This window comes from Vibrio sp. 10N.261.46.E11 (genome assembly GCF_041472735.1).
Lineage (GTDB): Bacteria > Pseudomonadota > Gammaproteobacteria > Enterobacterales > Vibrionaceae > Vibrio.
On the sequence record NZ_JBFRQW010000024.1, the window covers coordinates 1 to 57,671 of the forward strand.

At 43.8% G+C, this 57,671-nt stretch carries 47 protein-coding genes (1 of these 47 running past the window's edge); 26 read left to right on the forward strand and 21 right to left on the reverse strand.

Annotation, left to right across the window (positions count from 1 at the left end):
* Positions 1 to 80: 80 nt before the first annotated feature.
* Positions 81 to 3,215, reverse strand: coding sequence for a ribonuclease E (gene rne / locus AB4407_RS08250; protein WP_372120181.1), 3,135 nt, complete (start codon positions 3,213 to 3,215; stop codon positions 81 to 83).
* 617 nt (positions 3,216 to 3,832) lie between these two features.
* Between rne and rluC the strand changes: the two genes are divergently transcribed.
* Positions 3,833 to 4,777, forward strand: a complete 945-nt coding sequence (rluC, locus tag AB4407_RS08255) for a 23S rRNA pseudouridine(955/2504/2580) synthase RluC (RefSeq protein ID WP_372120183.1) — start codon at positions 3,833 to 3,835, stop codon at positions 4,775 to 4,777.
* 282 nt (positions 4,778 to 5,059) lie between these two features.
* On the opposite strand, the gene AB4407_RS08260 is transcribed toward rluC, so the two are convergent.
* Complete coding sequence (locus tag AB4407_RS08260; RefSeq protein ID WP_372120185.1) at positions 5,060 to 5,641, reverse strand: nucleoside triphosphate pyrophosphatase; 582 nt, start codon at positions 5,639 to 5,641, stop codon at positions 5,060 to 5,062.
* Positions 5,642 to 5,790: 149 nt separating this feature from the next.
* Between AB4407_RS08260 and yceD the strand changes: the two genes are divergently transcribed.
* The 15 genes from yceD to AB4407_RS08335 all read left to right on the forward strand — a co-directional run bounded on the left by yceD (position 5,791) and on the right by AB4407_RS08335 (position 18,883).
* A complete protein-coding gene (gene yceD, locus AB4407_RS08265; protein WP_102507158.1) occupies positions 5,791 to 6,318 on the forward strand; it encodes a 23S rRNA accumulation protein YceD in 528 nt (175 codons plus the stop codon).
* Positions 6,319 to 6,362: 44 nt separating this feature from the next.
* The gene (gene rpmF, locus AB4407_RS08270) at positions 6,363 to 6,533 is read left to right on the forward strand and encodes a 50S ribosomal protein L32 (protein ID WP_004737376.1); all 171 of its coding nucleotides are present in this window, start codon (positions 6,363 to 6,365) and stop codon (positions 6,531 to 6,533) included.
* 9 nt (positions 6,534 to 6,542) lie between these two features.
* Entirely contained in the window at positions 6,543 to 7,568 is a 1,026-nt protein-coding gene (plsX, locus tag AB4407_RS08275) for a phosphate acyltransferase PlsX (protein ID WP_017062152.1), read from the forward strand.
* Positions 7,569 to 7,573: 5 nt separating this feature from the next.
* A complete protein-coding gene (locus AB4407_RS08280) occupies positions 7,574 to 8,524 on the forward strand; it encodes a beta-ketoacyl-ACP synthase III (RefSeq protein WP_372120187.1) in 951 nt (316 codons plus the stop codon).
* A gap of 80 nt (positions 8,525 to 8,604) precedes the next feature.
* Positions 8,605 to 9,528, forward strand: coding sequence for an ACP S-malonyltransferase (fabD, locus tag AB4407_RS08285; RefSeq protein ID WP_371694418.1), 924 nt, complete (start codon positions 8,605 to 8,607; stop codon positions 9,526 to 9,528).
* A 25-nt stretch (positions 9,529 to 9,553) separates the two neighbouring features.
* The gene (gene fabG, locus AB4407_RS08290; RefSeq protein WP_372120252.1) at positions 9,554 to 10,288 is read left to right on the forward strand and encodes a 3-oxoacyl-ACP reductase FabG; all 735 of its coding nucleotides are present in this window, start codon (positions 9,554 to 9,556) and stop codon (positions 10,286 to 10,288) included.
* A gap of 166 nt (positions 10,289 to 10,454) precedes the next feature.
* Positions 10,455 to 10,688, forward strand: a complete 234-nt coding sequence (acpP, locus tag AB4407_RS08295) for an acyl carrier protein (protein ID WP_012603569.1) — start codon at positions 10,455 to 10,457, stop codon at positions 10,686 to 10,688.
* 93 nt (positions 10,689 to 10,781) lie between these two features.
* Positions 10,782 to 12,026, forward strand: coding sequence for a beta-ketoacyl-ACP synthase II (gene fabF, locus AB4407_RS08300; RefSeq protein WP_060467361.1), 1,245 nt, complete (start codon positions 10,782 to 10,784; stop codon positions 12,024 to 12,026).
* Between the two features lie 103 nt (positions 12,027 to 12,129).
* Positions 12,130 to 12,990: an aminodeoxychorismate lyase gene (gene pabC / locus AB4407_RS08305; RefSeq protein WP_372120189.1), complete on the forward strand. Its 861-nt coding sequence runs from the start codon at positions 12,130 to 12,132 to the stop codon at positions 12,988 to 12,990.
* The gene (gene mltG, locus AB4407_RS08310; protein WP_372120191.1) at positions 12,987 to 14,003 is read left to right on the forward strand and encodes an endolytic transglycosylase MltG; all 1,017 of its coding nucleotides are present in this window, start codon (positions 12,987 to 12,989) and stop codon (positions 14,001 to 14,003) included. The genes pabC and mltG overlap by 4 nt, the downstream gene beginning before the upstream one ends.
* Positions 14,004 to 14,013: 10 nt before the next feature.
* On the forward strand, positions 14,014 to 14,646 hold the full coding sequence (gene tmk, locus AB4407_RS08315) for a dTMP kinase (protein WP_048610583.1): 633 nt from the start codon (positions 14,014 to 14,016) through the stop codon (positions 14,644 to 14,646).
* Positions 14,647 to 14,652: 6 nt separating this feature from the next.
* Positions 14,653 to 15,618 (forward strand): DNA polymerase III subunit delta', encoded by a 966-nt coding sequence (locus tag AB4407_RS08320; protein WP_048659710.1) that lies wholly within the window; start codon positions 14,653 to 14,655, stop codon positions 15,616 to 15,618.
* Positions 15,609 to 16,376, forward strand: coding sequence for a TatD family hydrolase (locus tag AB4407_RS08325; RefSeq protein ID WP_372120194.1), 768 nt, complete (start codon positions 15,609 to 15,611; stop codon positions 16,374 to 16,376). Before AB4407_RS08320 ends, AB4407_RS08325 begins: the two co-directional genes overlap by 10 nt.
* A 444-nt stretch (positions 16,377 to 16,820) precedes the next feature.
* Positions 16,821 to 18,251, forward strand: coding sequence for a PTS glucose transporter subunit IIBC (gene ptsG / locus AB4407_RS08330; RefSeq protein ID WP_372120196.1), 1,431 nt, complete (start codon positions 16,821 to 16,823; stop codon positions 18,249 to 18,251).
* 227 nt (positions 18,252 to 18,478) lie between these two features.
* Positions 18,479 to 18,883, forward strand: coding sequence for a hypothetical protein (locus AB4407_RS08335; protein WP_372120198.1), 405 nt, complete (start codon positions 18,479 to 18,481; stop codon positions 18,881 to 18,883).
* A 59-nt stretch (positions 18,884 to 18,942) separates the two neighbouring features.
* Here the strand turns inward: AB4407_RS08335 and AB4407_RS08340 are convergent, their stop codons facing one another.
* The 3 genes from AB4407_RS08340 to AB4407_RS08350 all read right to left on the reverse strand — a co-directional run bounded on the left by AB4407_RS08340 (position 18,943) and on the right by AB4407_RS08350 (position 21,600).
* On the reverse strand, positions 18,943 to 19,041 hold the full coding sequence (locus tag AB4407_RS08340) for a methionine/alanine import family NSS transporter small subunit (RefSeq protein WP_009848986.1): 99 nt from the start codon (positions 19,039 to 19,041) through the stop codon (positions 18,943 to 18,945).
* A 2-nt stretch (positions 19,042 to 19,043) separates the two neighbouring features.
* Positions 19,044 to 20,504 (reverse strand): sodium-dependent transporter, encoded by a 1,461-nt coding sequence (locus AB4407_RS08345; protein ID WP_372120200.1) that lies wholly within the window; start codon positions 20,502 to 20,504, stop codon positions 19,044 to 19,046.
* A gap of 502 nt (positions 20,505 to 21,006) precedes the next feature.
* Positions 21,007 to 21,600: a porin family protein gene (locus tag AB4407_RS08350; RefSeq protein ID WP_372120202.1), complete on the reverse strand. Its 594-nt coding sequence runs from the start codon at positions 21,598 to 21,600 to the stop codon at positions 21,007 to 21,009.
* A gap of 145 nt (positions 21,601 to 21,745) precedes the next feature.
* Here AB4407_RS08350 and AB4407_RS08355 point away from each other — a divergent pair, with 145 nt between their 5' ends.
* A complete protein-coding gene (locus AB4407_RS08355; protein ID WP_372120204.1) occupies positions 21,746 to 21,835 on the forward strand; it encodes a YnhF family membrane protein in 90 nt (29 codons plus the stop codon).
* A gap of 41 nt (positions 21,836 to 21,876) precedes the next feature.
* The gene (locus tag AB4407_RS08360) at positions 21,877 to 23,079 is read left to right on the forward strand and encodes a patatin family protein (RefSeq protein ID WP_372120206.1); all 1,203 of its coding nucleotides are present in this window, start codon (positions 21,877 to 21,879) and stop codon (positions 23,077 to 23,079) included.
* 229 nt (positions 23,080 to 23,308) lie between these two features.
* Here AB4407_RS08360 and pyk read toward each other — a convergent pair whose 3' ends face one another.
* On the reverse strand, positions 23,309 to 24,757 hold the full coding sequence (gene pyk / locus AB4407_RS08365) for a pyruvate kinase (protein ID WP_012603578.1): 1,449 nt from the start codon (positions 24,755 to 24,757) through the stop codon (positions 23,309 to 23,311).
* A gap of 598 nt (positions 24,758 to 25,355) precedes the next feature.
* Here pyk and AB4407_RS08370 point away from each other — a divergent pair.
* Positions 25,356 to 26,573 carry an ROK family protein gene (locus AB4407_RS08370; RefSeq protein WP_372120208.1) on the forward strand — a complete coding sequence of 406 codons (1,218 nt, stop codon included), beginning with the start codon at positions 25,356 to 25,358 and terminating at the stop codon, positions 26,571 to 26,573.
* 167 nt (positions 26,574 to 26,740) lie between these two features.
* On the forward strand, positions 26,741 to 27,682 hold the full coding sequence (locus AB4407_RS08375; protein ID WP_009848992.1) for a chemotaxis protein CheV: 942 nt from the start codon (positions 26,741 to 26,743) through the stop codon (positions 27,680 to 27,682).
* Positions 27,683 to 27,796: 114 nt separating this feature from the next.
* On the opposite strand, the gene AB4407_RS08380 is transcribed toward AB4407_RS08375, so the two are convergent.
* The 4 genes from AB4407_RS08380 to AB4407_RS08395 form a co-directional block, all read right to left on the reverse strand.
* A complete protein-coding gene (locus AB4407_RS08380; RefSeq protein ID WP_372120210.1) occupies positions 27,797 to 30,889 on the reverse strand; it encodes an error-prone DNA polymerase in 3,093 nt (1,030 codons plus the stop codon).
* 95 nt (positions 30,890 to 30,984) lie between these two features.
* Positions 30,985 to 32,457, reverse strand: a complete 1,473-nt coding sequence (locus tag AB4407_RS08385) for a DNA polymerase Y family protein (protein WP_372120211.1) — start codon at positions 32,455 to 32,457, stop codon at positions 30,985 to 30,987.
* 3 nt (positions 32,458 to 32,460) lie between these two features.
* Positions 32,461 to 33,168 (reverse strand): translesion DNA synthesis-associated protein ImuA, encoded by a 708-nt coding sequence (gene imuA, locus AB4407_RS08390; protein WP_372120213.1) that lies wholly within the window; start codon positions 33,166 to 33,168, stop codon positions 32,461 to 32,463.
* Between the two features lie 154 nt (positions 33,169 to 33,322).
* Positions 33,323 to 34,063, reverse strand: a complete 741-nt coding sequence (locus AB4407_RS08395) for a YciK family oxidoreductase (protein WP_017629695.1) — start codon at positions 34,061 to 34,063, stop codon at positions 33,323 to 33,325.
* Between the two features lie 143 nt (positions 34,064 to 34,206).
* Between AB4407_RS08395 and sohB the strand changes: the two genes are divergently transcribed.
* Positions 34,207 to 35,268 (forward strand): protease SohB, encoded by a 1,062-nt coding sequence (gene sohB / locus AB4407_RS08400; protein WP_009849001.1) that lies wholly within the window; start codon positions 34,207 to 34,209, stop codon positions 35,266 to 35,268.
* A 199-nt stretch (positions 35,269 to 35,467) separates the two neighbouring features.
* On the opposite strand, the gene AB4407_RS08405 is transcribed toward sohB, so the two are convergent.
* From AB4407_RS08405 to AB4407_RS08440, 8 genes are all read right to left on the reverse strand, one after another.
* Complete coding sequence (locus tag AB4407_RS08405; protein WP_372120215.1) at positions 35,468 to 37,048, reverse strand: SpoVR family protein; 1,581 nt, start codon at positions 37,046 to 37,048, stop codon at positions 35,468 to 35,470.
* 11 nt (positions 37,049 to 37,059) lie between these two features.
* Complete coding sequence (locus AB4407_RS08410) at positions 37,060 to 38,331, reverse strand: YeaH/YhbH family protein (RefSeq protein ID WP_372120217.1); 1,272 nt, start codon at positions 38,329 to 38,331, stop codon at positions 37,060 to 37,062.
* A gap of 120 nt (positions 38,332 to 38,451) precedes the next feature.
* A complete protein-coding gene (locus AB4407_RS08415; RefSeq protein ID WP_016788844.1) occupies positions 38,452 to 40,386 on the reverse strand; it encodes a PrkA family serine protein kinase in 1,935 nt (644 codons plus the stop codon).
* Between the two features lie 555 nt (positions 40,387 to 40,941).
* Positions 40,942 to 41,442, reverse strand: coding sequence for a YfbU family protein (locus tag AB4407_RS08420; protein WP_009846313.1), 501 nt, complete (start codon positions 41,440 to 41,442; stop codon positions 40,942 to 40,944).
* Between the two features lie 221 nt (positions 41,443 to 41,663).
* Entirely contained in the window at positions 41,664 to 42,404 is a 741-nt protein-coding gene (gene pflA / locus AB4407_RS08425; RefSeq protein ID WP_372120219.1) for a pyruvate formate lyase 1-activating protein, read from the reverse strand.
* 163 nt (positions 42,405 to 42,567) lie between these two features.
* Positions 42,568 to 43,569 (reverse strand): lipid A deacylase LpxR family protein, encoded by a 1,002-nt coding sequence (locus tag AB4407_RS08430; RefSeq protein ID WP_372120221.1) that lies wholly within the window; start codon positions 43,567 to 43,569, stop codon positions 42,568 to 42,570.
* A gap of 205 nt (positions 43,570 to 43,774) precedes the next feature.
* Entirely contained in the window at positions 43,775 to 46,051 is a 2,277-nt protein-coding gene (pflB, locus tag AB4407_RS08435) for a formate C-acetyltransferase (protein ID WP_372120223.1), read from the reverse strand.
* Positions 46,052 to 46,358: 307 nt separating this feature from the next.
* Positions 46,359 to 47,900, reverse strand: a complete 1,542-nt coding sequence (locus AB4407_RS08440) for a DUF3360 family protein (RefSeq protein WP_086713720.1) — start codon at positions 47,898 to 47,900, stop codon at positions 46,359 to 46,361.
* A gap of 790 nt (positions 47,901 to 48,690) precedes the next feature.
* Here AB4407_RS08440 and AB4407_RS08445 point away from each other — a divergent pair.
* The 4 genes from AB4407_RS08445 (at position 48,691) to AB4407_RS08460 (ending at position 51,868) form a co-directional block, all read left to right on the forward strand.
* Positions 48,691 to 49,461, forward strand: coding sequence for an ABC transporter ATP-binding protein (locus tag AB4407_RS08445; RefSeq protein WP_004736532.1), 771 nt, complete (start codon positions 48,691 to 48,693; stop codon positions 49,459 to 49,461).
* A gap of 136 nt (positions 49,462 to 49,597) precedes the next feature.
* Positions 49,598 to 50,368, forward strand: coding sequence for an ABC transporter substrate-binding protein (locus AB4407_RS08450; protein ID WP_010437364.1), 771 nt, complete (start codon positions 49,598 to 49,600; stop codon positions 50,366 to 50,368).
* A 79-nt stretch (positions 50,369 to 50,447) separates the two neighbouring features.
* The gene (locus AB4407_RS08455) at positions 50,448 to 51,188 is read left to right on the forward strand and encodes an ABC transporter permease (RefSeq protein ID WP_012603591.1); all 741 of its coding nucleotides are present in this window, start codon (positions 50,448 to 50,450) and stop codon (positions 51,186 to 51,188) included.
* A gap of 2 nt (positions 51,189 to 51,190) precedes the next feature.
* On the forward strand, positions 51,191 to 51,868 hold the full coding sequence (locus AB4407_RS08460; RefSeq protein WP_060982332.1) for an ABC transporter permease: 678 nt from the start codon (positions 51,191 to 51,193) through the stop codon (positions 51,866 to 51,868).
* An 80-nt stretch (positions 51,869 to 51,948) separates the two neighbouring features.
* On the opposite strand, the gene xthA is transcribed toward AB4407_RS08460, so the two are convergent.
* From xthA to emrD, 3 genes are all read right to left on the reverse strand, one after another.
* On the reverse strand, positions 51,949 to 52,755 hold the full coding sequence (gene xthA / locus AB4407_RS08465) for an exodeoxyribonuclease III (RefSeq protein WP_372120226.1): 807 nt from the start codon (positions 52,753 to 52,755) through the stop codon (positions 51,949 to 51,951).
* 169 nt (positions 52,756 to 52,924) lie between these two features.
* Entirely contained in the window at positions 52,925 to 55,015 is a 2,091-nt protein-coding gene (locus AB4407_RS08470; protein ID WP_372120253.1) for a S9 family peptidase, read from the reverse strand.
* A 330-nt stretch (positions 55,016 to 55,345) separates the two neighbouring features.
* On the reverse strand, positions 55,346 to 56,551 hold the full coding sequence (gene emrD, locus AB4407_RS08475; protein WP_372120228.1) for a multidrug efflux MFS transporter EmrD: 1,206 nt from the start codon (positions 56,549 to 56,551) through the stop codon (positions 55,346 to 55,348).
* A 513-nt stretch (positions 56,552 to 57,064) separates the two neighbouring features.
* Here emrD and AB4407_RS08480 point away from each other — a divergent pair.
* Positions 57,065 to 57,671: the 5' end (the start) of a methyl-accepting chemotaxis protein gene (locus tag AB4407_RS08480; RefSeq protein WP_372120230.1), read on the forward strand. It continues 1,511 nt past the right edge of the window; only the first 607 of its 2,118 coding nucleotides appear in the window; its start codon is at positions 57,065 to 57,067; its stop codon lies off the right edge, out of view.

A 57,671-nucleotide genomic window follows, 5' to 3' on the forward strand; every position in this document is an offset into this window, starting at 1 on the left:
CCGCGATGAACCAAAAAAAAGGGCGACTTATTCATAAGTCGCCCTTAGATAGTTCTCTGCAGATTACTCTGCGAAGCTCATTAGTATTGAGGTTTAGTCATGCCTGCGCCGGCTTTATTTGACGCTGCTTGGCTACCTGCACCTTTCGATACAAAACGCTCAGTACGGAATGGAGCCGCAACAACTTGAATCTCTTTGATCTCTTGAGGACCAGGAGCTTTAGTCATTGGTGAACCTGCTTGTTTTTTAGCAACAGCTGCCTTTGGTGCCGCTTTAGGAGCTTCTGCTTTTACCACAGGAGCTTCTTCTACTTTTACACTTTCAGCTTTAGGTGCTTCAGCTTCAACAACTGGTGTTGCTTCTACTTGCACTGCTTCTGCTACAACAGGCGATTCAACTTTCGCAGTTTCAGCAATCACTGGAGTTTCAACTTTCGCAGTTTCAACTTTCGTAGTTTCAACTACCGCAGGAGCTTCAGTTACCTGAGTTTCAACGATAGTTTCAGCTTCTTCACGGCGGATAATGACTTTACCCATCGCAAGTTCAGGACATGCAAAGCCGCCAGCCATAGCTGTGTTACTTTGTGGTGCCGTCTCTTGAGCTACGTTTTGCTCTTGTACAGCAACTTGAGTTTCAACTACTACTTGAACTTCAGCCACTTCAGGTTTTGCCTGATTATGGTGAGGTTTTGGAATGAAGCGAGGCATCACTTTACCCATAGCCATCTCTGGAGAAGCTACACCACCTTTACGTAGGCGGAATGGGTTAGGGCGACGATCACGACCGCGACGACGACGTTGACCACTTGCACGTAGGTGACGTGGAGAACGGCGGTTACGACGTTGCTTCGGCTCTTCCTGTTCAGTTTGCTCAGCATTTGCTTGAGTTGCTTCTACTTGTTCCGCAACTTTTTGCTCTTGAGCGACAGACTGTTCTTTTGAAACAGGTAGCTCCTTTGCAACAGCTTGTTCTTTTGACGCGTTGTCTTCAGCTTGAGCTTGTTGGTCTTTAACACGAACCTGCTTGTTCAGTTTACGACGTTGGCGACGCTCTTTAATCTTAGCTGCTTTCGCTTCAGGCTTAGCTTTAGGCGCTTCTGGTTTATCAGCTTGAGCTTCTGCTGCCAGCTGTAGACCTTCCTCTGCTAGTTTAGAAGGAGCTTGCTCTTCGCGTTGCTTCTGCTCATCACGTGGCTTGTTGCGACGATCTTGCTTAGGCTTGCGATGTTGACGATTTTGCTGTGGAGCTGCTTCTTTCTGCTCTTCAGGCTTCTCATCACGAGCTGGCTTACGACGACGTTTGTTGTCGCGGTTTTCGTTACGGTTGTCACCACGCTCGCTACGTTCACCACGGTCACCACGTTGGTTACGACGACGGTTATCGTTACGATCACGGCGTTGACGGTTGCCGTTGTTGCGATTGTTCTTAGGTTTCTCTTCTTGCTTCTCTTCTTCTTTTTTCTCTTCTTGAGTTGAAGAGCCAAATAAGAAGCTACCGATAGCTTTGAAGAAACGACCAACTAAACCAGCTTCTTGAGTCGCTGCTGATTCCGCTTTTTTCTCTTCTACAGCTTTAGGTGCTGGAGCTGGAGTCGGTGCTGATTGAGCAGGAGCTGCGAAGCCTTTCAGAGCTGGCTCTTCGATCTTTTTAGGACGAATAGTCTGTTCTGCAGGCTCTTTGCTTTCTGCTTCTTTTAGAGCTTCTAGCTTGGTAGGCAGTAAGTAAGACAGTAGGTCGAACTCTTCACCTTCACGAACACGGATAACCTCAAAGTGCGGTGTTTCCATGTCAGAGTTAGGAACGACAGTGATCTTAACTTCTTGGTTCTTCTCGATGTGGTTTACTGAGCGACGTTTCTCGTTCAATAGGTAAGAAGCGATTGGAACAGGCACAACAGCAAGAACTTGCGCAGTGTTGTCTTTTAGAGCTTCTTCTTCGATTAGACGTAGAACAGATAGTGCTAGTGATTCGTTATCACGAACAACACCAGTACCTGTACAACGAGGACAAATGTGGTGGCTTGCTTCTGCTAGTGATGGGCTCAAACGTTGACGAGACATCTCTAGGAGACCAAAGCGAGAAATACGACCAATCTGAACACGTGCACGATCTAAACGAACGGCATCACGTAGACGGCTTTCTACTTCGCGTTGGTGGCGAACCGGAGTCATATCGATAAAGTCGATAACAACAAGACCACCTAAGTCACGTAGACGTAATTGACGTGCAATTTCATCGGCTGCTTCTAGGTTAGTGTTAAGTGCTGTTTCTTCGATATCTCCGCCCTTTGTTGCACGAGCAGAGTTGATATCGATAGAAGTCAGAGCTTCTGTTGGGTCGATTACGATAGAACCACCAGATGGAAGGCGAACTTCACGTTGGAAAGCAGATTCGATCTGGCTTTCAATCTGGTAATGGCTGAATAGTGGTACTTCACCATCGTATTTCTTAACGCGATTCATGAAATCTGGGCGTATTAATTGAATGTGCGCTTGTGCACGTTCAAAAATAGTATTGCTGTCGATTAGAATCTCGCCAATATCACGACGTAGATAGTCACGAATCGCACGAACGATAACGTTACTCTCTTGGTGAATAAGGAAAGGAGCGGCATTTGAATCAGAAGCTTGCTTGATAGCGCCCCAGTGATTCAATAGAACGTTCAAGTCCCACTCTAGCTCTTCTGCACTTTTGCCAACACCTGCTGTGCGCACGATTAAGCCCATGCCTTGAGGAAGCTCAAGAGTGCTTAATGCTGCTTTCAGTTGAGTGCGTTCATCACCTTCGATACGACGAGAAATACCGCCAGCACGAGGGTTATTAGGCATAAGAACTAAGTAACTACCTGCCAAAGAGATGAAAGTTGTCAGTGCAGCGCCTTTGCTACCACGTTCTTCTTTCTCAACTTGTACGATTACTTCTTGTCCTTCTCTTAGCACTTCTTTAATGCTAGGACGGCCTTGGTATGTATAACCTTCAGGGAAGTATTCGCGGGCAATTTCTTTAAGAGGGAGGAAACCGTGACGTTCTGCGCCGTAATCAACAAATGCCGCTTCTAGGCTTGGTTCAATACGGGTAATACGTCCTTTGTAGATATTCGCTTTCTTTGACTCGTGACCTGGACTTTCGATATCTAGATCGAACAGTCGCTGGCCATCAACCAAAGCGACACGCAACTCTTCTTTTTGAGTTGCGTTAATTAACATTCTTTTCATTTAGAAATTCTCATTGTCTTTTCTTATTTTCATCATTGGTTTTATCGCTTTAGTTCGTTTCTCATGGTGCCAGATCCCATGGCTTTATCGGTGCAGCCTCCCGGCTGGAGAGGGATGCTCTGGGGCACGTCAGTCATCATAGGGAGTTAGCCTATGATCCGCGATGTGGCGGTGAATACTCAACATGAGTGTACGTGAGTAGAGCGATAAGGAACTCAGTTGACCGTGTCTTACGCCGATTGCAGCACTGTCTAATCTGAGTCATCTACTCATTTACTTGCTTATGAATGGTTAGCTGTTTAAATATCAGTCAATCCATTGATAGCAGCTGTGAACTATAGCAGTGGTCGGTAAACACAGCAATCTGCTTTGTCGTAATGCGGTAAAAAAAACAGTTTTTGTTGGGGTTTTGATAGCTCTAACTCACTGTCTATAAATAATTTATCAATTGATATTCTAATTTGCAGGAAGCTTGGTGCTTTTTTGTTCGAAGAATCAAAGAAATATAGAACTTCAATGACCTTTTAGGGGGCAGCCGCAGGGATTATAGATAAATAAGTTCAGATTAGGGCTAAGAAAATCTCAATTATCAAAAGTGACAGTGATACAATAAACCAATGAGCGAAATTAGAACCCAAGTCCAATTTGTCGACATAGACGAAGATATGGCTGGTCAGCGTATTGATAACTTCTTACGCAACCAATTAAAAAACATCCCGAAAAGCATGATTTACCGAATCGTGCGTAAAGGCGAAGTCCGTGTTAACAAGAAACGCATTAAGGCTGAATACAAACTAAAAGCTGGCGACTTAGTTCGTATCCCACCAGTAACGATTGAAGAGAAAACGGAAGAGAACGTACCAAGCACGAAACTCAATAAGGTTTCGGAATTGGAACAGTGCGTCATCTATGAAGATGATCACATGCTGATTCTCAATAAACCATCAGGTACTGCGGTTCATGGTGGCAGCGGCTTGAAGTTTGGCGCGATTGAAGCATTGCGTGCTCTTCGCCCTGATGCTCGTTTTCTTGAGTTAGTGCACCGTATTGATAGAGATACGTCTGGCATTTTGCTTGTTGCTAAGAAGCGCTCGGCGCTAAGACACCTTCAAGCACAGTTCCGTGAAAAAACGGTTCAAAAATACTACTTCGCTTTAGTGATGGGCGAATGGAAAAACAGCTGTAAAGTGGTTAATGCCCCTTTATTGAAAAATGAAGTAAACAGCATTGTTCGCGTTAACCCGAATGGTAAGGCTTCTGAAACTCGTTTTAAGGTTTTGGAAAAATTCCAAGAGGCGACGTTAGTTCAAGCTAGCCCAATTACAGGCCGTACACACCAAATCCGTGTGCACGCTCAGTATACTGGTCACCCAATCGCTTGGGATGATCGCTATGGTGATCGTCGTTTTGATGCTTACACAGGTAAAGTTGGCCTTAATCGTCTGTTCTTACATGCAGCTAACATCAAATTTACCCACCCGGGTAGTGAAGAGAAGATGGATATCTCGGCGCCAATGGAAAAAAGGCTAGAGAAAGCCTTAACTGGTTTACGTAAGCTTTAAGAAGATACGAGATACGAGATACGAGATACGAGATTTTTCGTGAATTGAGTATCAGATGCATCAAATGGAAAAGGCTGACGAATATCGTCAACCTTTTTTGTTTGTGCTTGTTGCAAGAGATCCCCAATCCGCTCGTTTGTCGCTCTTGAGGATGACGACACATTGAATTACCAATGACTAAATAACTAGAAGCCCTCAGGACTGTAATTATTATTAGTTTCCGTCATTTCCTAGACTGACGAAGGAAGGAGTAGGGAATCTCTAGCAAAGAGACAGTATCTGTTAAAGCACACTCATCCCTTGGGCACCTAACATATCGACTAAATCGATCAGTGGTAGACCGATTAGGGTGTTCGGATCTTTGCCTTCCATCTGTTTAAATAACGCAATACCTAACCCTTCACACATAAAACTGCCCGCGCAGTAATAAGGCTCTTCTTTCTCAACGTAAGAAATGATCTGCTGTTCGGTTAAATCTCGGAAATGCACGATGAAGGTGTCGAGACGCGTGTCAGCTTTGTTGGTCTCACTGTTCCAAACAGAAAGACCAGTATAGAAAGTGATGCTCTTACCACTTTGACGAGACAACTGCTCAATCGCTTTTTCACGAGAGTGTGGTTTACCAATGATTTCTCCATTGATCACACACACTTGATCTGAGCCAATGACTAGACTTGGTTGTTCAACAGCACAAGATTTGGCTTTTGCTTCAGCAAGGCGCATCACTAACGTTTGGGGTGTTTCTTCTGGAAACGGCGTTTCATCGCAATCAGGCTTAGCTGTGACAAAGTTTAACTGTAGTTTTTTAAGGATCTCTTGCCTAAATGGAGATGTAGAAGCTAAAACTAGTTGGTAATTTCTCATTTTAATTTACAATTCGTGTAAGCATTTAGTTTAGGATAACGTAACTTATCCTGCTATTCATAATGCTCTGAACAGGAAAGGTAGGAAAGTACATTTTTTTTGCCATTTCCTTTGACTAAACATGATTTGGAAGATAAGATTCGCGCCCTATGCAAAAGGAAAAAATACCGCGTACAGTTGATCCGGCAAGAACGGCTCAAAAACGACTCGATGTGAATGGTATCATTCAAGTCAGTCTTTTAAAGCGTTTAACCGAAGCAACTGAAGGCGTAAAACGTGACGCGCAAGTCTCAATGTCATTTGGGCTTGATGAACAACGATTAGTCGTTATCTCTGGTAAAGCTAACGTCGAAGTCGATTTAGAGTGTCAACGTTGTAATGAGGTTTTCGCACATGAGTGCGATGTCCAATTTACTTATACTCCTGTTTACAGCGAGAAAAGTGAAGAGGAAGCACCGGAAGAGTATGATTTGGTAGATCTGAACGAGTACGGTGAGTTAGACCTGATTCAATTAGTTGAAGACGAGTTCATCCTTGGATTGCCACAAATAGCAATGCACGACGATGCGAAATGTAGCGTTAACTCAAATAACTTGGTGTTTGGTGAACTTCCTGAAGAAATTGAGGAAGATAAAAAGCCGAATCCATTTGATGTTTTAAAAAACTTAAAGAAGTAACTTATTAGTAATTATCTTTAAGAATTTACATAGGAGTAGGGTCAATGGCCGTACAAAAGAGCAAGAAATCACGTTCAATGCGTGGCATGCGTCGTTCACACGATGCGCTAACTACAGCTGCACTTTCTGTAGACGCAACTTCAGGTGAAACTCACCTACGTCACAACGTGACTGCCGAAGGTTTTTACCGCGGCAAAAAGGTTATCAACAAGTAAGGTTGACCTTTGCAAAATCTAACCGTTGCGCTTGATGCAATGGGCGGGGACTTCGGTCCTCGTGTTACAGTGCCTGCCGCCGTGCAGGCACTGTCGTATTTCCCAGAGCTAAAAGTCATTCTAATAGGTGATCGAAACGCGATCACATCTCAATTATCTTCATTAGGTCGAATGCCTGATTCTCGTTTGAGTATCCAGCATTGTGATCGAGTTATTTCCAATTCTGAAAAACCTTCATTGGCCCTACGTAATAGCCAGGGTAGCTCTATGCGTGCTGCTATCGATTTGGTTGCCGAGTCACAAGCTGATGCTTGTGTAAGTGGTGGTAATACTGGCGCCCTGATGGCGTTATCTCGTTTCCGACTTAAACTTCTTCCTGGTATTGATAGGCCTGCATTGGTTTCAGCTTTGCCTACCGCTTCTGGCAACCGTACATGGATGCTTGATTTAGGAGCGAACGTTTCTAGTGACGCGGATTCACTGTTTCAGTTTGCCGTAATGGGCAGTGCATTAGCGGAACAACATTTAGGCCGCGCGCCTCGTGTCGCTATCTTGAATATCGGCGCTGAAGAAATTAAAGGCAATGACCTTGTGAAACGATGCGCTGAAATGTTGTCGAATACTCAGTCTGTGAACTTCATAGGCTATATTGAAGGTAATCAATTACTTCAAGATGCTGCTGATGTCGTCGTATGTGATGGTTTTGTGGGCAATGTCTGCTTAAAAACGTGCGAAGGTACGGCTCAGCTCTTTATTGATAAGCTAAAAACGCGCATGATGGCTTCAACAATAAAGGGTTGGATTGCCAGAATGTTGTTTTCTGAGCTATTTACTGAATTAAAAACCTTGAACCCCGACCAGTATAACGGCGCAAGTTTGTTAGGATTGCGCGGCATTGTCATTAAAAGCCATGGAAGTGCTGATGTGTCTGCAGTCGTCAACGCGATTGGTGAGGCAGTACACGAGGTCAAACGACAAGTCCCCAGTCGCATTAGCGATCGTTTGGAAGCGGTTTTACTCGAGAGGCACTATTAGTCTTCATGTATAGCAAAATTTTAGGTACTGGCAGCTACTTGCCATCTCAGGTGCGTACCAACGCAGACTTAGAGAAAATGGTAGAGACTAGCGATGAGTGGATCGTAGCTAGAACAGGTATTAAAGAGCGTCGTATTTCAGCGGACAACGAAACCGTTGCTGATATGGCGTTTTACGCTGCTGAGAATGCCATTGAAATGGCAGGTATCGACAAAGAAGATATTGATTTAATCATCGTTGCGACAACCAGCAGTAGCCACACATTCCCGTCTTCGGCATGTCAGGTACAAGGTAAGCTTGGTATTAAAGGCTGCCCTGCGTTTGATTTGGCTGCAGCGTGTTCTGGTTTTGTTTATGCACTGTCTGTTGCTGACCAGCATATCAAGACTGGCATGTGTAAAAATGTTTTGGTAATTGGTGCGGATGCGCTGTCAAAAACCTGTGATCCGACTGACCGCTCTACTATCATCCTATTTGGTGATGCAGCAGGCGCGGTGGTTGTAGGCGCAAGCGAAGAGCCAGGTATTTTGTCTACCCATATTTACTCTGATGGTAAATACGGTGAGCTTCTAAGCCTAGAAGTACCAGAGCGCGGTGGTGATGCAGACAAATGGCTGCACATGGCGGGCAACGAAGTATTCAAAGTGGCGGTAACTCAGCTTTCTAAGCTGGTTAAAGACACATTAGCGGCGAATAATATGGATAAGTCAGAGCTTGATTGGTTAGTTCCACACCAAGCCAACTACCGTATTATCTCGGCAACGGCTAAAAAGCTGACTATGTCACTTGATCAAGTGGTGATTACCCTTGATAAGCACGGCAATACGTCGGCAGCTACCGTACCAACAGCCCTTGATGAGGCTGTTCGCGACGGGCGAATTAAACGTGGTCAGACGCTTCTACTTGAGGCATTTGGCGGCGGCTTCACTTGGGGTTCTGCGTTAGTTAAATTCTAACCCTAAGCGATAATCAACAAACAAGGCACATAACTTATGTGCCTTATTCAATTTTTTGCTTTGCTTAAAGGATAATTACAATGAGCAAGTTTGCTATCGTATTCCCAGGCCAAGGCTCTCAAGCTATCGGTATGCTTGCTGACCTAGGCGAACAGTATGATGTTGTTAAAAAGACATTTGCTGAAGCTTCAGAAGCACTTGGTTACGATCTATGGGCATTGGTTCAAGATGGTCCAGTAGAAAATCTAAATGAAACTTTCCGTACTCAACCAGCTCTATTAACAGCGTCTGTTGCAATCTGGCGTGTATGGCAAGAGCTTGGCTTAGAGCAGCCTGCAAACCTAGCAGGCCACAGCCTAGGCGAATACTCTGCACTAGTATGTGCGGGTGTTATCGACTTTAAAGAAGCGATCAAGCTAGTTGAGCTACGTGGTCAACTGATGCAAGAAGCGGTTCCTGCGGGCGTTGGTGCAATGTACGCAATCATCGGTCTAGATGATGAGGCGATTGCTAAAGCGTGTGAAGAAGCGGCACAAGACGAAGTTGTTTCTCCAGTTAACTTCAATTCACCTGGTCAAGTTGTTATCGCGGGTAACAAAGCGGCAGTAGAGCGTGCTGGTGCACTTTGTAAAGAAGCGGGCGCTAAACGTGCTCTTCCTTTACCAGTATCTGTGCCGTCTCACTGTGCTCTTATGAAGCCAGCAGCAGACAAGCTAGCGGTTGCTCTAGAAGCTCTAGAGTTCAACACGCCGGCACTGCCTGTTATCAATAACGTTGATGTTATTGCTGAAACAGACCCGGAAAAAATCAAAAGCGCACTTGTTCGCCAGCTGTACAGCCCAGTTCGTTGGACTGAAGGTGTACAAGCGATGAATGAGCAAGGCGTAGAGAAGCTACTAGAATTAGGCCCAGGTAAAGTTCTTACCGGTCTAACAAAACGAATCGTAAAAACTATGACAGCTGCTGCGGTTAATGACACTGCATCACTAGAAGCTGCTAAGTAAATAAACACTTAATAGAGAAGTTATGATGAATTTAGAAGGCAAAGTTGCACTCGTTACAGGCGCAAGCCGTGGTATTGGTCGTGCAATCGCTGAACTTTTAGTTGAGCGTGGTGCTAAAGTTATCGGTACTGCTACGTCTGAAGGCGGCGCTGCTGCAATCAGTCAGTACCTAGGTGAGAACGGTAAAGGTCTTGCTCTTAATGTAACGGATGTTGACTCAATTGCAGCTACACTGAAAACCATCAACGATGAATTCGGTGCGATTGACATTCTGGTTAACAACGCAGGTATCACTCGTGATAACCTACTTATGCGTATGAAAGACGATGAATGGAATGACATTATCGATACTAACCTAACGCCTATCTTCCGCATGTCTAAAGCTGTATTGCGTGGCATGATGAAGAAGCGTCAAGGACGTATCGTAAACGTTGGTTCTGTAGTCGGTACTATGGGTAACGCTGGTCAAGCTAACTACGCTGCTGCTAAAGCAGGCGTAATTGGTTTTACTAAATCAATGGCTCGTGAAGTTGCGTCTCGTGGTATTACAGTGAACACTGTAGCACCTGGTTTCATCGAAACTGACATGACTAAAGCGCTAAATGATGACCAACGTGCAGTAACTTTGGCGAATGTACCAGCAGGTCGACTAGGTGATCCTCGCGAAATCGCTGAAGCTGTGGTATTTTTGGCGTCACCTGCGGCAGCTTATATCACAGGTGAAACACTTCATGTCAATGGCGGTATGTACATGGTGTAAATTATGTGCAACATTTGTGCATGATTTAAGTCAAGATCATACGTAATTTCGGTTAAAATCGTGAAAATTGTGGTTTGACCAGAAAAGTTGACCTTGCAACTTTCAATAGATTGAATAAACTACGGAAAACATCGCATAAAGCGAACTCTGTAAAGGAAAAGAAAAAATGAGCAACCTCGAAGAACGCGTAAAGAAAATCATTGTTGAACAGCTAGGTGTAGACGAAGCTGAAGTTAAAAACGAAGCTTCTTTCGTTGATGACCTAGGTGCAGATTCTCTAGACACAGTTGAGCTAGTAATGGCTCTAGAAGAAGAATTCGACACTGAGATTCCAGATGACGAAGCTGAGAAAATTACTACTGTTCAAGCTGCTATCGATTACGTAACTAGCGCTCAGTAATAATCTCTCCCAGGCGGTCACCTCGACCGCCTGTGTTTTATCTAACTCATCTATCCTCATCTTAAATCACCTCAATCCCCGGAGTGTAATATCGTGTCCAAGCGTCGTGTAGTTGTCACTGGCATGGGTATGTTGTCGCCGGTAGGCAACACTGTAGAATCTTCTTGGAAAGCCCTGCTAGCTGGTCAAAGTGGTATCGTTAATATCGATCATTTTGATGCAACCAATTTCTCAACTCGTTTTGCAGGTCTAGTTAAAGACTTTAACTGCGAAGAGTATATGACTAAAAAAGATGCTCGTAAGATGGACTTGTTCATCCAGTACGGCGTCGCAGCAGGTATTCAAGCTTTAGATGATTCAGCCCTAACTATTACTGAAGAAAACGCCCCTCGTGTTGGCGTTGCTATCGGTTCTGGTATTGGTGGTCTTGGTTTGATCGAAGCAGGTCACCAAGCTCTAACTGAAAAAGGCCCTCGTAAAATCAGTCCGTTCTTCGTTCCGTCGACGATCGTGAATATGATTGCGGGTCACATGTCTATCATGCGTGGTTTACGCGGTCCAAACATCGCGATCTCTACTGCATGTACAACTGGCCTACATAACATTGGTCACGCGGCTCGTATGATTGCATACGGCGATGCTGACGCAATGCTAGCGGGTGGTGCTGAAAAAGCATCGACACCACTAGGTATGGGCGGTTTTGGTGCGGCTAAAGCACTGTCTACTCGTAACGACGAGCCTCAAAAAGCTTCTCGTCCATGGGACAAAGGTCGTGACGGCTTCGTTCTTGGTGACGGTGCAGGCATGATGGTTCTTGAAGAGTACGAACATGCGAAAGCTCGTGGCGCTAAGATTTACTGTGAGCTTGTTGGCTTCGGTATGTCTGGTGACGCTTACCACATGACATCTCCAAGTGAAGATGGCTCTGGTGGCGCACTAGCAATGGAAGCGGCTATGCGTGATGCTGGCATTACTGGTGAGCAAATCGGTTATGTTAACGCACACGGTACTTCGACTCCTGCAGGTGACGTAGCGGAAGTGAAGGGCATCAAGCGTGCTCTTGGCGAAGCAGGCAGCAAGCAAGTCTTGGTTTCTTCTACTAAGTCAATGACAGGCCACCTTCTAGGTGCTGCGGGTTCTGCTGAAGCTATCATCACAGCGATGTCTCTAATTGATCAAATTGTTCCACCAACAATCAATTTAGATGATCCTGAAGAAGGCTTAGATATTGACTTAGTACCTCACACCGCGCGTAAAGTTAGCGGTATGGAATATGCTGCATGTAACTCATTCGGTTTCGGTGGTACTAACGGCTGTTTGATCTTCAAAAAGATTTAATCATCTTATATAAGAGCCAAACATCGTAGATAGTCATAATTAGAACTGTTTTTAAACGGCTCGATGCTTTAGCATTGAGCCGTTTCTTTTTATGGGGAAAAACATGTTTTGGGTTGATGGAGAAAGCCAGCAAACTGTCGATATCTTGGATCGTTCGTTTCAGTACGGGGATGGTTGTTTTACCACCATGCTTGTTCAAGGTGGTCAGATTCAACACTTTCACGATCATCAATGTCGTGTCGACCAATGCCTTAAAGCGTTACGCATTTCTGAACTTGATTGGGATGTGGTTAATGCTTGGCTCGATATTGCACTTCAATACATCCAAAACAATGCGTTTCATGAAACAGAGAACCGCCATGAGACAAACAAGCCTCATAATGAAAAAGCTGGAATAAAGCTGCATGTTAGTCGCGGTTCTGGTGGCAGAGGTTATAGCACCAAGAATATCGCTAACCCCACGATCACTATCAGTACATTTGATTTCCCTAGTCATTATTTTGCGTGGCAAGATTCTGGTGTAGAACTCGGTGTCTGCCAACAAGCTTTAGGTTTGAGCCCATTGCTTGCAGGGCATAAGCACAACAATCGCCTTGAGCAAATCTTGATGAAAGATGAAATGGACCTGGCCAATGAAGTCGATGGTGTGGTGCTTGATATTTCGGGCAATGTGATTGAAACCACCATGGCTAACCTGTTTTGGCGCAAAGATCAGGCGATATACACACCTCAGCTCACTCAAAGTGGTGTCGCGGGGGTTATGCGTAAGCAAGTGTTAACCGCGCTGAATCAAGCTGAATTTTCCGTTACAATTGGTGATTACTGCTTATCTCAACTCATGCAAGCTGATGAGATTTTCATGACCAACTCCATCTTAGGGGTTGCCCCCGTTACCCGTATTAGTGACTCCCAATTCAACATTGGAACCGTTACTCGTAGCCTTCAAGGACAACTAAACTCGTGATCAAAAAGTTATTTATTTTTATTACCTTGTGCTTAATCGCAGCCGCTGTTGCTGGTTTTTATGTTTACAACCAAGCGCAAGATAACCTGAAACAAGTTATTCAATTAGAAAAACCGCAGGTGGTTACCGTTGCTTCAGGTAGCAGCTTTAACCGTGTTCTAGCACAGTTGATTAACGAGGGGCTTTTTGAGGCTTCTCCTTACGAGAAATTAATCCGTAAGTTACATCCTGAGCTTGTAGACGTAAAAGCGGGTACATTCCTGCTTGAACCCGGTTTAACCCTAGAGCAGGCGCTACAAGTGCTTGTAGAAGGGAAGGAGCACCAATTTACCATTACCTTCGTAGAAGGCAGTCGTTTTGACGAGTGGCTTGTTCAGCTAAAAGAGAACGAATTCATTCAGCAGACGTTGAATGATGTCTCTGAAAAAGAGATCGCACAAAAGCTTGGTATCGAAAATGAAAAGCTAGAAGGTCTTTTCTTAGCTGAAACATACCACTATACCTACGGCACAACCGATTTAGATTTGTTGAAACGTGCCCACCGAGATCTGATGAACGTGGTCAATGATGAGTGGGAAAATAGAGCCGATAAACTGCCTCTTAAATCGCCATATGAAGCGCTAATTCTTGCGTCTATCATCGAGAAAGAGACTGCAGTAGCGTCAGAGCGTGAACGTGTGTCTTCTGTGTTCGTTAACCGCTTGAACAAGCGTATGCGTCTGCAAACTGACCCAACGGTTATCTATGGTATGGGCGATAGCTACAAAGGCAATATTCGTAAGAAAGATCTACGCACACCAACGCCGTACAACACCTATACAATGAGTGGTTTACCACCGACGCCGATTGCAATGGCGGGTAAAGCGTCGATCAACGCGGCTCTGAATCCAGAGAAGAGCAACTACCTGTATTTTGTTGCGAGTGGAACGGGTGGTCACGTATTTTCAAAGAGTTTGACTGAGCATAACCGTGCAGTACGAGCTTATTTAAAGCAATTAAGAAAAAACAAATAAAGAAAGAATTATGAATCAGTCGAAATTTATCGTGGTTGAAGGCCTTGAAGGCGCTGGCAAAAGTACAGCGATCAATGCCATCGTTGAGACATTAAAAGCATCGGGTGTTGAAGATATTGTTAATACTCGCGAGCCGGGTGGTACTGTCTTAGCTGAAAAGATGCGTTCATTGGTTAAAGAAGAGCACGAAGGTGAGAAGCTTCAAGACATGACTGAGTTGCTGCTGATGTACGCAGCACGTGTTCAATTAGTAGAAAACGTTATCAAGCCTGCACTAGACAGTGGTCAATGGGTATTGGGTGATCGTCATGATATGTCTTCACAGGCATACCAAGGTGGTGGTCGCCAGATCGCACGCACTACTATGGAATCACTGAAAGCAACCACGCTAGGCGGCTTTAAACCCGATCTAACGCTATATTTGGACCTAGACCCTAGAGTAGGGCTAGAGCGTGCTAGAGGTCGTGGTGAGCTAGATAGAATTGAAAAGATGGATATCTCGTTTTTTGACCGTACGCGTGAGCGCTATCTAGAAATTGCAGAACAAGATGATTCTGTACTTGTGATTAACGCGCAGCAAGAAATTGAGCAAGTAGCCGCTGATATTAAAGTCGCGCTAACTGCTTGGCTCGATAAACAGTAGGTAGTCATGGCTGAAGTGTATTCTTGGCTCACACCGGTATGGAGTGAGTGGAAAAAAAGTCTCGATGCGGAGCGTTTTCCTAACTCTGTGATTGTTAATGCGCCGGAAGGGCTTGGCGTTGATGCGTTGATTAGCCAACTTACCGACGCATTGATGTGTACGAACTATGAAAGCGAGTCGTGCGGGTTTTGCCACAGCTGTGAATTAATGAAGTCGGGCAGTCATCCTGATTTTCATGTGATTTCACCAGAGAAAGAAGGTAAGTCGATCACGGTTGATCAAGTGCGTGCCAGTAACCGCTGGGCTCAAGAGTCTTCTCAGTTAGGTGGTTTGCGCGTTATCTTGCTTAACCCTGCTGAAGCAATGAACGAATCGGCTTCCAACGCACTACTGAAAACTCTGGAAGAGCCATCAAGTAAGTGCATCTTCATTCTTTCTACTCGTAACAGTAACCGTTTGATGCCGACTATCATTAGCCGTTGCCAACAATTTAATGTGGTAAGCCCACAGTTGGAGGTGGGGTCTGCTTGGTTAGATGGTGAAGTTGGTAAGGCTGTCCCACAATATATTTTAGCGCTTAATGACAACGCGCCTTTAAAAGCGAAGGCTATGTTCGAGCAGGGTGGAGTAGAGGCTTCGACCAAAGCGCTCGATGGCTTTGTTAATGTCATCAAGGGCACTCAACCTGACATGCTAAAATTCTCGACAGAGCTTAGCAAAGACCCTTTGATTCAATTGGGTTGGCTATGGCACTTATTGTCTGACGTACAGAAGCTGCATTTTGGCTTGTCGAATCAGGCTATCACTCCTAGCGCGAAAGCACTGGTTGAGGTTATGTCTTATCAAAGTGCTTACGCAGCATCGAATAAGCTGCTCACATTGATTGAGCAGTTAAAGCAACACCCTGGGCTCAATACGGAGCTACTCATAATGAATTGGCTGATAGCCACTTGCGAGGAAACATGTTCGTAGATTCCCACTGTCATTTAGACAAACTGGATTATCAAGATTTACACACAAGCGTAGAAGACGTTGTGAACAAAGCGAAGGCAGCAAACGTAGACCAGCTGTTGTCTGTTGGTGTGACACTGAATTCGTTTGAAAATATGCTCGAGATGATCTCGCCGTTTGATAACGTTAAAGCGTCTTGTGGCGTTCACCCTCTCGACGTAGAGAGCGACTTCTGTTTAGACAGAATGCGTGAGTACGCGAGCAACCCTAAAGTGGTGGCGATTGGTGAAACTGGCCTAGATTATCATTACCAACCAGAGACTGCAGAGCTACAACAGCTCAGGTTCAAGCAGCACGTTGAGTTGGCTGTTGAGCTTAATAAACCTTTGATCATCCACACGCGTAACGCACGTGAAGACACATTGGCTATTTTACGCGATGGTGGAGCAGAGAAGTGTGGTGGTGTGATTCACTGCTTTACTGAAGATCAAGCGTTCGCTGAAGCGGCAATGGAATTAGGTTTTTATATCTCAATTTCAGGTATTGTGACCTTCAAACAAGCTACAGAACTCAAAGAAGTTGTTAGGAAGCTTCCTCTCGATAGGCTATTGATCGAGACAGATTCTCCATATTTAGCACCGATTCCATATCGAGGCAAAGAGAATCAGCCTGCATATGTAGTCGAAGTTGCGGCTTATATCGCCCAGTTAAAAGGGGTATCAATGAAAGAGGTTGCTGAACAAACGACCAAAAATTACCAAAAACTTTTTTTGCGATAGAAATCTAACTAAACATACAAAAGGGAGCGAAAGCTCCCTTTTTGTGTTTTTGATCACCAAAAATGCGTTTTTTTTTGATGTTTACGGAATATGTTGAACTTGAGAGTGTGAATTACAACATTTGTAATTTTGTTACTAAAAATAACATTACCCTCTATTTTATTTACTCAGTAAAATAATAGAGGGTGATTATAATTTGTTTGTTTTTCAGTTGGTTAGCGAGTTGTAAAGCATTGCATTTCTATATTTGACATGTGATCCAAGACGTGTTTTGAAACTAAATTTCGTAAGTGACTAGAAAGTTAGTTCCCCATCAATATATATTTAGCGGCAGAAAATATAATGCAATACATGGTTACATTTTCACTGGGTGCTAACATATAGGCTACGGGGGTGTGCCGTTAGGACCCATATAATTATTTTATCTTTATCAGGAGCATAAACATGTTTAAGAACCTTTTTGCTAGCCTGCAGAAAGTTGGTAAGTCTCTGATGCTACCAGTATCAGTTTTACCAGTTGCGGGTATTTTGCTAGGTGTCGGTGCAGCAGACCTTCCTTTCATTCCAGAAATCGTTTCAAACTTAATGGAACAAGCGGGTGGTTCAGTATTCGGTCAAATGGCACTACTGTTCGCAGTAGGCGTAGCACTTGGCTTTACTAATAACGACGGTGTAGCTGGTCTAGCTGCTATCGTTGGTTACGGCATCATGACTGCTACACTAGGCGTAATGGCTGGTGTAATGGGCGTTGATAAAATCGACACTGGTGTACTAGGTGGTATCCTAGTCGGTGGTGTTGCTGCTTGGGCATTCAACCGTTTCTTCCGTATTCAACTACCAGAGTACCTTGGCTTCTTCGCTGGTAAGCGTGCTGTGCCAATCATCACAGGTTTCTCTGCGATTGGTCTAGCAATCCTACTATCTGTAGTATGGCCACCAGTTGGCGGCGCTATCTCTGCGTTCTCTGATTGGGCTGCTCACCAAAACCCACAAGTGGCGTTTGGTATCTACGGTATCGTTGAGCGTTCTCTGATTCCATTTGGTCTTCACCACGTTTGGAACGTACCGTTCTTCTTCGAAGCTGGTACTTGTGTAAACGCTGCTGGCGAAACTCAAAACGGTGTTCTTACTTGTTACCTAGTTGCTGATGACGCATCTCGTGCAGCGGGCAATGGCTTCGGTCAGCTAGCTGGTGGTTACATGTTCAAGATGTTCGGTCTACCTGCTGCTGCAATCGCGATTGCACATTCAGCTAAACCTGAAAACCGCGCTAAAGTAATGGGCATCATGGCTTCTGCTGCGTTGACTTCATTCCTAACGGGTATCACTGAACCAATCGAATTCTCATTCCTATTCGTTGCTCCTGTACTGTACGCAATCCACGCTCTATTAGCTGGTTCAGCATACGTTCTTGCGAACACTCTAGGTTTTGTACACGGTACATCTTTCTCACACGGTCTAATCGACTTCCTAGTTCTATCTGGCAATGCGTCTAAGATGGGTCTAATGGTTGTATGTGGTGTTGCTTACGCTGCAATTTACTACATCGTATTCCGCACTGTGATTAAAGCACTTGACCTTAAAACTCCGGGCCGTGAAGACGAATCGGAAGAAGAAGTAGTTGCTACAGGTTCTGAACTTGCTGGTGAGCTAGTTGCTGCATTCGGTGGCAAAGCGAACATCACTGGTCTTGACGCTTGTATTACTCGTCTACGTGTTGCAGTAGCTGATACAGAAGCTGTTGACCAAGACAAACTGAAGAAACTAGGCGCAGCTGGTGTTGTAGTAGTTGCTGGTGGCGTACAAGCTATCTTCGGTACTAAGTCTGACAACCTTAAAACAGACATGGATGAGTGGATTCGTAACAACGGTTAATTCACTGATTCAATAAATTGAAAGGAGGCCGAAAGGCCTCCTTTTTTGTTTTCTGTAATATGAAAGACCTCCTTACATTTACTCTTTTTAACTCAATCATTTATCGTTCATCTCGATGTGCTGATGTTCAATTGTCTATTTTGGGTATCATTTATCTTTTACTTAATGATGACAACATCACTTATGATTTAAGTAACCTATCGTTTTTAAAACAGTCTGAGAATATTATGAAACATCGTTACCTAGTTGGCCTTATGTGTTGTAGTGGAGCCTCACTAGCTCATGCTTCTGAAGCTCCTAACTTAGAAGTTGGCTTGGCTGTCGACCAAGATCTAAGTGTTGTGGTTGAGTTTGATCAGAAGTATCGCGCCACAGTCGGTAATGATGGTGCAGCATTCGATTATATTTTTAAGCGCGGTCAGTTTGAAACTGAAGCGCCTTTAAGTTGGTATGTCGGCGCCGGTGCTTGGGCTGAGTGGAATGATGATTTTGGCTTACGTTTGCCTTTAGGTGTTAAAGTGAATTTCTACGAAGGTTGGAATGCGTACGCTCAAGTTCACCCTGAGCTCGACATGTATAAAGGTGTTGAATTACAAGTGGGTGGTGCACTGGGCATCACCTACAAGTTCTAGGTGATGAGACAAAAAAATGCCAGCTTAGTCGCTGGCATTTTTGAATGGTTTAAATAAGGTTATTTCTGTTTATCCATTGCACGCTTTATGCAAATTGCAGCACCACCCCAAGTGATACCAAGACCAAGAACCATCATAATAATCGCACTCGTTGTCATGATTATGCTTCCTTCTTACTTGTCATATTTATGATAATGCCAATCGCTAGTAATCCTGCGATCATTGCCCAGCCAAGAGTCAGGTCATAGCCACCGTAACCGTCTGTAAACAATGCGCTTAGTTTCGTTGCAAGAATGATTGCAAGCATAACTGGAGTGACGAAGCGTAAACATACGTTAAACCATACGCCGATAGAGAAATCTGAAATCTCATTGACGTAAGTACGTACATCGCTAACTTTGTTTAGTAGCCATGCCATTAGAAGGATTTCAATGAATCCGCCTACCATGATGCCGACGTTGTTAGCGAAGTGATCGACTAGGTCTAGTAGAAGTAGGCCGCCGTTAGTTGCAAATGCCATGGACACCACAACACCAACGCCAATAACAATACTTGCTGCTTTTTTACGGCTCCAGTTCAGCTTGTCCATAATTGCAGATGTTACTGCTTCCATAATTGAGATATGAGAGCTTAAACCAGCCACAACAAGTGCAAAGAAGAATAGTGGACCCAGAATATACGGTGCTGGAAGTAAATTAATCGCAGCAGGTAGCGTAACAAACGCAAGGCCAACGCCTGCTGATACTACTTCAGTTAATGGTTTACCTTGTTCTTGAGCCATGTAGCCAAGAACAGAGAAAATCATAATACCCGCAAGAATTGAGAAACCACAGTTGATAAGAACCGTCATGAACGCGTTGTTCGTGATATCTGATTTTTCTGGCAAATAGCTTGAGTAAGCCAACATGATCGCAAAACCGATACTTAACGTGAAGAAGATTTGTCCATAAGCAGCAGCCCATACTTTTACGTCCCAGATCTTGCTGAAATCAGGTTCGAACATGTAGTTCACACCATCTAGAGCACCTGGAAGGAAAACCATGCGTCCGATAAGCAAAATCACCATTATGAACAACACTGGCATCATTACTTTAGAAGCTCGTTCGATACCAGCTTTAACACCACCCACGATAGCTGCATAAGTGATTGCCCAAGCGAGTAACATTGCGCCAGCGATGCCCCATTGGATGCTACCTAGGTTCGTCGGTGAGTTATCACCTAGAGCTAGATATTCACTGAAGAAGAATGCGTTAGTGTCTGTTCCCCAGCTTTGATTAAATGACATACCGAAGTATGATATTGCCCAACCGATAACGGCAACATAGTAGACCGCGATGACAGCCGCTACACACACTTGGAACCAACCAAGCCACTCAAATTTTGAGTTGATGCGCGCTAAGGTTGCAGGTGCAGAACCACGATACTTTTGACCCATACTGAACTCTAGGATCATAAATGGAATACCAGCCGTAAGCATGGCAAATAGATATGGAATGAAAAAAGCACCGCCGCCATTTTCATAAGCCATATATGGAAAACGCCAAATGTTTCCTAAACCAATAGCAGATCCTACAGCGGCAAGGATAAATCCTGCTCGGGATCCCCACTGTTCTCGCTTCATATTTAACTCCTTTACAACTTCCCTGAGGTATGAAGCTTCTCGTCACGCTGCGCTTGGTAAGGAGATGATAGTTAAAACAGGCAAACGGCTTGACTGTTTATTGTATCTTCCGTTAATAAGCAAAAGTTTAGATTATTATGTTGTTAGCGTTTAGAGAACTCAGCGGATAATTCTTAATTGTTTGATGTGTGTTTGCATAACCTGAAATATTCAGCTGATGCGTGGTAATGAGCCTACCTAGTTAGCATGGTTAAAGCAATAGATTAGATATGTTTAATAACTGTGGGGTTATGGTATTTAAGATGTTAAATGGTGGTTATTTTAGAGGTATGAATTGGTTTGGGGTTTTCTGATTGGTTTATATGTCTAATTTTTTCAGATTTATTAGGTTATGTGACTTTATTTAAAGCTAGAGCGTATGACTGAAATTCATACACTCTATAGTTGAACTATCCAATCATTCGAGGTTCTATTGGTATGAGATGCTTATGGTCATTGATACTTAGAAAGTAAAACTCAGTCCGACATTGGCTTGGAATTGGTTCATCCAGTCGGTATCAAAGCGGATGATGCACTCTTGCCCGTTACTTGGGATGTTACAAACGCCGGAGGTGTCGTTATCGACAACGGTACCTAACCAACGTAGTTGTGTGTTTAGCGCTAATCGGTCACTAACTTTGTACTCTAAACCACCAAAGATAGAGGTTGAGAACCCATACTTATCTTTTGCCCAGTCTACATCGACGTAAGAAGCACCAAGGCCTAATCCCAAATAACCAGACAACACAGAAGAAGCTGGGTAGTAAATGCTACTTTGAAAGTGCAGGTATTGGATGGAGGAGCTTAGGTTGAGCGTTTCTAATTCAGAGCTTTGATTAGAATAGAAAAAGCCGATGCGTCCTTTTTCAAATGGCGTTTCAATCGCAAAGGTGTAGTTTTCAGCCCCTTTCATATCATAGGTTCTACCGTCCTGGTCTTCGACACTGCCACCGCCGGTATAGCCCACCATCGGAGTAATGATGATCTCCGGCGAGGCATGTACGCTCGAAACGGAGAGAAGCGTAATCAGTGCCATTATATTTGCTTTGTTATTCATGAGTATATCCTTATCCATACACTTACTAATTGTGATGGTTACATCAATATTGTGCGACTAATTTCGACGATTCTTGAAGATACTTCACACACCTGATAGTACTTAAATAGAGACTCGACAAATTAATAATAAGCCAGAGGTGTCTATGGACCATAATCTGAAAAATGCCCTACAAATAACAATGTTTATCTACGCAATCATTCTCTCATTTGGCTTTATTGCAATTGGTAGTTAATACCATCTATTGCGAGGCTGGGTTTTTATACTCAGGGAATAATGAATAGTGGGATTATAACCAATATTGATACAGCAATAGACTTAGACTATTACGCTAAGTTTATTGCTGGAAAAACAGCACTGGTCGCTCAAGGTGGTGGACAGAGAAGTATTTTTACTTCTGGAGTGCTGGATGCCTTTCTTCTTTCTAATTTTGACCCCTTCGACGAGTTTTTTGGTACCTCTGCAGGTGCTCTTAATTTGTGTGCTTATCTGTGCCGTGATAAAGGTCTTGGCCGTTCTTTCCTTCTCGACCTTACAACGTCCCCTGAATTCTTCAATCTCTTTTCTTATATACGACACAGAAAGAACCTTGGATTAGAATGGGCCTTAGAACAAATCATGGCTTACCCATACAAGCTTGATTTGGATTTAGGACGACAAACACTAGGCGATCGCCATTTCTATGCAGCCGTCACGGATTCTAAAGACTTACGAGATCACTACTTTCCAGTATTGGGTGAAGACTGGTACAAAGTGATGATTGCAACCTGTGCGATTCCTCGCTTATACAATGATGAAATCTTTATTGGCGACAATGCTTATGTGGATGGTGGTGTATCAGCTTGTATCCCGGTTCAAGAAGCATGGCGTAAACAAGCCCGTTCCATTGTTGTAATTCGAACTGAGCCAGCGTTCGAGGAACAGGTTGAAGTTCAAGTTAACAGTACGGGATTAAAAACACCCAAACCGATATCAGCCGAAGAACTGGAATGGTTTCGCGAATCTTTTGACAGTGTTCAAGGTCATTGGCAACAAAAAGTGGAACAGTGGAAAACCGATTGGAGCTCTTTCTTTCAACAACAAATCCTCAGCTCAAAAGAACAGAAGCGCGACAGATCACATTTGGATCTGCTTAATGGTGGTCGATGGTTATTCGGCGCTGATGATATCTATCGTTTGAGTCATTTGATTGGTGATAAGTTTGATTCCGGTTTAGCGGATATGCTGATGGTGCATTACCAGACTTACTCATTGACCCAGAATTTTTTGAACTCTCCACCAGACGATGCATTTGTCGTGCAAATAGCCCCAAGTAAACCGCTGAAATCAAGTTCATTAATGAGCAACAAAGAAGATTTACTGCACGATTACGAATTGGGGTTAGAAGCGGGTTACCGATTTGTAGAGACTTATACCTCTACGGAAAATGCCCGCAGTTCATACATGCCACAGTTGGGTTCCATTGCTGCTGAGAAGTAATGCTTGAGGTTGATTAATAATATTTGAAGTTGATGAGTTAGCATTCCGTTAGTTAACTATATCTTTAGTAACTATATTTTTAGTAACCATGTCGTTGACTAGTAATGGCGTTAATTGTTGATGTTATTAACGAAGAATATACTGAAATGAAAAAGGGTTATTGAACTTGGTTCGATAACCCTTTTTTGTCTTTGAAATTATGCTAATCGTTTCGCTTTACGGTCAAACATTAGGTGACAGGCAAGATTCTCATACAGTTGGTCGACCCCGCCACATCCATAATGTCGCCTTGAGTGACGATCACGAGATCACCAAACTTAAGATGCTCTTGCTCTTTTAGGCAGGTGAGCGTAGATAAGGCAATGTCAAAACTGTCTTTGGCTTCTGTCTCGAAGTAGATAGGTGTCACACCTCGATACAAGGTGCAGCGATTAAGTGTTCCTTCGTTACGAGATAGCGCATAGATAGGCATGTCAGCACTTAGGCGAGACATCATCAGTGCAGTGCGGCCTGACTCAGTGAGAGTGACTACGCCTTTAATGCCTTCCATATGGTTTGCCGAGTAGATAGTCGCCATCGAAACGGTTTCTTCAGCGGTCACAAACGTGCGATCAATACGGTAATTGGATTGGTTGTTAATACCTGCCATCTTTTCAGCACCAATACATACTTCAGCCATTGATTTTACGGTTTCGACCGGGTAATCACCTGCAGCTGTTTCACCTGAAAGCATGACCGCATCTGTTCCATCAAGTACTGCATTGGCAACGTCCATGACTTCGGCGCGGGTTGGCATTGGCGCTGAAATCATCGATTCCATCATTTGGGTTGCGGTGATCACCGTTCGATTAAGCGCTCTAGCACGGCGTATAAGCTGTTTTTGTACTCCGACTAACTCAGGGTCGCCAATTTCGACTCCGAGGTCACCACGAGCCACCATGACAACATCTGAGGCCATTATGATGTCATCCATGTTCTCAACAGTGGCTACCGTCTCTGCTCGCTCTACTTTTGCTACAAGGTGAGCTTCTAAACCAGCTTCTCGTGCGAGCTGACGAGCATAGTGCATGTCTTCGCCGTTGCGTGGGAAAGACACCGCGAGGTAATCCACTTTGATTTGTGCGGCGGTGACGATGTCGCGCTTGTCTTTTTCTGTCAGCGCTTCTGCGGAAAGGCCGCCGCCTTTCTTGTTTATGCCTTTATTATTCGAGAGAGGGCCGCCAATGATGACTTCGGTATGAACGCGACAACCCTCCACTTCGGTTACTTTTAGCTGCACACGACCATCGTCGAGCAACAGGATGTCGTTAGCTGAAACGTCGTTAGGTAATTCTTTATAATCAAGACCGACCGCTTGTTGGTTGCCTTCGCCTAAACCAAGGCTACTGTCGAGAGTAAATTGGTCACCAACGGCAAGTTGGATTTTGCCATCTTTGAATGTTGACACTCGAATCTTGGGACCTTGTAAGTCACCGAGAATAGCGATCTGAGTACCAAGTTTTTTGGCTATTGCTCGGACATTTTCTGCACGTTGTATATGGTCGTCGCTAGTGCCGTGAGAGAAGTTCATACGGACGACATTGGCACCGGCTTTGATGATCTCTTCAAGCACGTTACCTTTATCAGTAGAAGGGCCTAGCGTTGTGACGATTTTCGTTTTTCTTAATTCGGCTGTCATGAATACTCCTAGAGTGAGGCCAAGTAATCTATTAAAAGACTAGGGCGTGTTGATCTTTCGAGCTGATTTTTGCAGCGAGTTGCTGGGTATTTATACAAGGCAGAGGCTTTGATGTGTAGCTAGCCTACATGAGAAGCCGATAACGTAGTAGAAATGACCAGCAAACGCTGCCCGAAGGGTTCGGGCTGGGCGCCCCCGCAAAAAGCGTTTTACTCTTTGTTGAGGGAGATTTGCTTAGAATGACTAGGCTACTTCTCCCTCGCCGCGATTAAAACGCTTTTATCTCGAACAAAGTTTAACCACGAAAGGTCAACGCGCCTTAATTAAGTATATGCATTAATTGATTATTTATTGGGAGCTAGGAGGATATTTCTTTATTTGTATCTAATTATTGAATTCAGGGCTCAATAACGATGTTTCATTGAGAAAATTAAGTCTCAATTTATCGATGTAGGTACTAATTTTTCTCGAACTATTTGACTAGATACACAAAGATTCATGTATATACGTGATACGGGTCACGGCGATATACCAAGTGACTTCACAATTACTTCGCAAAGTAAAAAAATTACCTCGTTGATGATTTCTGGAGCGTAAAATGTACATGGCTCAACCGGGCCATATTGATCATATCAAACAGGTCAATGCTGGTCGTGTATATAAACTAATTGACCTTAAAGGTCCTATTTCTCGTATCGATCTGTCCAAGCAAAGTGAGTTGGCCCCGGCGAGTATTACTAAAATTACCCGTGAACTCATTGAAGCTCACCTTATTCATGAAACGACGGTTCAAGAAGCCACGACTCGTGGGCGTCCTGCTGTCGGTCTGCAAACCAATAACGAAGGTTGGCAGTTTCTGTCGATGCGTCTTGGTCGCGGATACTTAACGATCGCGCTCCATGAATTGGGCGGCGATGTGCTTATCGATACCAAGATTGATATTCATGAACGTGACCAAGACGATGTACTTGCGCGTCTTCTGCATGAAATTGATGAGTTTTTCCAAACTTATGCCGAGCAACTCGATAGGGTAACAAGTATTGCGGTTACGTTACCGGGGCTTGTGAATTCTGAGCAGGGAATTGTGTTGCAGATGCCACACTACAACGTTAAAAACTTAGCGTTGGGTCCTGAGATCTACAAAGAAACAGGTCTACCGGTCTTTATTGCCAATGATACCCGAGCGTGGGCACTAGCAGAGAAGCTGTTTGGTCACTCTCAAGATAACGATAATTCCGTTTTGCTCTCGATTCACCATGGTGTAGGCGCAGGGATCATTCTCGACGGCCGAGTATTGCAAGGTCGCCACGGTAACATCGGTGAGCTGGGTCATATTCAGATCGATAAACAAGGCAAGCTTTGCCATTGTGGTAATCATGGCTGTTTAGAAACGGTTGCGAGTTCACAGGCTCTCCGTGAGCAAGTCAAAGAAAGACTGGCTAATGGCGAGGCATCATCACTAACGGCGTTTGAAGATGTCACAATTGAACAGATCTGCGCTGCTGCTGCTGATGGTGATCCACTGGCTGTTGAAGTGATTGAACAGTTAGGTCGTTACTTAGGTGCCGCGATAGCGATTGTGATCAACCTTTTCAACCCAGAGAAAATTTTGATAGGTGGTGTTATCAATCAGGCTAAAAGCGTGTTGTATCCTGCGATTCAAAAGTGTATCGAAGAGCAGAGTTTATCGGTTTACCATCAAGATTTAGAGCTGGTGGAATCTCGATTCTATAAACAAGCCACCATGCCAGGTGCTGCGCTTGTTAAACAAGCTTTATATGACGGCCAATTGTTAATGAAAGTGATTGAAGGCTAACCCTTTTTTTATCGTTTTTAGCCTTCCTTGACCCCTTTCCATGCACTTAAACTATGTATAACAGCATTTGTTGTACTTAGTTTAAGCATCTGTGTATTTGCGCTTTGCTTTAACCTATCGAATTAGGCTATTGTAGCCACAGTTATTATTTGTCACTAAGGTGTTGTATGTCTGGCGTTTTAAATTCTGTTGATCAGAGAACTAAACTCGTCGGTGAAAACCGTCTGGAACTCTTGTTATTTAGCTTAAATAGTCGCCAACTATTTGCGATTAACGTATTTAAAGTTAAAGAAGTCTTAAAAGTGCCTGTACTCACTCGCTTGCCAGGCTCTCACCATCATATTACGGGTGTTGCTTCTTTGCGTGGTGAATCTGTACCTGTGATTGACTTACGCAGTGCGATTGGTTTCCCACCATCACGTGATGAGACTCAAGAAAACAACTTGATCATTACCGAATACAACCGAACCGTTCAAGGTTTCTTGGTTGGACAAGTTCGTAATATCGTGAATACGACATGGACAGAAATCCAACCGCCACCAAAGACTACGGGTCGAGCAAACTACCTAACTGCTATCACGCATATCCAAGAAGAAGAGCAGCACAAAATCGTTGAGATCATCGATGTTGAAAAGGTGTTAGCGGAGATCATCGATTACGATGTGTCGATTTCTGACGGTGTTCTAGATCAGCAGTTAGCGAATGAAATGGTTGGCCGTAATGTGCTTATCGTGGATGATTCATCAACAGCGCGCAACCAGATCAAAGGCACCTTGTCGCAACTTGGTTTGAACATTATCGAATGTTGTGACGGCTTGGAAGCTCTGACTTTACTTAAGAAGTGGTGTGATGAAGGCAAAGACATCAATCAAGAAATATTATTGATGATCACCGATGCTGAAATGCCAGAAATGGATGGCTATAAACTGACTCATGAAGTTCGAACTGATCCTCGAATGCATGACTTGTTTATTACGCTAAATACTTCATTAAGTGGTAGTTTCAATGAAGCCATGGTTGAGAAAGTAGGGTGTAATCGCTTTATTTCTAAATTCCAACCAGACCTCTTAGTTGAAGTGACTCAAGAGCGAATGCGTCAGATTTTGTAATTAATGCAGCTGTACGGAAGCGGACGTTGAGGTATAACTCAACAACTTGAATTTAAGGGAAGCGGATGCTTCCCTTTTTCGTTTCTAGCGTTTCTTGGAGGGCAACTTGATTCGTTAATGAAAATCTCGGGATTTGGTGTTCAAACCAACAATTTCATCAGTTATATCGATAAGTTTCCCCGCAATCACATGCACGACTTCGCCTTCCTTCTCTAAGACTCCTTGTACCTTTAAAGCCTTCGCTGTCAGGTAAGCTTGCTGCTGCGCGCGTGCAGTGGCTCCCCATACCACGACATTAATATTGCCCGTGTTATCTTCTAATGTAACAAAGGTAACACCTGCCGCGGTTCCGGGAGCTTGTTTTCCTGTGACTAATCCAACAACCGTGACCATAGATTTGTGTCTTTGCTGTATTAAATCCTTCATGTGTGTGAATCGACCTAATCGTCCCGCTTCTTCTAGTAAAGTGATTGGGTGTTTGTTCAATGAAATTCCGACACTGGTGAAGTCTTCGAGTAGATCTTGCATCTCATTGGGTTTGTGCAGTGCATGTTCGTCATGTCCATCCCCAACATCGTCATAGACTTGGCTAAACAGAGGTAAATCAGAAGCGGAGTCCATGATTGCCCAGCGCGTCTGGAAACGGTCACCCGAAACATTATGTAGCGCGTTGGCTGATGCGAGTAGCTCGATATCTTTCTTATTCATCGATAACTGTTTCACCTGGCTAGGATGGCGATAACCAGAATGCGGACGATTGGCAAGTACGCTCTGGATACCGTGCTCACTGAATCCTTTGATTTGTCGCAGCCCTAATCGAATCGCTAGACCATTCTGATGAGAGACAACCATGTGGTCGTTTTGAGAAGCGTTCACACATACCGGAAGTATCGTCACATTGTGTCGCTGTGCATCTTGAACCAACTGCGATGGACTATAAAAGCCCATGGGTTGGCTATTCAACAAAGAAGCATAGAAGCACTCAGGGTAGTAGCATTTCAACCAAGCTGAACAATAGGCTAATACCGCAAAGGAAGCCGAGTGGCTTTCAGGGAAACCGTATTCACCAAATCCACATATCTGTTTAAAAATCTGTTCGGCAAACTCGGTTTCGTAGCCACGCTTTTGCATGCCTTCGATGAGCTTGTTTTTGAACTTAAAAACGTTGCCATTCTTCTTCCAAGCGGCCATTGCGCGTCTGAGCTGATCCGCTTCACCCCCTGTGAAACCTGCGGCAACCATCGCGAGCTTAATCACTTGTTCTTGAAATATCGGTACTCCTAAAGTGCGCGAGAGTACCGATTCAACATCCTTAGATGGATAGCTGATTGGCTCAATACCATCGCGACGCTTTAAGAATGGGTGCACCATATCACCTTGAATTGGTCCTGGACGCACGATCGCGATTTGAATCACTAGGTCGTAATAAGTTTTCGGCTTAAGCCTTGGCAGCATACTCATTTGCGCGCGTGACTCAATTTGGAATATCCCTACCGTGTCTGCTCGTTGAATCATGCCGTAAACCTGAGGATCATCCTTAAGGCGAGTGATCTCTGCGATCGTTAACGAGCGGCCATGAATACGCTTGATCAGGTCGAAACATTTTCGAATTGCAGACAGCATACCCAGTGCTAGCACATCCACTTTTAGTAACCCTAAGGTTTCAAGATCATCCTTATCCCATTGAATAATGGTGCGATTGTGCATCGCCGCATTTTCGACAGGAACCAATTCATACAGAGGGCCAGAAGAGATCACGAAGCCGCCCACATGCTGAGACAGATGACGTGGAAAGCCGATAATTTCATTTACTAAATGGATAAACTGCTGACCTTTCAAAGAATCTGGTTGCAGCCCCAATTGAGTGAGTTGAGCTTGCCAACCTAGGCTTTTGTCTCTGCGATTGGTGTTCTTAATGAAGTAATCAAGCTGGGTTTCCTGTAGTCCTAAAGCTTTTCCGACATCCCTTACCGCACTTTTGAAGCGATAAGAAATGACCGTAGCAGCAAGCGCGGCACGTTCCCTACCATATTTTTGATAGATATATTGGATGACTTCTTCACGGCGTTCGTGTTCAAAATCGACATCAATATCAGGCGGTTCATCACGCTCTTTACTGATGAAGCGTTCAAACAACACTGAGATTTGTCTTGGGTCGACAGAGGTGATTTCTAAGCAATAACAGACCACGGAATTAGCCGCTGACCCTCGACCTTGGTAAAGAATGCCTTGGCTTTTAGCAAACATCACGATGTCGTGGATCGTGAGAAAAAAGAAAGGGTAGTCGAGCTCGCCAATCAGCCCCAGCTCTTTATCTATGATCTGTTGGATGTCATTAGGGACACCTTGTGGAAAGCGAGCCTTTTTTCCTTTCTCGACCAACATGCGCAGATAACTCATGGGTGTCTCACCTTGAGGAATAAGTTCGCTTGGGTATTCGTAACGTAGGCTACCTAAATCAAATTCACACAGCTCAGAGATTCGGTTGCTCTCTTCCAACCACTCAGCTTTGAAGATATGAGAGAGCTTATTGATACTTCGTAAACAGCGCTCGGCATTCGCCAGTAAGTGACTGCCAACTTCGGTCACTGACTTTTGATATTTAATCGCGGTGAGTGAGTGCTGTAAGGGCAAGCGATTAACATTGTGCATTAACACGCCACCGCAAGCTGTAATAGGCAGTTGGTGATGTTGTGACAGAACAACGCAGTAATCAATGTACTGTTGATCGGTCTGTTTCAGGTGTCGTTGTAAGCCAATCCATAACCGACCTGAGTGGTGCTGAGAAAGCCACTGTCCCCAATGTGCGTCTTCATTTTTCTGTTGAGGCAACCACAGGATGAAGCAGTGCTTAGCCGACATGATATCCCACTCAGAGAGCTGATAATGTCCCTTGCTGCTACGACGTCTAGCGTTGGTAATAATACGGCACAGTTCGGCATAGGCTTGTCTATTTGGACATAACAAGACAACTTGGCACTCTTCATTTAACCAAAATAGGCTCCCGACAATTTGCTTGAGCGACAGTTTATGTTGCTTGATCGCAGAGTGAACCTTAACGATGCCTGCCACCGAGCACTCGTCGGTGACCGCGAGTGCTTTGTAGCGTAAAAAGTCGGCCTGTAAAACAAGCTCTTCTGCGTGCGAAGCTCCCTCTAGAAAGGAGTAATTACTTTGGCAGAAGAGCTCTGAGTATTGCTGAGACATAACGTAATCTCACTTAATCATTACGAGTGAACATGATTGAAAAGGGGCGTTGAAATCGTTAGTAAAAATTGTCTGACTGACTTCTTTCCTACAGACTAGCTAAATAAGCCGTGTAAAAACCATTGTTTATCTGGCGTCCTAAAGACCCATAACCATCGGCCGTTTTCACTGTGAGCAATAAAGTAGTCACGAATGATTTTCTCACCATCCCACCAGCCAGAAACAATGCGCTCAGGGCCTTGAGATAAGGTGACATCCTCGGTTAAGGCTTTGGGCTCGGGCAGTAAGATGCTCGGTCGAAGTCTTTGTTGGCTGATGTTGGAAGCTGTCATAGTTTGTTGCGCGACATCTTGGGAAACTTGTCTCTTTTTTTCTGTATTCCCCAGTGTCGGCAGTGAATATTGGTTCGCTTTCTCTGGCCTTGGGTCATGCTGTATTTTCGGTGTTTGAATACAAGCTTGCCCTAACTTGGCTTGCAGCAGCGAGAGCAGATCTAACGCAGCAAGTGTTCCTGTATTACCATCAAAAAGATCATGGTAGGCCATTTGAGGCTCACCATGACGAGTTAACGAGAGAGTGAGTCCTTGAACGGGGGCTGTGATCTTCAGTGACTCTAAGGTGAGATGCGTTAGGTTCACCCATTTACTTGCAAGGTAATCGCCCTGCGCGGAATAAAAAGAGACATGATGGTCGTCTTTATCCCTTAGGTGCAAAGTCAGCGTTAACTCGAAAGCCACTCGGTCACGTAACCTCAAAAAACACTCGAGCTGATTCAACAATTTCAGCAAAGGCTTTTCGATGAACAGGATGTTTTCAATATCAAACAGCAGCTCCAAATATTGTTGAAAACTCTCTGGTGGGTGATAGAAATCAATCGGGTGCTTGAACTGCCCATTAAGACGACCAACATAGTTCACCAAGTCGATATCAAAGCGGCGCGCGACTTCTTGCAAAGGCAGTTTTAATAAGTCTTCAACGACATTGATACCAACACGATTCAGGCGCTCAACTTGTTTAGCAGGCAGTTCGCTTGAACTCAGTGCTTGTTGGTTAACCCAAGCTTTCATCTGCTCAACATTGTTCGTCGCTTGGTTGATGGATTGTTTGCCTAAAAGGATTGCAGAAAGTGGAGAATAACCTGTAGCAAAGCTGAACTGGATATTGAGCGTTTCTAAATGGCTTTTGAGTTCATGCCAGTAGTTATCTAGCCCATCGTAAAGCGACAGCATGTTAGAGGCCTTAATCAATAATCCATTGGGTGGCAGTAACGCCATGTCGGATGTGACTAGATAGGCCCATTGAGCAATCTCTTTGAGCTTACTTTTTTCTAGCTCAATTCTGTAAGGGTGGACGTGTAAGTTGTGACACAAAGCTGCTGCAGACCCTAGCCCCATGCCGAGTGTGATACCCGATTGCAACGCGGCTTGGTTAGCTTGCAGCACACGATGATCTTTCTCATCGACGATGATAAGAGGTTGCTCGTGTGATTCTTCGTTCGAACCCAATTCATTAGAGTTAAATAAGGTGTCTAACTGCAGAGATGGAAAGTGCAAATAAAGCCACAGCATGCGCTAACCTTGTTTCGCAATAGGAAAGGCCAATACAGTATTACCTGACAGACCGTGGTGTGAACTATCGATGCTGATGATTTTCTCTGTCAGTAACGGCCAATTTGGGGTCATGTCGAGAATAAAGCTGCCATACGACCAGCTACCTTTTCTCTTAGTCACCTCAACCTTTAAACCCTGCGCGTGAGAAGAGAGCTTCATGCTTAAAGAAACGGGCAGAGATAACTGATTATGGCTGGTGGCTTTAAAGTGAAATTGCAGGCACTTGCCCGTTTCACTTGCGGCTTGTAGGCGTTTGGTTTGGTGGATTTCGAGATCGGCCCCCCATAACAATACAGAATGACAAGCACCACTCTTGAGGCATTGTTCAGCAGCCCACAATGCATCGAGATCGCGTTGAGGCTCGATTACTAAGATGTTATCGAGTTCAATCCCTTGGCTGCTAAAAAACTCGGCACAGATCTTCCCTGGCGGGTTAATGAATATGGCCAGTTTCTGTGAGTTTTGCTGAGCTAAATAGGGGGTAAGCAGGCGTAGTTCGCCAATCCCTTGTTGTGATTCAACTTCAATAACGCCGTGTGTAGGAAAGCCACCATCAAGTTGTTTATCCAATTGCGGATAGCCTGTTGAAGTAGTACTTCCTTGCGTTGTTGATTGTAGCCCTTTCCAGATTAACTGGCGGTCTTGTAAGTTTTTTATGAGTTCATGCATAATTAAACACCTGTATATTTATACAGTATATTTAACAATGAAAAAGATGCAAAGCAAAATGATGATAATTAGCGGAAGTAAGTGCTAGTTGATTGATTTAGATACAAAAAAAGCCGCTATTAAAGCGACTTTTTACGATTGGTTATAATATCAACTACTTAGGTTGAGCGTCGATACATTGGCCATTAATGTCTGTCACACTTGGATTCATTAAGTGTAGGTACAGTGGGATAATGTCCAGTGGCGTTTTCAGCTTGTTAGCATCTTCACCTGGGTACGCTTTTGCACGCATGCGCGTTTGAGTACCGCCTGGGTTGATCGCATTAACACGGATGTTTGTGTCTTCAAGTTCATCCGCTAAGATCTGCATCATCCCTTCGGTAGCAAACTTAGAAATCGCGTAAGTGCCCCAGAATGCACGGCCAGAGTGACCAACGGTAGAAGAGGTGAATACGATACGACCCGCTTCCGCTTTCTTAAGTGCAGGCAGTAGTGCTTGAGTCATCAAGAACTCAGACTTCACATTGATCTGCATAACATCATCAAAGGTTTCTTCATCAATCTGCTCAAACGGGCTCAGAGTACCGAGAACGCCAGCGTTATGAAGTAGACCGTCTAAACGACCGAACTGTGACTCAATGGTTTCAGCCATATCAATGTAGTTCTGCTTTGTCGCGCCTTTTAGATCCAATGGGATGATCGCAGGCTGTGGGTAACCAGCACTTTCGATTTCATCGTAAATGAATTCAAGGTTTTTAACATTACGGCCTAACAGAATGACAGTTGCACCATGTTGAGCGAAGCTTAGTGCTGCTTGGCGACCAATGCCAGCACCGGCACCTGTAACCAAAATTACTTTATCTTTGAGGGCATCTGTAGAGATTGGGTAATCCACTGTGCTTATCCTTCTTTCTTTTATTATGTTCGTCATTCCATTGATGTTTAATCACACAGATAACCGCAGGAATGATGAGAAATTCTTGGTAATCGTGACAAGATGGTTACAATACACTAATTCATACAATAGGGGATATGACATTGGAATTTTTGTTGGACTACGGCTTGTTTTTAGCCAAGATTGCGACCGTTGTAATCGCCATCATTGCAATTTTAGTGATAGCTAAATCTGTGGGTGGAAAATCAAGCGCAATTAAAGGTGAGCTGGAAATCACGAACCTATCTGAGCATCACAAACAAACGATTGAACAACTAGAGCACCATTTGCATGATGATGCTTTCATCAAAGCCCGCGATAAAGCAGAAAAGAAAGCGGAAAAAGAGAAAGTAAAATCACGCGGTAAAGAAGTGAAGAAAGCAGCGAAAGAGGGTGAGCTTGATAGTAAGCGTGAACCACATCTATTCGTTCTTGATTTTAACGGCAGCATTGATGCGAAAGAAGTGGCTTCATTACGTGAAGAGGTAACGGCGGTTCTGGCTGTTGCTCGTGAAGGCGATGAAGTATTACTTAAACTTGAATCTGGCGGTGGCATGGTTCACGGCTACGGTTTAGCGTCTTCTCAACTTGATCGTATCAAAGCGGCAGGTTTGCCTCTGACTATCTCGGTAGACAAAGTGGCGGCAAGCGGCGGTTACATGATGGCATGTATTGCAGACAAAATCGTATCTGCACCGTTTGCTATTGTTGGTTCTATTGGTGTTATCGCTCAACTGCCAAACTTCAACAAACTGCTTAAAAAGCACGACATTGAATTCGAACAGCTAACGGCAGGTGAGTACAAACGCACGCTTACTATGTTTGGTGAGAACAGTGATAAAGCACGCGAGAAGTTTAAAGAAGAGCTAGAGGAAACTCATGGTTTGTTTAAAGATTTCATCCGTGACCACAGACCTGCGCTAGATCTTGAAAAAGTAGCAACGGGTGAGCACTGGTTTGGTACACAAGCGCATGAACTTGGGCTGGTGGATGAGATTAGCACTTCTGATGATTTAGTCGTAGCGGCATGTAAGGACAAAACAGTTCTAGCGATTCACTACGTACAGAAGAAAAAGCTTTCAGACAAACTAGCGGGCGTGGCAGGTAAATCTGCAGACAGCGTGCTGATGAAGCTGATTGAACGCGGCCAAAAGCCGATTGTTTAAGCTTATTGAGTTCTAGTTCTAGTTCTAGTTCTAGGTTTAGTGCCTTACGTTCATTTGCAGCCGTTTGAGCCTTAAAAAGAAAGCGCATAAGTCATAAGACTTATGCGCTTTTTTATTGCTCCACTTCCGAGCGGGTTTAACCACTATGTTGTAGGGGGAGCGGAGTTTTATACCAATCACTTATTTACTGTGATTGATATTAAATCTTGGCTCCATAGTCATTACGCTTTGGACAAGTTGTCAGAATCTCTCTATGACCCGTATCTTTGAGCTCTTCCAAAATTACATCAAAACCCCACAAGCGATAGAGATGTTTCATCACTTCGTCGTAGCCTTTATCAAGCGGGATACGGCCGTGAGGCACATACTGCAGTGTCATCGAGCGGTCACCGCGAACATCGACATTAAACACCTGAATATTCGGCTCAAGGTTGCTTAGATTGTATTGCGCCGCAAGCTTTTCACGAATTAAGCGATAGCCCGGGTCATCGTGAATTGCACTGACTTCGATGGTATTTTTACGGTCGTCGTCGAGCACCGAGAACAGCTTAAAGTCACGAATGATCTTTGGTGAAAGGTATTGGCTGATGAAGCTTTCATCTTTGAAGTTGTGCATCGCAAAGTGCACTGCTTCTAACCAATCACTTCCGGCTAATTCAGGGAACCACTCTCTATCTTCATCGGTTGGCTCTTCACAGATGCGTCGGATGTCTCTAAACATCGCAAAGCCAAGCGCATAAGGATTGATCCCACTGAAATAAGGGCTGTTGTAGGCGGGTTGAGCAACCACACTGGTGTGGCTGTGTAGGAATTCTAAGATAAACTTATCACTCACCAAGCCTTCGTCGTAAAGATGGTTAAGAATGGTGTAATGCCAGAAGGTTGCCCAGCCTTCGTTCATCACTTGAGTTTGTTTCTGAGGATAGAAGTATTGACTCACCTTGCGAACAATACGAACACACTCACGCTGCCAAGGCTCAAGCAGTGGTGCGTTCTTCTCGATGAAGTAGAGAATGTTTTCTTGAGGCTCACTAGGGAAACGTATCTTGGTCTCTTCTTCCTTACTTTTGTTCTGAGGAACCGTTCTCCAAAGTTCGTTCACTTGAGATTGTAGATACGCTTCACGTTCCTCTTGTCTTGCGGTTTCTTCCGCAATGGAAATCTTCTCTGGGCGTTTGTATCTATCTACGCCGTAGTTCATCAGTGCATGGCAAGAATCAAGCAGCTGCTCGACTTCAGCGACACCATATTTCTCTTCACAACCACTAATGTACTTCTTAGCGAACAGCAAGTAATCGATAATCGAGCTTGCATCTGTCCAAGTTTGGAATAGGTAGTTGCCCTTAAAGAAAGAGTTATGGCCGTAACAAGCGTGCGCCATTACTAACGCTTGCATGGTGACCGTGTTCTCTTCCATTAAGTAAGCGATACACGGATCTGAGTTGATCACGATTTCGTACGCTAAGCCCATTTGGCCGTGTTTGTAGTTTTGCTCGGTTTGAATGAATTTCTTACCAAATGACCAGTGGTTATAGTTGATAGGCATACCAATACTGGAGTAAGCATCCATCATCTGCTCTGAAGTAATCACTTCAATCTGGTTTGGGTAAGTGTCTAAACGGTAATGTTGCGCCACACGCTTAATTTCTACGTGATATTGCTCTAAGAGGTTGAACGTCCAATCTGGACCATCAGGCAGCATCTTGTCGTTTCTCTTCTGTGTCGCTTTGTCTCTATCGGCAATGTTTGATTTTTCTGCAACGTTTGATTTCGCTGTCATGGCAAGCCCCCTTACGCTGTCTCTTTCTGGAACAGTTCTCTAAACACAGGAAAGATATCATCCACTGTTTTAATGTTTTTCATGGCGAAGTTGTCAAAGCTACTCTCGAGTTTTTCGTATTCGTGCCAAAGCGTTTGGTGTGAACGGCGCGTAATCTCGATGTAAGAGTAATATTGGCAAGTCGGCAATAGCGTATTGACCAGCAATTCTTTACAGCGAGGGGAGTCATCAGCCCAGTTATCACCATCAGAAGCTTGTGCTGCGTAGATATTCCACTCATTAGCAGGATAACGGTCTGCGACAATTTCTTTCATTAGTTTCAGTGCACTAGAAACGATGGTGCCGCCAGTTTCTTGTGAGTAGAAAAACTCATGTTCGTCGACTTCTTTAGCTTGAGTATGGTGGCGAATAAATACGACATCGACGTTTTCATAAGTACGGTTCAAGAACAGGTAGAGCAACACATAAAAGCGCTTAGCGATGTCTTTGGTTGCTTGATCCATTGAGCCAGACACATCCATTAGACAGAACATAACGGCTTGGCTAGATGGAATAGGGCGCTTCTCGTAGTTTTTGTAACGTAAATCGAAGGTGTCAATGAATGGCACGCTCTCAATTCGTTTACGCAGTTCGGCGATCTCTTCTTTTAGACGTGTTTCTTCAAAGGGTTGTGCAGGTTCCGTCATTTTAACTTGGTCAAGCTGCTCCATCAGTAGGTTAAGCTCGCGCTTTTTACCTGCTGTCATCGCGGTTCTACGAGCCAGAGATTGCTGCAGTGAACGAACGATAGCGATGTTAGATGGAATCCCCGCGCTTTGATAACCAGAGCGGTGTGTTTTCCATTCGGTGATTTTGTTGACCTGATTCTTCTCTAGATTAGGAAGAGCTAAATCTTCAAAGAGAATATCAAGATACTCATCTTTTGAAATTTGGAAGGTGAATTCATCTTGGCCTTCACCATCAGGGCTAGCATCACCTTGGCCTGCGCCACCACCTTGACCGCCACCTTTAGGGCGTTCAATTTTATCGCCCGTGATGAACTGGTCATTACCTGGGTGAACTCGTTCTCTTACGCCGCCTTGACCTTGGTGAAAGCTTGGTTCTTTGATGTCTTTATGAGGAATAGTGACGTCTTCACCGGTTTCAGTATTGGTGATTGAGCGTCGGTTAACTGCATCGGCCACAGATTCTTTGATTTGCTCTTTATGGCGTCTTAAGAAGCGCTGTCTATTTACAGCACTCTTATTCTTGCCATTGAGCCTCCGATCGATAAATTGTGCCATAAGAACTCCCTCTCAGCTGATGTCACGATCCTACTTTTTATTCGGGTATAAGAGTTATTAGGATATAAGAGTTATTGCTTTGTACGAGCTGCTCACGTGAGCAGCTCAATACAGTTTGGTTTATGAGGATTTACGAACTCTTAGATACCACTCAGATAGCAGTCTAACTTGTTTCTCGGTGTAGCCTTTTTCCATCATACGAGCAACGAAGTCGTCGTGTTTTTTCTGATCATCCGTTGAGGTCTTAGCGTTGAATGAGATAACAGGAAGTAGCTCTTCTGTGTTAGAGAACATTTTCTTCTCAATCACAGTGCGCAGTTTCTCGTAGCTCGTCCACACAGGGTTTTGACCGTTATTGTTGGCTTTGGCACGAAGCACAAAGTTCACAATCTCATTTCGGAAGTCTTTAGGGTTACTGATACCGGCTGTTTTCTCTATTTTCTCAAGTTCACCATTCAGAGAAGCGCGGTCAAATAGCTGGCCTGTTTCTGGATCGCGGTACTCTTGGTCTTGAATCCAGAAGTCAGCGTAAGTCACGTAGCGGTCGAAGATATTTTGACCGTACTCAGAGTAAGACTCTAGGTAAGCGGTTTGAATCTCTTTACCGATGAACTCTACGTAGCGTGGTACTAGGTATCCTTTCAAGAACTCTAGATACTTCTCGGCGGTTTCTTGAGGGAACTGCTCACGTTCGATTTGCTGCTCAATAACGTAGAACAGGTGCACTGGGTTGGCGGCCACTTCGGCTTGGTCGAAGTTAAACACGCGAGACAGGATCTTAAAGGCGAAACGTGTCGATAGCCCAGACATACCTTCGTCAACGCCTGCGTAGTCTCGGTACTCTTGGTAGCTCTTCGCTTTTGGATCTGTGTCTTTTAGAGTCTCACCATCGTAAACCCGCATTTTTGAGAACAGAGAAGAGTTTTCAGGTTCTTTCAGTCTCGATAGGATGCTGAATTGCGATAGCAGATCGAGTGTGCTTGGTGAACAAGGGGCTTTGGATAGCTCACTGTGTTCAAGCAGCTTCTTGTAGATCTTGACTTCTTCAGAGACGCGCAGACAGTAAGGGACTTTTACAATGTACACACGGTCGAGGAAGGCTTCGTTGTTCTTGTTGTTACGGAAGGTCTGCCACTCGGATTCGTTTGAGTGAGCCAGAATCATACCGTCAAATGGCAGTGCAGAAAGCCCTTCGGTACCGTTGAAGTTGCCTTCTTGAGTCGCTGTTAGTAGAGGGTGCAATACCTTGATTGGTGCCTTGAACATCTCTACGAACTCCATAACACCTTGGTTTGCTTTACATAGCGCACCAGAGTAGCTGTAGGCATCAGGGTCATCTTGAGAGAAGTGCTCAAGCTTGCGAATATCAACTTTGCCTACCAGAGATGAAATATCTTGGTTGTTTTCATCACCTGGCTCTGTTTTCGCGATCGCGACTTGATCGAGAATAGAAGGGCGCAGTTTGATGACTTTGAATTTGGAGATGTCACCACCGAAGTCATGGAGGCGTTTCGCTGCCCAAGGTGACATAATCGAGCGAAGGTAGCGTTTCTCAATACCATATTCGTTCTTCAGTAAGTCGCCGTCTTCGTTGACATCGAACAGACAGAAGGGGTGATCGTTCACTGGGCTTCGCTCACCATCAGCAGACAATACATAAATTGGTAGCTTTTGCATCAGGGCTTTGAGTTTTTCAGCAAGGGAAGATTTACCACCGCCTACAGGGCCAAGTAGATAAAGGATTTGCTTACGTTCTTCTAAACCTTGTGCTGCATGTTTTAGATAAGAAACAATCTGTTCAATCGCGTCTTCCATGCCGTAGAAATCTTTAAATTCACTGTAGCGTGAGATGACACGGTTCGAGAAAATACGACTTAGTTGAGGGTCTTGAGCAGTGTCAATAACCTCCGGTTCGCCAATGGCGAGTAATAAGCGCTCGGCAGCATTTGCGTAAGCACTTTTATCGTCTTTACACAGCCCTAAGAACTCTTGCAATGTCAGCTCTTCTTCCTTGGCTGCTTCATAACGTGATTGATAGTGGTCAAAAATACTCATAGTCACATTCCCCTTGTTAACCAGTCAAAACTGACGAGAGATTGAAAAATAGGCTCTCCCTACATTTTAAGGTTAGACCCGCTTCGACAATTTTGCTTAACAATTATGTATTTATTTACAATTTTGCGTGTGAAAAACCTAGCGAGCGCAATAGGCAACTTGAGGCGCGTGGAATCGAATTATTTTGAATTCGAGTGGATCTAACCGTTTGTTTTGTGATTTTAGGTCACTTAATAATACTCACACTGGATTTATGTATATTAGGTGTATCACTGAGTCTTATAGAACGGAAAGTATTTCATGCGGTAGGTTGTACTTAGTTATTAGAAAATCACTAAGCAAAGAAAGCATAGAATGTGAGGGATGGTTGTTCAAAATAGTCGTTATTGATCCAACGGTATTCGCTAGGGTAAACCGACACTTTAGATGATTACTGTGTTTTTGCTGTTGTTTCCGTTTTCCAGTTTAACGATTCGAATAAAAAAGGGTTACTCATGATGAGTAACCCTTCTCTTGAAATTTTATAAGCCCAGTTAAAGCTAATCTTCTAATGCACTAAGCACTAAAAATTTGAGATAGCTCTGTCGCACATAGGTGGTATTGACGAGGGCAGTTACGCCACGTTGTTAGCATGCGACGGTACTTTTCTAACATTGGCATTTGACTATTGAAGTGGTGATCTGCTTTGTCAAATTGAGGGTAAAGCCCTTCAGAGTCAACAAGGAAACGCACGTAATGTACGATTTGTGCTTCAGAAGCGATATCGAAACCTAGGAATTGTAGACGACGTTGGTCGACTTCCGCACGCTCTTGATCTGCAAGCATTTTATTCGACTCTTGCATGGCATGGTACATTTCCATAATGTCGATAATTTCGCGACATTCTGCTTCAGTTAAACAACCAAATTCTTTGTTAAGCTCACGCATTTGGAGTTCGTAACCACGTTCTACAATCGTTTGTAGACGCTGGTATTTAGCTGAGTTCTCAGGATCCATTTGAGACATTAGATAGTATTGATTTGATAGAATTAGACGCTGAGCATTGGTCATTTCCATGGGAGGAACCTCACTAAAAAACTAAATGTTATATTCTTTTGTTGCAGTAAGAGTAACAGCATTCCTACGAGTGGAAACATGATCTCAACACGGATTTAATATGATTTTTTGAATTGATAAACAAAAGTTGTAAAGAAAAGTGAAAGGATTGTTTTAACCAAAAAATAAAACGCCTCAATCGAAATTAAGGCGTTTGAAATCACTATGAACGTAAGTCTAGATTAGTATTTTACGTTTGAATGGTATTGGTTAAGGATAGCCACAATCTCATCCATTTTTTCTTTACTTGGCGGATTTGTACCTTCAAGAGGGTAGTCGTGACCCAATGCTTCCCACTTATGAGCACCAAGCTTGTGATACGGAAGCAGTTCTACTTTCTCGATATTATCCATGTCTTTGATGAATTCACCTAAAAGGTGAGCATCTTCAGGTGTATCTGTGTAGCCAGGCACAATCACATAACGAATCCACGTCTTCTTACCTATTTTGTGTAGGTAGCGTGCAAAATCCAGAGTACGTCTATTGGATACACCAATGAAATCGTGGTGAATTTCATCTCGCATATGTTTAAGATCCAGCATGACCAGATCTGAGGCTTCTAGTACTTCATCGATCACTTCAGTGTGTTTACGAATATAGCCATTAGTATCAAGACAAGTGTGGATGCCTTCTGCTTGCGCCGCGCGGAAAAAATCACGAACAAACTCAGGTTGTAGCATCGCTTCACCACCAGAACAGGTGATACCACCGCCTGATGCTTTCATGAAATGACGATAAGATTTTGCTTCGTTGATGATTTCTTCGACCGTTACTTCCTTTCCGTCATGAAGATCCCATGTATCGCGATTATGGCAGTACATACAACGCATTAAGCAGCCTTGAAGAAACACAATAAAGCGGATACCAGGGCCATCGACAGTACCACAAGATTCGAATGAGTGAATGCGACCAGTTGTAGACATGAGCTATTCTCGTATAGGAATTTATACCGTTTATTTTATTACAAAAGCGGCACATAAAATAGGGTCAAATGGTAACTAGGTCTTTAAAAATAAAGGCAATCACCTGTGAAGATGATTGCCTTTATTTAACTTGAAAAGTAGGCGATGAAAGCCTTTTCTATGGCTAGAAGAAAGCAAACATAGTGATGCCACCAGTACCGTATACTGACTTTGTTGCTTCTTGATAATCGGGTGTTTTTGCCGTGAGTGCGAAAGATGCACCAACGTATTGGTTATACCAAGCAATACCAAGTACAGCTGTTGCTTGAATGTTCTCTAAAGTGACATCGTAGATCGCAGGATCTTGGTCTTTTTTCTTTGCGTAATCATTAACACCGGAGCGATCCCCTTCGATAGTCAGGTCATTAAATCGGTAACGCCCTTCAAGACCTGCGTAAGTAAACCAACCTGTATTTGAAGCACCTATCATGCCTGCTTTGAATGGGTTTTCTGTGCTGATGTTCGCTGCGCCAAAGTTGCCGCCCAAGTCAGTACCCCAACGGAACATAAATCCAGTAGAAATGTCGCTTCTAAAATTACCAACGTTGATCTCTGATACGTTAGATATCTCGAAGTCAGTATTCGCTAATGCTTGATTACGCATTAGGTTGAAATGACTTAAGTAACCAAGGCTACCTGCGTACTCATCATCAACTTGATACTTCCAACCCATAGGTTCGTCTGATTTAGTGATTGAGTGAACCAGTTTTTGAGCGTCTTCGGAAAGTGCTCGCTCGCCTGTAGTACCAAACGTGATGTTAAAACGCTGGGCTTGTTGTGGGTTCAAGCTGATGTAGTTGAATTCTGTATGTAGGTAACCTGCGTATGGACGATCATTGGCTGATGGTTTTTCTAATTCAATGTCAGAAGGCGTGTACATCTTATGGCCAATGGTGATTTCCCACTTATCTAAAGAGCTTGCGCCCCAATAGGAAAGACTCAATGGTTTCGCCCAATGGTATGGCGTAATACTTGACGATGTGTAACCCAGAAATAAGCCGTTGGTATAGTCTTGGTCGACACCAAAGATACCATCGTTGTCTAACGCAAAAGTTAACGTAGAACGTTCAGATGCCAGTGATGAACAAGAGAGGAGAATCAGTGGTAAATAACGAAGGTATTTCATGTAGCGGTTACTCTAAAATGATGAACAGAAATAGTATCGTAGTTTGAGTGGATTTGTAGAAAAAAAGTGAATGGAAGGGGGCTTTTCTGCTCAATCTAACACTTTGAGAGGCTGGTTAAATCAATACGATTTATGCCAGATATAAAAAAGCCCCGCACATTGGCGAGGCTAATTAATATTACTGAATAATCAGTTTAAGCGAAGCTTATAGAGACTCAGTAAATGTACGTGCGATTACGTCAGCTTGCTGCTCTGTAGTCAGAGAGTTAAAGCGTACAGCGTAACCAGAAACACGAATCGTTAGCTGAGGGTATTTCTCAGGGTGCTTAACTGCGTCTTCTAGAGTTTCACGGTTAAGAACGTTCACGTTAAGGTGTTGACCACCTTCAATGCCAGCTTCGTGGTGGAAGTAACCATCCATTAGGCCTGCAAGGTTAGCACGTTGGCTGTCTTGTTCTTTACCTAGTGCGTTTGGCACGATAGAGAACGTGTAAGAGATACCATCTTGTGCGTCAGCAAACGGTAGTTTACCTACAGACGTTAGTGAAGCTACAGCACCTTTCTCATCACGACCGTGCATTGGGTTTGCACCAGGAGCGAAAGGAGCGCCAGCACGACGACCGTCTGGAGTGTTACCTGTTTTCTTACCGTAAACCACGTTAGACGTGATAGTAAGAACTGACTGTGTAGGAATAGAGTTACGGTAAGTCTTAAGCTTACGGATCTTGTTCATGAACGTAGAAACTAGTTCACAAGCGATATCATCTACACGAGAGTCGTTGTTACCGTATTTAGGGTAATCGCCTTCGATTTCGAAGTCAGTTGCAATGCCATCTTCGTCGCGGATTGGTTTAACAGTCGCGAACTTGATTGCAGACAGTGAGTCAGCTGCAACAGATAGACCAGCAATACCACAAGCCATTGTACGACGAACGTCACGGTCATGAAGAGCCATTAGAGACGCTTCGTAGCTGTACTTGTCGTGCATGTAGTGAATGCTGTTTAGTGCAGTCACGTATTGCTTAGCTAGCCAATCCATGAATGTGTCTAGGCGACCCATTACGTCATCGTAGTTAAGTACTTCGTCAGTGATCTTGTCGCCAACTGGACCAACTTGCATTTTAAGCTTCTCATCAACGCCGCCGTTGATTGCGTAAAGCATAGTTTTTGCAAGGTTAGCACGAGCGCCGAAGAACTGCATTTGCTTACCAACGATCATTGGTGATACACAACAAGCGATTGCGTAATCATCAGAACCAAGGTCAGGACGCATTAGGTCATCATTTTCGTACTGGATAGAAGAAGTATCGATAGATACCTTCGCACAGAAACGTTTGAAGCCGTCAGGTAGTTGCTCAGACCAAAGAACAGTGATGTTTGGCTCTGGAGAAGGACCCATAGTGTATAGAGAGTTTAGGAAACGGAAGTTCGAACGCGTTACTAGCGTACGACCGTCGATACCCATACCGCCCATAGATTCTGTTGCCCAGATTGGGTCTCCAGAGAACAGCTCATCGTACTCAGGAGTACGTAGGAAACGAACCATACGCAGCTTCATTACGAAGTGGTCGATCATTTCTTGTGCTTGTTCTTCAGTGATCTTGCCAGCAGCGATATCACGCTCGATGTAGATGTCTAGGAAAGTCGAAGTACGACCTAGAGACATTGCAGCACCGTTTTGAGATTTAACAGCAGCTAGGTAGCCGAAGTAAGTCCACTGGATAGCTTCTTGAGCAGTTTGAGCAGGCTCAGAGATATCGAAACCGTATTTCTCAGCCATTTGCTTGATTTGACCTAGAGCACGATGTTGCTCAGAGATCTCTTCACGCAGTTGCATTGTTTCTGCTAGGTTTTCACCGTTTTCGAATTGCTCTTGAAGAGAAGCAAATTGAGCTTGCTTGTCTTTCATTAGGAAATCAATACCGTAAAGTGCAACACGACGGTAATCACCGATGATACGACCACGGCCGTAAGCATCAGGAAGACCAGTCAGAACACCAGACTTACGACATTTTAGGATATCAGGAGTGTAGATATCGAAAACGCCAGCATTGTGTGTTTTACGGTATTCTGAGTAGATTTTTGAAACCATTGGGTCAAGAGTTTCGCCGTATGCTTTACAAGAACCTTCAACCATACGTACACCACCGTTAGGGATGATTGCACGTTTTAGTGGCTTCTCAGTTTGTAGACCAACGATAGTCTCAAGATCTTTCTCAATGTAACCTGCATCGTGAGCAGTAATGGTAGAGATAACAGAAGTATCGAAATCTACAGGTGCTTTAGTTGCGTTTTCCTGTTTGATACCTTCCATTACCGAAGACCAAAGCTTGTTAGTTGCTTCAGTACCCTCAGAAACTAGGAAAGACTCGTCGCCTTCATACGGCGTGTAGTTCTTTTGAATGAAATCACGAACGTTTACTTCGCTTTGCCACTCACCTGCAGCAAAATCTTCCCAAGCTTTAGCAAATTGCTCTGCCATGACATACCTACCTTTTTAGTAGAAAAAATACGTACATTAACACTGTTGAGCCAGCGCCCCTCGTAAGGGTAGTACACTCTTATTAATAACAATATATATGAGCATATAAGCGTCATATGGTTATATATATTGTCACTACTTTTTATATGTTGTCTTTACTCTATGAATTCAAGACTACGCTAAAAAATTCCTGCAAACCTTAAACTAAATCAATAAATGCCAAAAAAAGTTGAAAAAATTTGAGTGACAGGGGTTGCCACCCAAACTTTTTTTTAATCCGAATACTACTTTTGTGTAGTAAGGACTATTATAGCCAAGCTTTTAGGCCATATTGGCTTTCTAGCATACCAACTGCAAGCATTGCTACTAGACAGATAACTAAAACACCAACTGGGATAACAATCTTGTCGACAAATGATAGACGCTTAGCACGCTCTTTGTCACCAATTAGACCGTTGTTATCTAGAAGCATAGTTAATGCCCATGCTAGAACTGGGTTAACAACCGCTGAACCGAAGATACAGATACCAGCTGCTTGAGAATCTTTAGAATCCTTAACCATTTGCATACCTGCTTCAAGTAGAGGTAGAGATACACCTACAAGTAGCGCAACACGCATCACTGGTGGCCATACTGCAACGTCCATTGGGAAACCAAGAATCGCAACAATAATACATAGAGAACCAAGCAAGATTGCGCCGCCAGGAATTGGACGTTTCGCGATTGCTGCTGGGATCATGTAAGTACCCCAAGAAGAAGTGATGTTACCACCACCAACCGCTGTACCTACCATTTGACGCACAGAACACATAGTCATTGTGTCATCAACGTCCATCAGAACTTTTTCAGACTTTTTAGGGTAGTTTAGTTCTTGGAAGATACGGTGACCTAGGAAGTCAGGTGACCACATCGCTACCGCTAAGATTGCAAATGGTAGAGAAGCGATGAAGTGTTCAACGTTTGGCAAGCCAAGCATCCAACCTTCAGAAGTCGAACCCCACCAGTAAACTGGGTTTAGGTTTGGAATGCCCATTTCAGTTTCGAATACGATATCGAAACCAGCGCCCAGTGCTAATGCAATAGCAAGGCCCGTGAATGCACAAACTGGGATAGCTAACCAACGCTTGTTCACTTTTGCTAAGAAAGCGTAGATAGCGATCGTAATAGCAAGAACGATAAGACCAACGTAACCCATGCTGCCCGCTTCAACCGTAGAAGATTGAAGACCAACCGCCCATGCTTGAATCGAGTTAATTTGGCTCATGGTACCCGTTAGGCCTAAGAAAATGAGCAAGCCACCAGCGGTACCTTCCGAAGTCAGGTTAACCAGCTTGGAGCCGCCTTTTAGGAAACTTAGGATTAGACCGAAGACACCGATAAGGATTGCCAATGCAAGAGGGTGAGCGCCAGCGAGAGCGATGGTACCGATAAGAGGAATCATTGGGCCGTGGTTACCGGCAAGGTTTGCTTTAGGGTTAAAGAAACCAGAAGCTAGGATACAGAACAGCAGTGCAGGAATCAGCATTTCTACACGAGCGACTTCAATCGCAAACTCTTTACCTAGGTTTACATGATCCCAAGCTTGAGTTAGGCCGTCAGCCCAAGACATCATTACTGCAGAGTACATCGCGATAATACCAATGGTACCAGCAAGTGCAGGAACAAGATCTTCAAGTTCAAAGCGGAAATCACGGCCTGGAAGGTTTAGGCCAAAACGACGAGGCTTCATGATTTGAAGTTCGTGATCTAAGTAATCTGAGCGGCTCTCAAATTCAGAAGCAGGGCGGTGTAGCTCTTTATAGCTTTTCTCTTCTACTTCAGAGTTCGCATTATTCACAACGTCTGACATAGATTCCTCATATTTTTATGTTAGTAATTCAAAAATTGAATTATAAAATTTCGCGTAATTGCGTTATTTATTAGTTATAACTTATTAATATTATGTTGCACGGTTTTAATGTGCTTTATGCAGCTAAGTTAAAAGAAATGTTCGGCCTTTTTAATGCCTTATTCTTTGCTGCTGAGTTTAACAAGCTTACCCTTTAGGGTGATTGATCTTGATCACTTTATGAGTTTATGTGAAAGAAAGCTACAAAACGAAGCGATTCATTAACGTACCGTTGATGAATTGTGTAATTAATTTTCACAAATTGACGTTACCTATCTTCTTCATGTCTTGCTCTATATAGCATGAGCTGAATACCTCTTATTTACTGAGTTATTTCACTATTAGCCACTTATCTCTTAGTCGCCTATGAAGTTTAATCACTCAATCGCTTTCAAATAACGTTCTCGTATAGTGAGTTTGGTGTGCTAATGCGTGTGTTAGATTTCGTCGGCAGCGCAGTTTTTAAGTTCACAAAACGTGTTTTTCTTGTGAGGTATCAAGCTACGAGAATCTCATTTTGATTAACTTTATTTAAACAATGCCAGAGTCGCAATTACAGCTTGTTGATACATTTCATTCAGTAAATTGAGACTAAAACGCTATTAATTGCATAATAAGTCAGAGTTAATCGCTATTTATTCCTAATTATTAGGTTAATAATTTGTTGCATGTTGTTTCGTGTGGTGCTAGTTTGTATCGCATGAAAAGGTCGGAGTACCTTGCATTTTCACAAACTTGGGAGAGAAAGCGCATGAAAGATGTACCAGCGCTGGACATAAAGGATCTACACAAAACGTTTGGTCAAAATGAAGTTTTAAAGGGAATTTCACTTTCTGCGCATAAAGGCGATGTAGTCTCGATTATCGGATCTTCAGGATCGGGTAAAAGTACTTTCCTTAGATGTATCAACCTCTTAGAAACACCTACCGCTGGCGAGATTTGGGTTAATGGTGAATTAATTCAGATGAAAAATAACCGCCAAGGCGTTTCCGTTCCTGCAAATGAAAAACAAGTTCAACGAATCCGTTCTCGTTTGGCAATGGTTTTTCAAGGCTTCAATCTATGGTCTCACCTGACCGTTCTCGAAAATGTTATCGAAGCACCCGTTCATGTCTTAGGTGTACCTAAAGCACAAGCGATTGAAAATGCAGAGTTGCTACTGAAGAAAGTCGGCCTGTATGAGCGCAAAGATTACTACCCGGGTCATTTATCAGGTGGACAACAACAACGTGCGGCAATTGCTCGAGCGTTAGCCGTTGATCCTGAAGTGATGCTGTTTGATGAACCAACATCGGCACTTGACCCTGAGTTAGTAGGGGAGGTGCTTGGTGTAATGCGCGATCTAGCAGAAGAAGGAAGAACCATGCTTGTGGTAACACATGAAATGGCTTTTGCTCGTGACGTATCAAACCATGTGATGTTCCTGCACCAAGGTTTAGTGGAAGAACAGGGCGATCCAGCTAAACTGTTTACGGAACCTGAATCTGAGCGTTTACAACAATTTATCTCATCGATTTACTAATCAGAATTGAAATGCCGTTGCCAAGGTAAATAGCGACGGTGTGAACAATAAAACACAACAAGTAAGTTAATAAGTAACAACAAACACAATATTAAAATTAGCAAAACATAAAAACCTAAATCACAGGAGTAGGGATATGAAAAAGTGGTTATTAGTCGCGGCACTTGCTGCAACTGCTGCAACGGGCGTAGCTCAAGCAAAAGAATGGAAAACAGTACGCTTTGGTATTGAAGGTGCTTACCCTCCATTTAGCTGGACAGAAGCTGACGGTTCACTGAAAGGCTTCGATGTCGATATGGCTAACGCGCTTTGTACTGAAATGCAGGTGCAGTGTAAGATTGTTGCACAAGATTGGGATGGTATTATTCCTTCTCTGCTTGCTCGTAAATATGATGCGATCATTGCGGCAATGTCTATCACGGAAGAGCGCAAGAAAAAGATCGATTTCACTGGTAAATACGCACTTATCCCAAATAAGTTCATCGCTAAAAAAGGTGCAGGCCTTAATTTTGATGATCTAAGCGGTCAAAAAATAGCCGTTCAACGTGCAACAACTCACGACAAGTACCTAACAGATAACTACGGCGACACAGTAGAAATCGTTCGTTACGGTTCATTCGACGAAGCTTACCTTGATCTAGCTAACGGTCGTGTTGCTGCTGTACTGGGTGATGCATCTGCTCTAGAAGAAGGCGTACTAAACAAAGCGGGTGGTGAAGACTACGAGTTTGTTGGTCCATCACTAACTGATCCTAAGTGGTTCGGTGAAGGTTTTGGTATTGCTCTACGTAAGCAAGACAAAGATCTGACTAAGCAATTAGATGCTGCAATCCTTTCACTACGTGAAAAAGGCATCTACCAAGATATCGCGGCTAAATACTTCAACTACGACGTATACGGTCAGTAATCTTTAGCGTCACTTCTTAAGGGAGAGGCTCACCTCTCCCTGTCTTACCAACTTTTTCGCAGTTCTGTTGGAATTCATTATGTTTGATTTACAAGGATATGAAGCGTCGATCCTGAAAGGGGCGGTGCTTACAATCGAAGTTGCCTTGCTGTCGCTAATTTTAGCTATGGTTCTTGGTATGCTAGGTGCCTTAGCTAAACTCGCGCCTTATCGCTGGGCTCGTGCTATTGCAACCCTCTACACAACCGTTATTCGAGGTATACCCGATCTCGTATTGATGATGCTGATTTTCTTTGGTGGACAAATCCTTTTAAACAACAGTTTGTATTCCATCAATGAGTGGCTCAATGAATGGTTCACATCGAGTGATCCTAACCATGAATGGACCGCTTACTTACCTGATTACATTGATGTTAGCCCATTTATTGCCGGTGTATTAACCATTGGCTTTATCTTCGGTGCTTACATGGCTGAAACCTTCCGTGGTGCCATCATGGCTGTTGATAGCGGTGAAATGGAAGCGGCTAAGGCCTATGGTATGGGTCCTGTATTAGCGTTCCGTCGTATTCTATTACCGCAAATGATTCGTCACGCACTGCCGGGGTTTGGTAATAATTGGTTGGTTTTACTAAAAACTACCGCGTTAGTTTCGATTATCGGTTTAGAAGACATGGTGCGTGTTAGTGCACTCGCGGCAGGTTCAACCAAAATGCCATTTACCTTCTACATGACAGTGGCAATTATCTTCTTATTCTTCACCAGTGTTTCGACGGGCTTACTTAAGTTGGTTGAACGTAAATTCAGTATCCACGCGAGGTAGTTATGGACTTTTCATTGATAATTGAAAGCCTGCCGATTTACCTTGGTGGTTTATGGACAACGGCTTGGATGGTTTGCGTCGCTTTGATCATTGGCTTATTCGTCGCAATACCATTAGCTATCGCTCGTAACAGTCCAAATATGATGATTAATGCTCCGGCTTGGTCATTCATCTATTTCTTCCGTGGTACGCCGTTATTGGTGCAGTTGTACCTGATTTATTACGGTATGGACCAATTCTTCCCAGTAAAAGACACCCTATGGGAAAACGCATGGTTCTGTGCTTTAGTCGCGTTTATTCTGAACACGTCAGCTTATACTGCTGAAATCATTCGCGGTGCGATTAATGGCTTACCGAAAGGTGAAGTGGAAGCCGCAAAAGCGTACGGCATGAGCACACCGAAGACTTACCGTCGTATCATTTTACCAAGTGCATTACGTCGCGCACTGCCAGCTTACAGTAATGAAGTCATTTTCATGCTTCACGGCTCTGCGGTAGCAGGTATCGTAACCATTATGGATCTGACGGGTGCAGCTCGTTTGGTTAACTCACGTTATTACGCTCCATTTGAATCTTTCCTAACGGCAGGTCTGTTTTACATGGCGCTCACGTTTATCATCATCGCGATTTTCAAATTCGCAGAGAAACGTTTCCTTGCTTACCTAAGGCCTCTTAGTTAATTTTCTAAGAAGCTAATTCTTTGATACAAAAACGGCGCTTTCATAGCGCCGTTTTTTATTGATAATAACTAATTTACTCGTTACTTAAACGTTGACCAAATCGGAGCGTGATCTGACGGTTTTTCAATGCCGCGTAGCTCGTAGTCGATGCCCGCTTCAGTACACTTGTCAGCAAGCTTCTGAGTCGCAAGTACCACATCAATGCGTAGGCCGCGGTTGTCCACGAAACCTTTTGAGCGGTAATCAAACCACGAGTATTGATCGTTCACTTCAGGGTGTAGTAAACGGAAGCTATCCACAAAGCCCCAATCCATCAGTGTTTTTAACCATTCGCGCTCTTCTGGTTGGAAAGAACACTTACCGGTTTTCAACCAACGTTTCGCATTAGGTTCATCAATACCGATATCAATATCGGTAGGGCTGATATTAATGTCGCCCATCACGATCACTTGTTCATCTTTGTTGTGGTAATCGTTCAGGTACGTCATTAAGTCTTTGTAGAACTGGCGCTTGTACGGGTATTTGGTTTCATGCTTAATGTTGTCGCCTTGAGGGAAGTAACCATTTAGTACAGTGACCTTCTCACCGTTTTCATCTTCAAACGTCGCCATTATCATACGCTTTTGATGGTCTTCATTGTCTGTAGGAAAGCCTTTTTGTACCGAAATTGGCTCTTGCTTACAAAGCATAGCCACACCGTAGTGAGCCTTTTGACCGTGGAAGTAGACCTTGTAACCCATAGCTTCAACATCGGCTAGTGGGAAGGCTTCATCGTGCACTTTGATCTCTTGTAGACCAATCACATCAGGTTGGTGCTTATCGATAATAGCTTGAAGCTGATGAAGACGGGCTCTAAGGCCATTGATGTTGAAACTAATTACTTTCATTTGTTTTTATACCTCTCGTAAACCCTTGTGATTGCTTTCTTTTCAAGGGCTTGCTGATTTGGTGGGTTTCATGATTAATCGTATTTAAGCATGCTTAATAATTTCTGTCGCCATTTTGTCGACCCTAAATGGCGACAAAATGGTGTGAATACTCACTTTTGCGCAGAATCTACTGAGTCTTTAGCAAGTCTAAAAAGAACGCGTATTCAAGTGCGTCTTCTTTTAATCGCTTAAATCGACCGGAAGCCCCACCGTGACCAGCTTCCATATCGGTTTTGAACAGCAGCACATTGCTGTCTGTTTTCATCTCACGCAGCTTCGCCACCCACTTCATGGGTTCAAAGTATTGTACTTGTGAGTCATGCAAGCCTGTTGTTACCAACATGTTCGGGTAGCTTTGTGCCTTCACATTGTCATATGGTGAGTAACCTAGCATGTAATCGTAATAGGTTTTATCGTTCGGGTTGCCCCATTCGTCATACTCGTTAGTGGTGAGAGGAATCGATTCATCAAGCATGGTTGTGACAACGTCTACAAACGGAACATGTGCTCCGATGCCACGGTACAGTTCTGGTGCTTGGTTGATTATTGCGCCCATCAATAGACCGCCAGCAGAACCACCAACGGCGAACACTTTATCTTGTGCGCCGTAGCCTTCTTCAACCAGCCCTTTGGTTACATCGATAAAGTCGTTGAACGTATTTTGCTTGGTTAGCTTTTTGCCGTCCTCATACCAAGGGCGCCCGAGCATCTCTGAACCTCGAATATGTGCGATCGCATAAACGAATCCGCGATCAAGTAAGCTGAGACGAGCCGAGCCAAAGCTTGGTTCGATCGTGTGGCCGTAAGAGCCATAGCCGTATTGGTAGATTGGGTTAGTGCCGTCCTTCTTGAATAAGTCTTTGCGATATACCAAAGACACAGGTACTTGCTTACCATCGCGAGCCGTTACCATAATTCGCTCTGATTGGTAGTTATCCGCTTCGAAATCACCCAATACAGGTGTTTGTTTCATGACTTCGGATTCTCCTGAACTTAGGTCGAAATCATAGTAAGTACCTGGCGTGGTTAAGCTGCTGTAATAGACGCGAACTTTTGAGTTATCTAATTCATAGTTACTTGTTAGGTAAGCAGCAAAAGCAGTGTCGTTAAATTCAAGTGGGAACTCTTTCCCTGTTGAGAGTTGACGAACTTTCACGGTAGACAAGCCATTCGCACGTTGCTCGTAAACCAGATGGTCATCAAACAGCTCGAAGTCAACAAGCTGAGTATTCTCGTCAGCAGGAATGACATCGACCCATTTAGAGCGGTCATGCATCTCTTCAGCAGTGACTTTCATTAAACGGAAGTTGACCGCTTGGTAGTTGGTGTAGATGTAGTACCAATCACCTAGCTTAGCGATGCTGTACTCGATACCCGTTTCTCGTGGGTAGAAAGCTTCAGCTTTAGCGTTTGGGTTGTTGGCATCTATGACTGAAACACCGCTGGTTTCTGTACTCGAGTGCCAAATGTAGACCTGTTCACCATCTTTGCTTTTGCTCAAAGAGGTGTAGTAAGCGCTGTCGGTTTCTTCGTAGATTAACTCATCGCTTGTCTGAGGTGTGCCCAAAACGTGACGGTAAACTTGATAACCAAGTAATGTTTGTGGATCTTTTTTGATGTAGTAAAAGGCTTGGTTGTCGTTTTGCCATGCAATCGCGCTCGAAGCCCCTTCAATTTCATCTGTTAGGTATTCACCTGTCGTGAGGTCTTTAATCTTGATGGTGTAAATACGGCGGCTCAGCGTGTCTTCGCCATAGGCCAACAAGTTTTCGCTTGGGCTGATCGTTAAGCCACCAATACTGAAAAATTCATGGTCTTTTGCTAGTTCGTTAACATCTAAGATGACTTGCTTGTCTATACCTAAAAAGTCATTTTCACGCAAGTGAACTGGGTATTCGTTGTCACCTGTGACTTCATTCGAGTAGTAGTAGCTGCCTTTGCGAACTGGAACCGAATGGTCGTCTTTTGCGATTCGGCCTTTGATCTCTTCAAATAACTGTTCTTGTGATGCTTCAGTGTGTTTCAGCACGGCCTCTGCGTACTGGTTTTCTTGCTCAAGATGCTGCAAGATCTCTGGGTCTTGGCGCTCATCATCACGCATCCAGTAATAATCATCGATTCGGGTATCACCATGAATCGTCATTGCATGAGGGACTTTCTTAGCTACGGGAGCTTGGGTTTGATGTGCGATGAGTTGCGATGGAGAGTTGTGGTCCATGGTTGTTATTCCTTGATTGCTGCATCCGGCGACAAGTGCGGCCGATACGGCTAATGTGGTTAAAGCGAAACGCATCTGTATATCCTATTGTGTACCTTACTCGTTTTAATGCCAGCATCCTTTAGTGGTTAGTTTTCTTCCAGTGATGTTATTTATAATTGGATTCTGGATTGGTACTTTCAGCGTAAGTGTCTGTTATTGTTTTCAATAAATCAAAGTAATGTTTAATGGAATCGATGGTAGATGTGAGCTGGGGGAAACGTGCAATGAAAAAGGGACACACTTTTCAGTCTGTCCCTCTTCGTTGTTTGAGCTGATGTAGAGTTTACTTTAGATAGCCAATGGCATTTCGTTTGAATGGTCAGGTTTACGATTAACCCAACGTAAACCAAGCATGGCGATGAATGACATTGCAATCATCAAGCAACCGAGCGGAAGTTGGTCTTGAGCTGGGAAGAACGAGGCCAGTAGTGTTGCGATGCCAGCACCTAGGTTTTGCATACCACCCAAAATCGCACCTCCAGTACCTGCGTGGTACGGGAATGGCGAAAGCGCCCCTGTTGTTGCCGCCGGGAATAAGATACCAGCGCCCAAAAAGTAAATCGTAGCACCACCAATCAAAGTTAATGCTGTTGTTTGACCAAATAGACCTGGTATCAACACCACGGTAGACCCTACCAAGATAGCAACTAGTCCAACATTCAGTGCGCGACGCTCAGAGCGACGTTGTGCGATGTAACTAGATAGGCCAGCACCGACTAAGTAACCTGGAATAGGTAATACAAACAACAAGCTTACTGTGGTTGCTGGCAAGCCAAGTACTCCGCCAAGTAATACACCTGCCGCAGCTTCAAATACCGCTACACCTGCAAATGTTGCGACCAATACCAATAAGAAACCTTGGAAACGTTTGTCAGATAGAACGAATTTGTAGCTGTTGGCAACCGATTCATGTTTGCGTCGTTCTTTTGGCAGAGTTTCCATCATGCTCGTCATCATGGTGATCACCACTGCGATACCAAACAGCGCCAGGAACAAGTAGCTAGAACGCCAACTGAAAGCTTCTGTTAAGTACCCACCTAATACAGGAGCCATCAATGGTGAGAAAATCACACACATGCTAATTAAGCTGTTTGCGCGGTGCAGTTCTGCGCCTTCAAAACAGTCGCGAGTCAATGTACGAGACATCGCACCACCACAACCGATGCCCAAACCTTGTATAAAGCTACCTGCTAAGAACCATTCATATTCGTGAGCAAACAATGCCACCAAAGTACCGATGATGTAGATGATCAAACCGACAACGATGATTGGTTTGCGACCTAGGCGATCAGAAAGTGGACCGTATGCAAATTGCGACAGACCATAAGGGATCAGGTAGCACGCCATCACAGCTTGAAGCGAAGATGCTGAAACCAATAACTCACCCGCCATATGACCGATAGAAGGCACGTACATCGTTTGAGTCATTTGACCCACGGCAGTCAGAATAGCGATTAAAAAGGTAAGTTTCGCTAATGGAAACGTGGCGGACATTTGCGTATCTCTCCAAAAATTAGGACGTAAAAAGCCTTGGCGTTCCATTAAGGAGAGCCAAATAAGTAAAGTAACCTGGGAATCTAGGCGCGAGATATTAGAGATTGAGCGTCTACTTAGCAACCAAAAAGTGTGAAGTTGATCAAGATAAAAAATCTATAGCTTGGATTATAAAAACTAATCCGATTTTATTGGGGTTATAAAATAATAAGGAGTCATTGGCTTCCTTAAAATGTTGCATTACTCTGAATCAATTTGCGTTATTCATGACCGGAAGCGTAGGCACAAAGAAGCCTAAGTCTGACAAGCTGAAAGCTCTTGAAATCAAAGCAATAACAGACAAAGTACACGATTTATTAACATTTCTATAAACTTTCGTTTTATATGCACGTAATTTGTGCTGTAATTATCCGCTAAGCTATTCGTCTAACTCATTCACATTGTGCATAGCAGTTTGTTACTAATGTGATGGTTACGGTTATGGAAGTCTTTTGGCTTAAATAAGGATATTAAATGCGCTCTCTATCAGTACAGTGGAAAATAACCCTCTTAGCAGGTTGTTGTTTAATCATTACGTCACTGTCTCTCATTGGTTTCTCGATCTACAACGCGACGAGCAATCAACAGGTCATAAAATCTCAAAGCTCAGAATCAGTGATTAACAAAACTCAACAGTTGTTGGCATCCGTTTCTCAGCTTAATGCTCAGGAAACTCAACGTTATGTCGATGAAGCTATTTATCGAGCAGAAATGTTGGCTTCTAGTGCTCAGTTTCTAAAGAACAATGCCGATGAAAACTTTACCCCAAGTGAAGAACTTCGTACTGCGTTGGATGAAATGGTGCGTCGTTCCGTTTTGAACTTTGATTCTATTCAAGGGGCTTACCTAGTCTTCAAACCCGATTTACTTGATGCTGAAGATGCGAATTATGTCGATGCGGATTATGTCGGCTCAAATGAAAGAGGGCGTTTTGCTCCTTATTGGAAGGTCGCAGATAATGGCGAGAATGTTCTTCCAAACGTGTTATCAGAATCAACATTGAGTGATAACAGCAATAGCGAACGCTTTTTCTGTCCTTTGTCATCTGGACAAACGTGTATTAGTACGCCAAGAGTTGTGA

Excerpts from the sequence above, each read along its gene's own strand:
- rne (WP_372120181.1), bottom strand. The coding sequence starts at position 3,215 with ATGAAAAGAATGTTAATTAACGCAACTCAAAAAGAAGAGTTGCGTGTC.
- rluC (WP_372120183.1), top strand. The coding sequence starts at position 3,833 with ATGAGCGAAATTAGAACCCAAGTCCAATTTGTCGACATAGACGAAGAT.
- AB4407_RS08260 (WP_372120185.1), bottom strand. The coding sequence starts at position 5,641 with ATGAGAAATTACCAACTAGTTTTAGCTTCTACATCTCCATTTAGGCAA.
- yceD (WP_102507158.1), top strand. The coding sequence starts at position 5,791 with ATGCAAAAGGAAAAAATACCGCGTACAGTTGATCCGGCAAGAACGGCT.
- rpmF (WP_004737376.1), top strand. The coding sequence starts at position 6,363 with ATGGCCGTACAAAAGAGCAAGAAATCACGTTCAATGCGTGGCATGCGT.
- AB4407_RS08280 (WP_372120187.1), top strand. The coding sequence starts at position 7,574 with ATGTATAGCAAAATTTTAGGTACTGGCAGCTACTTGCCATCTCAGGTG.
- fabD (WP_371694418.1), top strand. The coding sequence starts at position 8,605 with ATGAGCAAGTTTGCTATCGTATTCCCAGGCCAAGGCTCTCAAGCTATC.
- fabG (WP_372120252.1), top strand. The coding sequence starts at position 9,554 with ATGAATTTAGAAGGCAAAGTTGCACTCGTTACAGGCGCAAGCCGTGGT.
- acpP (WP_012603569.1), top strand. The coding sequence starts at position 10,455 with ATGAGCAACCTCGAAGAACGCGTAAAGAAAATCATTGTTGAACAGCTA.
- pabC (WP_372120189.1), top strand. The coding sequence starts at position 12,130 with ATGTTTTGGGTTGATGGAGAAAGCCAGCAAACTGTCGATATCTTGGAT.
- tmk (WP_048610583.1), top strand. The coding sequence starts at position 14,014 with ATGAATCAGTCGAAATTTATCGTGGTTGAAGGCCTTGAAGGCGCTGGC.
- AB4407_RS08320 (WP_048659710.1), top strand. The coding sequence starts at position 14,653 with ATGGCTGAAGTGTATTCTTGGCTCACACCGGTATGGAGTGAGTGGAAA.
- AB4407_RS08325 (WP_372120194.1), top strand. The coding sequence starts at position 15,609 with ATGTTCGTAGATTCCCACTGTCATTTAGACAAACTGGATTATCAAGAT.
- ptsG (WP_372120196.1), top strand. The coding sequence starts at position 16,821 with ATGTTTAAGAACCTTTTTGCTAGCCTGCAGAAAGTTGGTAAGTCTCTG.
- AB4407_RS08335 (WP_372120198.1), top strand. The coding sequence starts at position 18,479 with ATGAAACATCGTTACCTAGTTGGCCTTATGTGTTGTAGTGGAGCCTCA.
- AB4407_RS08340 (WP_009848986.1), bottom strand. The coding sequence starts at position 19,041 with ATGACAACGAGTGCGATTATTATGATGGTTCTTGGTCTTGGTATCACT.
- AB4407_RS08345 (WP_372120200.1), bottom strand. The coding sequence starts at position 20,504 with ATGAAGCGAGAACAGTGGGGATCCCGAGCAGGATTTATCCTTGCCGCT.
- AB4407_RS08350 (WP_372120202.1), bottom strand. The coding sequence starts at position 21,600 with ATGAATAACAAAGCAAATATAATGGCACTGATTACGCTTCTCTCCGTT.
- AB4407_RS08355 (WP_372120204.1), top strand. The coding sequence starts at position 21,746 with ATGGACCATAATCTGAAAAATGCCCTACAAATAACAATGTTTATCTAC.
- AB4407_RS08360 (WP_372120206.1), top strand. The coding sequence starts at position 21,877 with ATGAATAGTGGGATTATAACCAATATTGATACAGCAATAGACTTAGAC.
- pyk (WP_012603578.1), bottom strand. The coding sequence starts at position 24,757 with ATGACAGCCGAATTAAGAAAAACGAAAATCGTCACAACGCTAGGCCCT.
- AB4407_RS08370 (WP_372120208.1), top strand. The coding sequence starts at position 25,356 with ATGTACATGGCTCAACCGGGCCATATTGATCATATCAAACAGGTCAAT.
- AB4407_RS08375 (WP_009848992.1), top strand. The coding sequence starts at position 26,741 with ATGTCTGGCGTTTTAAATTCTGTTGATCAGAGAACTAAACTCGTCGGT.
- AB4407_RS08380 (WP_372120210.1), bottom strand. The coding sequence starts at position 30,889 with ATGTCTCAGCAATACTCAGAGCTCTTCTGCCAAAGTAATTACTCCTTT.
- AB4407_RS08385 (WP_372120211.1), bottom strand. The coding sequence starts at position 32,457 with ATGCTGTGGCTTTATTTGCACTTTCCATCTCTGCAGTTAGACACCTTA.
- imuA (WP_372120213.1), bottom strand. The coding sequence starts at position 33,168 with ATGCATGAACTCATAAAAAACTTACAAGACCGCCAGTTAATCTGGAAA.
- AB4407_RS08405 (WP_372120215.1), bottom strand. The coding sequence starts at position 37,048 with ATGACAGCGAAATCAAACGTTGCAGAAAAATCAAACATTGCCGATAGA.
- AB4407_RS08410 (WP_372120217.1), bottom strand. The coding sequence starts at position 38,331 with ATGGCACAATTTATCGATCGGAGGCTCAATGGCAAGAATAAGAGTGCT.
- AB4407_RS08415 (WP_016788844.1), bottom strand. The coding sequence starts at position 40,386 with ATGAGTATTTTTGACCACTATCAATCACGTTATGAAGCAGCCAAGGAA.
- AB4407_RS08420 (WP_009846313.1), bottom strand. The coding sequence starts at position 41,442 with ATGGAAATGACCAATGCTCAGCGTCTAATTCTATCAAATCAATACTAT.
- pflA (WP_372120219.1), bottom strand. The coding sequence starts at position 42,404 with ATGTCTACAACTGGTCGCATTCACTCATTCGAATCTTGTGGTACTGTC.
- AB4407_RS08430 (WP_372120221.1), bottom strand. The coding sequence starts at position 43,569 with ATGAAATACCTTCGTTATTTACCACTGATTCTCCTCTCTTGTTCATCA.
- pflB (WP_372120223.1), bottom strand. The coding sequence starts at position 46,051 with ATGGCAGAGCAATTTGCTAAAGCTTGGGAAGATTTTGCTGCAGGTGAG.
- AB4407_RS08440 (WP_086713720.1), bottom strand. The coding sequence starts at position 47,900 with ATGTCAGACGTTGTGAATAATGCGAACTCTGAAGTAGAAGAGAAAAGC.
- AB4407_RS08445 (WP_004736532.1), top strand. The coding sequence starts at position 48,691 with ATGAAAGATGTACCAGCGCTGGACATAAAGGATCTACACAAAACGTTT.
- AB4407_RS08450 (WP_010437364.1), top strand. The coding sequence starts at position 49,598 with ATGAAAAAGTGGTTATTAGTCGCGGCACTTGCTGCAACTGCTGCAACG.
- AB4407_RS08455 (WP_012603591.1), top strand. The coding sequence starts at position 50,448 with ATGTTTGATTTACAAGGATATGAAGCGTCGATCCTGAAAGGGGCGGTG.
- AB4407_RS08460 (WP_060982332.1), top strand. The coding sequence starts at position 51,191 with ATGGACTTTTCATTGATAATTGAAAGCCTGCCGATTTACCTTGGTGGT.
- xthA (WP_372120226.1), bottom strand. The coding sequence starts at position 52,755 with ATGAAAGTAATTAGTTTCAACATCAATGGCCTTAGAGCCCGTCTTCAT.
- AB4407_RS08470 (WP_372120253.1), bottom strand. The coding sequence starts at position 55,015 with ATGGACCACAACTCTCCATCGCAACTCATCGCACATCAAACCCAAGCT.
- emrD (WP_372120228.1), bottom strand. The coding sequence starts at position 56,551 with ATGTCCGCCACGTTTCCATTAGCGAAACTTACCTTTTTAATCGCTATT.